Source organism: Amycolatopsis sp. M39 (assembly GCF_001651785.1).
Lineage (GTDB): Bacteria > Actinomycetota > Actinomycetes > Mycobacteriales > Pseudonocardiaceae > Amycolatopsis > Amycolatopsis rubida.
In genome coordinates this window covers 83,797-129,867 of record NZ_LWSF01000023.1, presented here as the reverse complement: position 1 = coordinate 129,867, position 46,071 = coordinate 83,797, and the positions used below count along the sequence as shown (strand labels likewise).

Genomic DNA, 46,071 nt, shown 5'->3' with positions numbered 1-46,071 from the left:
CTGGCGACCACAGCTCCTTGATCAGGAACCACGAAAACGGTAACGGGGGATCATGCGCCGCACTGCCGTGCGTCTGGCCGCCGTCTGCGCGGCGGTAGCGCTCACCGCGTCGTGCTCCCCGCGGCCGGCTGGCATCGGAGCGATCGTGTACCCGATGGAAGACGAACCCGGCGACACCCCCGCGCCGGTTCTGCCGCCGCGACCGGAGAAGCCGCGCCTCGCCGAGCACCCGGCGGAAACCCACCAGGGCAAGAACACCGCGACCGTGCCGTTGACCTGGCCGTCCGGGGTCTCGGGATTTCTCACCTTCGACTGCCCGAAGTGCACCGGACACGTCGCCGTGACGACCGACGGCACGGAAAGCCTGCTGGTCAACGACGGTGACGCCTACCACGGGACGGCCTGGTTCAACGTCTCCCCCGGCGGCACATCGGTGCACACGCTGGCGGTCGAGGCAACGGGCTCGTGGACCGCGACGATCACCGACTACCGCGGAGTGCCTGCCGTCGAACCGGGCAAGCCGTACAACGGCCACGGGGACGCGGTCCTCGCGGTGCCCCCAGGCATGGTCATGGGGAAGTTCTTCACAGGTTCGAAGGGCTCGAACGGAGTCTGGGTGCTTGCCGACGGCTACCCGCGTCTGGCGGTGAACCACATCGGCGAGACGACCGGGGAGTTCGCGCTCACCGGACCCACGTATGTGGCGGTGGAGACGTTCGAGGCGGAGTGGACCTTTACCGCCTGGTGAGGCGCTGCGGACGGCTTGGCGTCCGCAGCGCCATCGCTCACCGGTAGTTGGTGAACTGCAGAGCGATCTCGAAGTCCTTGCCCTTCAGCAACGAGATCACCTCCTGCAGCTGGTCCTTCTTCTTGCCCGACACCCGCAGCTGGTCGCCCTGGATCTGGGCCTGGACGCCCTTCGGGCCCTCGTCGCGGATGAACTTCGCGATCTGTTTCGCCTTGTCCGACGCGATGCCCTGCAGGATCTTGCCGCTGATCTTGTAAATCTTGCCGGAGATCGCGGGCTCGCCCGCCTCGAAGGCCTTCAGCGAGATGTTCCGCTTGATCAGCTTCTCCTTGAAGACCTCCACCGCCGCGAGGGCGCGCTCTTCGGTCTCCGACTCGATCGCGATGGCTTCCTCGCCGGACCAGTTGATGCCGGTTCCGGTGCCGCGGAAGTCGAACCGCGTGCCCAGTTCCTTGCTGGCCTGGTTGAGCGCGTTGTCCACCTCCTGGCGGTCGACCTTGCTCACCACGTCGAAAGAGGGATCCGCCACGTGTCCTCACACCTTGTCTCAGCTCGTCAGGGACCCCCAGCGTAGCGCCGGGGGATCCCGGTTGACCGCCCGTCCGGGCCGTTGGGTATCCTTCTTCCCGGCCGGTTCGCCCGGCCATGGCAGGTTACCCAAGCGGCCAAAGGGATCTGACTGTAAATCAGACGGCTCAGCCTTCGGGGGTTCGAATCCCTCACCTGCCACACCACAGAGCAGCCCCGTGATCCAGTCACGGGGCTGTTCTCGTGTATCCGCGGCTTTCCGGCTCGGGCTTGACCCTCCTGCGGCAGGAGGCTCCAGGCTCTCCCGCATGAACGAATTTCGCGGCCCGGTTCCGGCTCCCGCCTTCGACGCGGTGTCGCCGGGCAACTATCTCGGCTTTTACGGGATGCCGATGTTTCCGAACGTGCCCACCGCCGACCTCGAAGCTTCGGCTGACTTCTGGCTTCGCGGGCTCGGCTTCGACAACCTGTTCACCTTGCCGGGCCAGGTCGTGCACCTGCGGCGCTGGGCGTTTCAGGACGTGCTGCTCAAGCCGGGGACCCCGGCGGCTCCGAGTGCGGTCAGTATCAGTTTTTCCTGTGTGCTCGGCGAACTCGACGAAATCGCCAAGCGGTGTGCGGAAATCGCGCCGGGCTGTACCAGCGGGCCGGAGTTGATGCCGTGGAACTCGCGGGAGTTGACGGTCGTCACGCCGGAGGGCACGAAAGTCGTGATGACTGCGGCGGAGCCGATCGATCCGGACGGACCCGTCGCGGAGCGGTTGCGTGCTGCGGGGATCGACGTGCCACGGCCGTGAGCTGCGACACTGAGGGCGTGACCGAGCAAGACGGCCTCACTGTCGGACGCACGGCGACGCTGGTCGGCGTGAGTGTCAAAACCCTGCATCACTGGGACGCGGTCGCCCTGGTGCGTCCGAGCGGGCGTACCAGGGCCGGCTACCGGGTGTACTCCGCCGAGGACATCGCGCGGCTGCATCGGGTGCTCGTTTACCGCGAGCTGGGTTTCCCGTTGTCGGAGATCGGGCGGCTTCTGGACGACCCGACCGCCGACGCGCACGCGCATTTGACCCGGCAACGGCGCGAGCTGCGAGACCGGATCGCGCGGTTGGAGCACATGGTGTCCGCAGTGGACCGCATGGCGGCGGCGACCCGCGGCGGGATGCAGCTGACGGCGGAGCAGCAGGTCGAGATCTTCGGGTCCGAGTGGAATCCGGAGTGGGTCGACGAGGCCGCGGAACGCTGGGGCGGCACCAAGCAGTGGGCGGAGTACCGCGAGCGGACCACCGAACTGACCCCGCGGGACTGGNGGACTGGCAGGAGGCCGCTGCCGAGCACGAGACGCTCCACGCGGACCTGGCGGCGGCGCGGCGGGCGGGGGTTGAGCCTGGGTCGGCGGAGGCGAACACGCTCGCGGAGCGGCATCGGGCGACGTTGTCGAGATACTTCGACTGCACGCATTCGATGCAGGTGTGTCTCGGGCGGAAGTTCGTGGAGGAGACCGGGTACGCGGAGTACTACGACGCGTTGGCACCTGGGCTCGCGGGCTGGCTACGGGACGTGATTTTCGCCAACGCGATCGGGCAAGGGGTGGATCCGGCTACCGCGGTGTGGGAGTAACGCTGTCAGCGGCCCCGAGCCATCTCCTCCAGCCGCCGGATCCGATCCTCAATCGGCGGATGTGTGGAGAACATCTTGCTCAACCCGGCCCCAGGCCGGAACGGGTTCGCGATCATCAAATGCGACTGCGACACCACCGCGGGCTCCGGAGCCAACGGCGCGGCCCGCGTCCCCCGCTCCAGCTTCCGCAACGCCGAAGCCAACGCCAGCGGATCCCCCGTCAGCTCAGCCCCGGAAGCGTCCGCCTGGTACTCCCTCGACCGGCTCACCGCCATCTTCACCACCCCGGCCGCGATCGGGCCGATCAGGACCAGCAGCAGCGACATGAACGGGTTGCCTTCGCGGTCATTCCCGCCGAAGAAGAACGCGATATTCGCCAGCACGCTGACCACGCTCGCCAGCGCCCCGGCGACGCATGAGATCAGGATGTCGCGGTTGTACACATGCGACAGCTCGTGCCCGAGCACCGCGCGCAACTCGCGCTCGTCGAGCAGCTCCAGGATCCCGGTGGTGCAGCACACCGCCGCGTGCTGCGGGTTGCGCCCGGTCGCGAAGGCATTGGGCGCCGCGGTGGGGCTCACGTACAGCGAGGGCATCGGCTGCCGCGCGGACGTCGCCAGCTCTCGCACGATCCGGTACATCGCGGGCTGCTCGACCTCCGACACCGGCCGCGCGTGCATCGCGCGCAGGGCCATTTTCTCGGAGTTGAAATAGGCGTAGGCGTTCATCCCGAGCGCCACGATCAGGCCGATCACCAGGGCTCCACGGCCGAACAATCCGCTGATCCCGACGATGATCGCCGAAAGCAGACCGAGCAGCATCGCCGTCTTCAGCCCGTTGTGGTGCTTGTGCACGCGCGCTCGCCTCCGTCCGCTCTGGCAGGTGCCGCAAGGTGGGTTACTCACTGGAAACAACGCGATCGGGGGACCCGAAGTTCCTTCACCCGATCCTTGTCCGAGTTAGGGTCGGCGGGCAACCCAACCGACCGGGGCAGGTGAGCGATGCGAGGTTCCCAGTTGTCCCGGCGAGGGCTGTTCGGCCTGGTCAGCGCGGGCGCGGCGGCGCTGCTCGGCAGTACCGCGGCGGCGGCCGGGCGGGTCACCAGCGTGCAGGTCGGCGGGGCACTTTCGGCGCTCTCGGTGAGTCCGGTCACCGGGCTCGTGTACGCGGCCGACCAGGCGTCCGGCATGGTCGTCGTCCTCGATCCGGACGCGGAGCGGGTGGTGGCGACGCTCGCGGTGGGCGGGGAACCGAGCGATGTGGCGGTGGACACCGACCGGATCTACGTCGCCAATCCGGCCGGCGGCACGGTGCTCGCGTTCGACAGCCAGACGCACCGGTTCCTGAGCGGCGTCAGCGCGGGGGCGGGCGCGTCGGCGCTCGCGATCGATCCGCAGGCCGACCTCGTGTACGCGGTGAGCGGCAAGACCGGCACGTTCGCGGTGCTGGACAGCATCAGTCTCACTCAGCGGGACCTGCTGCCCGCGCCGAAGCCGGGACTCGCCGGGATCGCGCTCGACCGCGGCAGGCGGCGCGCCTACTGCACCAGCCCGAGCACGAACTCGGTCGAGATCTGCGACCTTGACGCCGGGGCGTTCACCGCGAGCGTTCCGGTGGGGGCTGCTCCGACCGGGATCGGTGTCCATGAACTGAGCGGGGCGGTGTTCGTCGCGAATTCGGCGATCCACCATTTGTCTATTGTGGACGGATCGACGCGGGCACCGGTCAAGACGGTGCCGCTGCGCAGCGAGGCGTCGTCGCTCGCGGTGCATCAGGGCAGCGATGTCGTGTACACCAACGGCGGGCAAAATGGACTGTCCCGTGTGGACGGACGAACCGAAACTCTTGCCGGCGAGCTGAGCCTCGGGGTGAATCCGGGTGCGGTGGCGGTGGATCAGCGCACCCGCACGGTGTACGTGACCGACCCGCTGCACGGCACGATCAACGTCGTGCGCGATTTCTGACTGCTCGCATGAAGTTACTCCAGGTATACGGTGTCGGGTATGGAACTTGGCCTCCAGGTCCCCGACTTCACCGTGCCGGGAGGGACCGCCGCACTCGGTGTGGAACTGGCCGAGACGGCGCGGGCGGCCGACGACGCCGGGTTCGCGTATCTCGCGGTGATGGACCACTTCTTCCAGATTCCCAGCGTCGGCCCGAGCGACCGCGCGATGCTTGAGGCGTACACGACACTCGGCTACTTCGCCGCGCACACCCAACGCGCGAAATTGTTCACCTACGTCACTGGCGCGATTTACCGGCATCCCGGACTGCTCGCGAAGGCGGTCACCACGCTCGACGTGCTGTCCGGCGGGCGGGCGATGCTCGGCATCGGGGCCGGCTGGAACGAGGAAGAAGCCCGCGGTCTCGGGTTTCCGTTTCCGTCCGCCTCGGAGCGGTTCGAGCTGCTCGAGGAGAACCTGCGGTATGTCCGGCAGATGTGGGACGAGGACGACAAACCGTTCGCCAGCAAGCATTTCACCGCCGAAAGACTGCTCAACAGTCCGCAGCCGCCGCACCGGCCGCCGATCATGGTCGGCGGTGGCGGCGAGAAGAAGACGCTGCGACTGGTCGCGAAGTACGGCGACTTCTGCAACATCGGCAACGGCCCGGATCTCGAACGGAAGCTCGGCGTGCTCAAGCGGCACTGCGAAACCGAGGGCCGCGACTACGCCGAGATCGCCAAGACCGTTTACCACTACCTGGACATCGGTCCGTCCGGGGAGAAAACCGGCGAATTTCTCGCCGAGGCGCACCGGCTGCACCGGCTCGGGGTGCACGCCGTGATCGGCCCGATGCCCGGCGGCGCGGACCGAAGCAGGATCGAGATTTTCGCGCAAGACATCATTCCGGCGGTTAAGGAGTTGGCATGAAACTCGGGTTGCACCTGGCTCAGCAGACCTGGCCGAACGGCCCGGCGGCGCTCGGCGCCGACCTGGCGCGGGTGGCCCGTACCGCGGACGAGGCCGGGTTCGAATACCTGTCGGTGATGGACCATTTCTTCCAGATTTCCAGCTACGGCCCGCCCGAGCACGAAATGCTGGAAGCCTGGACCACGCTCGGCTTCCTGGCCGCGCACACCGAGCGCGTCAAGCTGCTCACGCTCGTCACCGGCGTCATTTACCGGCACCCCGGACTGCTCGCGAAGGCGGCGACGACGCTCGACGTGCTGTCCGGCGGGCGGGCGATCCTCGGCATCGGGGCGGGCTGGAACGAGGAGGAATCCCGCGCACTCGGGTTCCGGTTCCCGCCGATGAAGGAGCGGTTCGAGCAACTCGAAGACGCGCTCCGCTACGTCCGCCAGATGTGGGCCGATGGCGACGAACCCTTTGCCGGCACGCACGTCAGCGGTGAGCGATTGCTCAACAGCCCGCAGCCGATCCAGCGGCCGCATCCGCCGATCATGATCGGGGGCAGCGGCGAGAAGAAGACCCTGCGGTTCGTCGCGCAGTACGGCGACATCTGCAATATGCTGCCCAACGCGGACCTCCCGCGCAAACTGGAAGTCCTGAAGCAGCACTGCGAAGACGCCGGCCGCGACTACGCCGAGATCACGAAAACCGCTTCGCTGCGGCTCGACACCGGTGAAAACGGCGAGAAAACCGGGCAACTGCTGGATGAACTGGGCCGGCTGTCGGAGCTCGGATTCAGCGTCGCGACCGGCTGGGCGCACGGCGTGCCGGATCCCGCGGTGCTCGAACGGTTCGCCACCGAAGTGATCCCGGCGGCGGAAAAACTGTGATCCGCTGACGAACGGGTGAGGTGCTGCGCCATCCGGTGCCGGCCGCCCACCCGTTCGCCGCAGCACCTCGCGGCATTCCGCCGCTGTCATTGTCTCGGTTCCGAATCGACTCCGCCGACGTTCCCGGCGTGCTGTAACGACGGCCGGGTGCGAATCGACCTGCCCTACGCAGATCGCGCACACGAGTCGGAGGAGCCCGGTACATGACCACATGTCGACTCTGCGGTTCGGAAAGAACCGCCAGCGTGGTCGACCTCGGCGCGACCCCGCCGTGCGAACGGTTCCTGACCGCCGCGCAGCTGGCCGAACCCGAACCGACTTTCCCGCTGCATCTCGAAGTGTGCACGGAATGCTGGCTCGCGCAGCTCCCGCCGTTGCTCGACCCGGCCGACACTTTCACCGATTACGCCTATTTCTCGTCTTTTTCCACCTCGTGGGTCGAGCATGCGAAACGGTTCACCGACGCCGCGGTCGAACGGCTCGGGCTGACCGACCGGTCTTTCGTCGTCGAGGTCGCCAGCAACGACGGATATCTCCTGAAGCACGTCGTGGAGCGCGGAATCCGTTGTCTCGGCGTGGAACCTTCGGTGAACGTCGGGCAAGCCGCCCGCGAGGCCGGGGTGCCGACGCACACCGCGTTCCTCTCCGAGGACACCGGCCGGGAGGTGCGCGCCGAACACGGTTCGGCGGACCTGGTCGTGGCGAACAACGTCTACGCCCACATTCCGGACATCCGCGGGTTCACCCACGGGCTGCGCGCGCTGGTCGCGAACGACGGCTGGGTGTCGATCGAGGTGCAGCATCTGCTCACGCTGATCGAGAAGAACCAGTACGACACGATCTACCACGAGCATTTCCAGTACTACACTGTCGAATCCGCGCGGCGGGCGCTGGCGGGCGGCGGGCTGACCGTGGTCGACGTCGAACTCCTGCCCACGCACGGCGGGTCGATCCGGCTCTGGGCGCGGCCCGCGGCGGCCGCCGGGGAGCCGAGCGCGCGGATGACCGACGTGCTGGCGCGGGAGAAGGCGGCCGGGCTGCACGAGCTGTCCGGCTACGCCGAATTCGCCGACCGGGTCACCCGCGTCCGGCTCGAATTGCTCGAATTTCTCCTCGCCGCCCGCAAAGCCGGGAAAACGGTCGTCGGGTACGGGGCGCCCGGCAAGGGCAACACGCTGCTCAACCACTGCGGCATCCGCCCGGACCTGCTGGCCTACACGGTGGACCGCAATCCGTACAAGCACGGCCGGTTCACGCCGGGCACCCGGATCCCGGTCGTGGAGCCGGACCGGATCGCGGCCGACCGGCCGGACTACGTGCTCGTCCTGCCCTGGAACCTGCGGGACGAGCTGACCGAGCAGCTTTCCTACGTCGGCGCGTGGGGCGGCAAGCTCGTCTTCCCGATTCCGCGCCTGGAAATCGTCGAGGTGGCAGTGAAGTGAAGGTCGTTCTGTTCTGCGGCGGCTACGGAATGCGGATGCGCAGCAGCGAGGCGTCCGACGTGCCCAAGCCGATGGCGATGGTCGGGCCGCGCCCGCTGATCTGGCACGTGATGCGCTACTACGCGCATTTCGGGCACACCGAGTTCGTGCTGTGCCTTGGCTACGGCGCGCACCACATCAAGGACTTCTTCCTGCACTACGAGGAAACGACGTCCAACGATTTCGTGCTGCGCGGCGGGAAACCGGAACTGCTGTCCACCGACATCGCCGACTGGACGATCTCCTTCGTGCAGACCGGCATCGAGTCGCCGATCGGCGAACGGCTGCGCCGCGTGCGCGACTATCTCGACGGCGAGGAGATGTTCCTCGCCAACTACGCCGACGTCCTCACCGACGCGCCGCTGGACACCATCGTCGAGCGGTTCGCCAGCAGCGACGCGGGCGCGTCGATGCTCGTCGTGCCGCCGCAGTCGTCGTTCCACTGCGTCGAGATGGACGAGGGCGGCCGGATCGGCGCGATCACACCGGTCAGCGAGCTCCCGCTGTGGGAGAACGGCGGCTACTTCGTGCTGCGGCAGGAGGTTTTCGACCACATCCCGGAGAACGGCGATCTGGTCGCCGACGGCTGCGGCGAACTCGCCAAGCGCGGCCGGCTGCTCGCCTACCCCTATCGCGGGTTCTGGAAGCCGACCGACACGGTCAAGGAACGCTACGCACTCGACGCCGCTTACACGCACGGCGACCGGCCGTGGGCGTTGTGGGAACGCGAAAAGGTGCACTCGTGATCCGCCTCGGTGCCGAGGTGAGGAGCATCGTCGTGCTCGGCGCGCACTGCGACGACATCGCCATCGGGGCGGGCGGCACGCTGCTGGAAATCTGCGGGCAGCGCCCCGGGCTTCAGGTCGACGCGCTGGTGCTGTCCGGCGGCGGCACCGACCGGGAGACCGAGGAACGCGCCGCGCTGGCCGCCTTCTGCCCGGGAGCCGAGCTGAACGTCACGGTACTCAAGCTGCCGGACGGACGGCTCCCCTCGCACTGGGAGGAAGCCAAGAACGCCCTGGAGGACCTCCGCCGCCGCACCGATCCGGAGGTCGTCTTCGCGCCCCGCACCATCGACGCGCACCAGGACCACCGCGGGCTCGCGCAGCTCGTTCCCACGGTGTTCCGCGGGCATCTGACGCTGGGCTACGAGATCGTCAAATGGGACGGGGACCTCGGCCGGCTGCCCGCGTACTCGCCGATGTCCGACGACGTCATGCAGCGCAAGATCGAACTGCTGCACCAGCATTACGGCTCGCAGCGGCACCGGCCGTGGTACGACCGCGAGGCGTTCCTCGGCCTCGCGCGGATTCGCGGAATCGAATGCCAAGAACGCTACGCCGAGGCGTTCGAGACGAACAAACTCGTCATCGACCTAAGGGGCTGAAGACATGCGCGTGCTGCTCACGGGGCACACGGGATACCTGGGCACGGTGATGGCTCCGGTGCTCGCCGCGGCGGGACACGAGGTCGTCGGCCTCGACTCGGGCCTGTTCGCCGCTTGTGTGCTCGGCCCGGCCCCGCGCGATCCGGTCGGGCTGGCCGTCGACCTGCGGGACGTGAAAGCCACCCACTTGCCGGGCTTCGACGCCGTGATCCACCTCGCCGCGCTGTCGAACGACCCGCTCGGCTCGCTCGCGCCCGAACTGACCTACGACATCAACCACCACGCGTCAGTCAAGCTCGCGAGACTCGCGAAGGACGCCGGGGTCTCGCGGTTCCTCTATGCCTCGACCTGCTCCGTCTACGGCGCTTCCGGCGGCGGTGGCCTGGTCGACGAGGACGCGCCCCTGCGGCCGGTGACGCCGTACGCGGAGTCGAAAGTCCGCGTGGAAGCGGAGGTTTCCGACCTCGCCGACGACGACTTCACCCCGGTGTACCTGCGCAACGCCACCGCGTTCGGCTTCTCTCCGCGGCTGCGCGCCGACATCGTGCTGAACAACCTGGTCGGCCACGCCTACCTGTCCGGCGAGGTCCTCGTGCTTTCCGACGGGACACCGTGGCGGCCGCTGGTGCACGCCGACGACATCGCCCACGCGTTCACCGCCGCTCTCGAAGCCCCGCGCGAAGCCGTGCACAACAGAGCGTTCAACATCGGCACCGAGCGCAATAACGTGACGGTCGCCGAAATCGCCGAAGAGGTCGTCGCGGTGGTGCCTGGCGCCAAGCTGCGGATCACCGGCGAGGCCGGGGCCGACCCGCGTTCGTACCGGGTCGATTTCTCCCGGTTCCGCGACGCGGTCCCGGCGTTCGACTGCAAGTGGGGCGTGAAAGACGGTGCGCTGCAACTGTTCGACGCCTACCGCCGCAACAGCCTCACCCAAGAACAGTTCGAGCGCCGCTTCACCCGGCTGAACTGGTTGAGCGACCGGCGGGCCGCCGGTGCCGTCGACGCCACCCTGCGGCACGCCTGATGCGCACCGGGCCCGAGATGCACGCTCTGGTGGAACGGTTGTACCCGTTCTGCCGGAGCATCACCGGCGACGGCGTACGGCAGACCCTTGCCGTCATCGGCGAGCACCTCCCGCTCGACCGGTACGAGGTGCCCAGCGGCACCGAGGTGCTGGACTGGACCGTGCCGCCGGAGTGGAACATCCGCGACGCCTTCGTCGCGGATTCCTCCGGACGGCGGGTGATCGACTTCCGGAAGTCGAACCTGCACGTGGTCGGCTACAGCGTCCCGGTCGACCGAGTCGTCAGCCTCACCGAGCTGCGCACGCACCTGCACACGCTGCCCGAGCAGCCGTCGCTGATCCCGTACCGCACCAGTTACTACTCCCCCACCTGGGGTTTTTGCCTCGCCCAAGACGTCCTCGACACGCTGCCGGACGGCGACTACCACGTCAAAATCGACTCGACGCTCGCCGACGGCCACCTCACCTACGGCGAGCATGTCGTGCCGGGCGAGGTGTCCGACGAGGTGCTCGTCTCGTGCCACCTCTGCCATCCGTCGCTGGCCAACGACAACCTCGCCGGCATCGCGGTCGCCGTCGCGCTCGCGCACGCGCTGGCCGGAGAAAAGCCGTACTACACCTACCGGTTCCTGTTCATGCCCGGCACGATCGGCGCGATCACCTGGCTGGCGCGCAATTCCGAGCGCATCGAGCAGGTCAAGCACGGCGTCGTGCTGGCCTGTGCCGGAGACCNCGGGGACGCCGACATCGACCGCGTCTTCGCGCACATCCTCAAGGACAAACCGCACGAGATCCGCGAGTTCTCGCCGTACGGCTACGACGAGCGCCAGTTCTGCTCCCCCGGTTTCAACCTCGGCGTCGGCTCGCTCACCCGCACGCCGTACGCGGGCTACCCGGAGTACCACACTTCGGCGGACAACCCGTCCTTCGTCGACCCGGATTCGATGGCCGACACCCTCGACACGCTGCGGACGGCGCTTTCCGTGCTGGATCGCAACCGGCGCTACGTGAACCTCAGCCCGTACGGCGAACCGCAGCTCGGCAAGCGCGGACTGTACGACTCGCTCGGCGGGCGCAGCGACGCGAAACAAGCGCAGCTGGCCATGCTGTGGGTGCTCAGCCTCTCGGACGGCGACCACAGCCTCCTCGACATCGCCGAACGGGCGGACCTGCCCTTCGGTGCCGTGGCCGCGGCGGCCGATGCCCTTCAGGCCGCCGGACTGCTGAAGGAGTGAGGCCATGCCGTCGATCCTGCGTTCGCGAGCCGTCCGCGCGATGGCGGGACGGCTCAGCTGGGGCCTCGGGGACCAGGCCGTTTCGAGCCTGACCAACTTCGTGGTCGGCCTTTACGTCGCGCGCTCGCTCGGCGCGACGGCGTTCGGCCTGTTCAGCATCGCGTGGGTGACCTACGGCGTCCTTCTCAACATCTCCCGCGGCCTCGCCACCGACCCGTTGATGGTGCGCTTCTCCGGCGTCGCCAGGGCGAGCTGGCGGGCCGCGGTGGGCCAGGCCGTCGGGACGGCGTTCGTGGTGGGCGTCGCTTCCGGTGCGGTCAGCGTCCTTTTTGGACTCCTGGTGGGCGGGGCGCTCGGCGGGGCGTTCGTGGCGCTCGGGGTGGTGCTGCCGTTCCTGCTCGTCCAGGACGCCTGGCGGTTCGGGTTCTTCGCGCAGGGCACTGGGCACAAGGCGTTCCTCAACGACGGAATCCAGGCCGTCGCGTTGTTCCCGGCGCTGGTGCTGGCCGCGCGTTACGACACCGTGGTCGCGTTCCTGCTGGCCTGGGGCTGTTCGGCCGGGGTCGCGGCCGCGTTCGGCTGGGTGCAGACGAGCGTGCTGCCGCGGCTCGACGGGGTGCGCGAGTGGCTGCGGGAGCACCGTGACCTCGGCGTGCGCTATCTCGTGGAGAACGTCAGCAACAGCGGTTCGTCGCAGCTGCGGGCGTACGGGCTGGGCGCGATTTCCGGGTTGGCCGCGGTCGGCACGGTGCGCGGGGCGGAACAGCTGCTCGGCCCGTTTCTCGCGCTGCTCATGGGACTTTCCCTCGTCACTGTCGCCGAGGGGGCGCGGGTGCTCCGGCAGTCGCCGCATCGGCTGTGGCACTTCTGCGTGGTACTCGGCGCCGCGCAGGCGGCAGCTGCCCTGATCTGGGGACTCGGACTGTGGTTCTTCATCCCCGACGACGCCGGCCGGTTCGTGCTCGGTTCGCTCTGGGACAGCTCGTCGCCGCTGGTCCCGGCGGTCACGATGGCGGTCGTCGGCGCGAGCTTCACCACCGGCGCGACGGCCGGGTTGCGTGCGCTCGGGATGGCGCGGCGGAGCTTGCGGTCGCAGCTGATCTCGTCCGCGTGCTACGTCGTGTTCGGCCTGATCGGGGCCGTGCTCGGCGGCGCGGCCGGTTCGGAGTGGGGCGTCGCGGCCGCCACGCTGACCGGTTCGGCCGTGTGGTGGTGGCAGCTGCGCAGCGCGCTGCGCGACCACTTCGCGGCGGCCGTCGAATTTCCCGCCGCGTCAGGTTCATTCAGCCAAGCAGAACTCCATTCGGCCTCCGAGGAGATGAAACCGGCATGAGCACGGTCCCCCGGCTGACCATCGGTCTGCCCGTGTACAACGGCGAGGAATTCCTCAGCGAAGCACTCGACGCGCTGCTCGGACAGACCTACGAAGACTTCGAACTGATCATCTCCGACAACGCGTCTCAGGACGGCACGGAAGAGATCGCCCGGAAGTACGCTCAGGAGGACTCGCGGATCCGGTATCTGCGCCAGCCGCGCAACATCGGCGCGACCCCGAACCACAACAGCCTGCTCGACCAGGCGCGCGGCGAGCTGTTCAAATGGGCCTCGCACGACGATCTCTACGGCCGGGAGCTGCTGGCCAAGTGCGTTGAAGCGCTCGACGCTCGGCCGGAGATGATCCTCGCGCATTCGCACCAGGCGATCATCGACGAGAACGGCGCGGTGACAGTGCCGCTGGACTACCGGCACCAGACTGACGCGCCGCGGCCGTCGGTGCGGTTCAAAAGCCTGCTGTTCGAGCCCGGCGGAGACGATTTCTACGGCGTGCTGCGCACCGAGGTGCTGCGCAGGGTCACTCCGATGGACAGCTACCACCACGCCGATCGCACGTACGTGGCCGAACTGGCGCTGCACGGGCCGTTCTATCAAGTGCCTGAGCTGCTGTACTTCCGCCGCGACCATCCAGACCGGGCGGAACGCGCGAACCCGAGCAAACGCTCCCGGTGCGCGAATCTCGATCCGAAGCGCGGCAACGCGGTCACGAACCCGACCGCGCGGCTGCTCGCCGAGTACGTCTGGGGTTTCGTGCACGGAATCCGCTCCGCGCCGCTGTCGTCGGGAGAACGCCGCGCCTGCTACCTCGCCCTGGTCGAATGGTTTGCCAGCCGGGCCCGGCCCGGTGGCGGCGGGGAACGCGTCGAGGACCGGGCTCCGGTGCACGCGGCCGAACTCAACCTCACGGTCGACCGGGTGGTCGCGGGGCGCGAACGGCGGGTGCTGTGACTGTTCGAGTCGGCGTCTTCGGACTGCTCGGTTCAGGCAACCTCGGCAATGACGGTTCGCTGGAGGCGGTGCTCGGCTTCCTGCGAGCCGAACATCCGTACGCGAAGGTGTCCGCGTTCTGCGGCGGGTCGGACACCATCCGCGCGCGGTACGGGATCCCGGCGGTGCGGCTGAACTGGTACAGCGGCGAATACCGGCCCGCTTCCGGGCTGCGGTCGATCGTGGTGAAAGCTCTCGGGAAGGTCATCGACGTCTTCCGGACGGCGTGGTGGGTCCGGCGGCAGAACGTGGTGATCGTTCCCGGCATGGGTGTGCTGGAGGCGACGCTTCCGCTGCGACCGTGGGGATTTCCGTACGCGCTGTTCCTGCTCTCGCTGTGCGGGCGGCTGGGGCGGACGAAGGTCGCACTGGTCAGCGTGGGCGCCGACCGGATCCGGGTGCCGGCGACGCGGTTGCTGGTGCGATCCGCGACGCAGCTCGCGACGTACCGGTCCTTCCGCGATGAGCTGTCGCGCTCGGCGATGGCCGACATGGGTGTACGGGTGACGAACGACCGTGTGTATCCCGATCTTGCCTTCGCCCTGCCGACGCCCGCCGCGGTGGAGGATCCGCGTGCCGTTGGCGTCGGCGTGATGGCTTATTACGGCGGCAACGACGACCGTGCCCGCGGCGAGGAGATTTACCGGGCGTACGTGGACGCGATGACGGAGTTCGTGCGGTATCTGGTCGAGCAGGAGCGTCCGGTCCGGCTCTTCATCGGCGACCGGATCGACCGCGAGGTGGTGCAGGAGATCGTCGAGACGGTCGACTCGCCGCTGCTGTCCGCGGCCGTCCCCGGCACGCTCGGCGAGCTGATGCGCGCGATGGCCGAAGTGGGCACGGTCGTGGCTACCCGGTACCACAATGTGTTGTGCGCGTTGAAGGTCGGGCGGCCGACGGTCGCCATCGGCTACGCGAAGAAGAACGACGTGCTGATGGCCGAAATGGGGCTCGGCGAGTTCTGCCAGGAGGCGCGCGCGATCGATGTGCCGCGGCTGATCGGCCAGTTCGAGGAATCGCAGCGGCGCGCTCCGGAGCTGAAGGCGGAACTCGCCGCTCGCAACGAAGCCCGCAACCAGCAGTTGAAAGACCAGTTCGCCCTGTTGTCGAGGACACTCATTCCCGCGGAGGTGTCGTGAAAGCCGTTCCCGTGCCGTCGATTTCCGGCGTGTGGCTCTTTCAGCCGACACCGCACCGAGACGATCGCGGCTTCTTCTCGCGGACCTTCGACGCCGGCGTCGCACGGTCGGCCGGCATCGATCCGGACGGGTTCGCCCAAGACAGCGTGTCCCGCTCGGTACGCGGCGTCGTGCGCGGGATGCACCTGCGGTCCGGGGCCGGCGAGGCGAAGCTGGTGCGTTGTTCGTACGGAGAGGTGTTCGACGTCGTGGTCGACCTGCGGCCGGGATCGCCGACTTTCCGTGCCCTGGAAACGTTTCGCCTCTCAGGCGACACCCAGGAGAGCATCTATGTCCCGGCCGGCTGTGCACACGGTTTCCAGGCGCTGAGCGAGGTCGCCGACGTGTCGTACCGGATCGACCGCGCGCACGACCCGTCCGAGGACGTCGCCATCGCGCACGACGACCCGGAGCTCGCCATCCCGTGGCCGCTGCCCGCGGCTTTGCTGTCCGAACGCGACGCGTCGGCTCCTTCACTGGCCGATGCCTTGAGGTGACCCGTCATGGACCTGCCCCTCTCCCGGATCGCGAACGAACGCCTGCACCGCGCCATCCCCGGCGGTGCGCACACCTACGCCAAAGGCGAGGACCAATACCCGGAAAATCTCGCGCCGGTCATCTCCCACGGCCGCGGTGCCTACGTCTGGGACGTCGACGGCAACCAGTACCTCGAATACGGTTCCGGCCTGCGCGCGGTCAGCCTCGGCCACGTGCATCCGCGGGTGACCTCGGCCGTGCGCGACGTGCTGGAGCGGGGCAACAACTTCGTTCGTCCATCCATTGTGGAGCTTGAAGCGGCGGAACAGTTCCTGGAGACGGTGCCGACCGCGGACATGGTGAAGTTCGCGAAGAACGGCTCCGACGCGACGACCGCCGCCGTCCGGCTCGCCCGCGCCGCCACCGGACGGCCGCTGGTCGCCCAATGCGCCGACCACGCGTTCTTCTCCACCGACGACTGGTTCATCGGCACCACCCCGATGTGCTCCGGAGTTCCCGCCGCGACGATGGCGATGACGGTGCCGTTCCCGTACGGCGACCTCCCGGCGGCCGAGCGGATGCTGCGGCAGTTCCACGGGCAGGTGGCGTGCCTGATCCTGGAACCCACCAAGGGCGTGGACCCGCCCGAGGGCTACCTCGCCGGGCTGCTCGAACTCGCGCATCAGCACGGCGCGCTGGTGATCTTCGATGAGATGATCACCGGGTTCCGCTACTCCGAGCACGGTGCACAGGGACTGTACGGCGTAACGCCGGATCTCTCGACGTTCGGCAAAGCGCTCGGCAACGGCTTCGCGGTCGCGGCGTTGGCCGGCCGACGGGACTTGATGGAGCTGGGCGGCCTACGCGATTCGCGGGACCGGGTGTTCCTGCTGTCGACGACGCACGGCGCGGAGACCCCCGCACTGGCGGCCGCTATGGCGGTAATCGAGGTCTACGCGGCGGAGGACGTGACGGCTCGGCTGCACGCGCTCGGGGCGCGGCTGGCTGCCGGGGTGAGCGAGGCAGCGGCTGCGCACGGGGTCAGCGAGCGGGTGCTGGTGCGGGGGCGGGACAGCAATCTGGTGTTCGCGACCCTCGATGGGGATGGCGCTCCGTCGCAGGAGTACCGGACGTTGTTCATGCGGCGCTTGCTGGAGAACGGGGTACTGGCTCCGTCCTTTGTGGTCAGTGCGGCGATGACGGAGCAGGACATCGACCGGACCGTGGAAGTGGTCGCGTCGGCCTGCGTGGCGTACCGGAAAGCGCTGGAGGCCGGGGATCCGTCGCCGTGGCTGGGCGGGCGTCCGGTCAAGCCGGTGTTTCGCCGAAAAGCCTGACCCGCACCGAGAGCAGAGCCGACGGAACGGTCAACTGCCAGCCGCGCTCGTAGGCGGCAGCGAAACCCTCGTCGCCAAGTTCGGTGCGGGAGCGGGCGCTCAGCGCGCGGATCTGCAGATCGGTCCGGTCGTGCGCACCGCGCAGCCTGGCCGCCGCGCCGAGCAGGGCGGCCGCGTCTCGGTAGCGCCCGTACAGCGCGGCGACACCGGCTACAGCCACTGCCACCATCGCCAGGATCGGCATGTCCGAGCTGTCCACCGCGGCGAGGTACGCCCGGCTCAGCGCCGCTTCGGCCCCTGGTCCGTCGCCGGTCTCGAGGCAGAGCGCACCGCGCGCCACGGAGATCAGGGCCTGATTGTGGCCGCCGCCGGACTGCGGGTGTTCCGACAGCCCGGCCTCGACCGAATCGAGCAGCTCGCGGGCCCGGTCCAGATCGCCGATCCGCACCCACAGGCCAGCTTCCAGCGCGTCGGTCAGGATCCCGAGTTCGGGAGAGGACACGCGCTCCCGGTTGGCGGCGATCATCCCGGCCGCCCGCGCGGTTTCGCCGCGCCGGACGTGCAGGTCGATCGAACGCAGGTTGAGGAAGACCTCGTCGCTGACGCTGAGCGAGCCGAACTCGCGGGCCAGCGTCCTGGCCTGGGCCAGATCGGCCAGCCCGCCGCCGAGATCGCCGTCGTACTGCCGCAGCAGCGCGCGCAGCGGCAGTGCGGTGGCGAGACCCCAGCGGTCGCCGGCCCGGCCGAAGATCTCCAGCGCGGCGGCGACGTCGCCGCGGACCTGGTCGAAGTGACCCGCGTTCTCCGCGAACTGAGCCCGGAACAGGGACGCCAGCCCGGATAGCCATTCGTCCGGTCCGTCGATGAACCGCTGAACGGTCTCCGGCGACGCGCTCGTCTCCGGGATGGTGGCCAGCCGGAGCGCGACCAGCGCGCCGGCGAAGGACGGCAGCTCCGGCCGGTCGGCGAGCGCCCGCAGGTGCTCGCGCCAGTCGGCGGGCGGGGCATAGGCGGCGAACCGGTTGATCAGCAGCACCTGCTCGGCGACGGCGCGCAGCACGCTCGGCTGCGCGCCCGGCGTCGAAACCGCCTCGCCGAGCCAATGAACCGCGTCGGTGTGGCTGCCGAGCATCTGCCAGTACCAGGTCAGGTTCACCGCGAGCCCGATCGCGCCGTCGGCGTCGCCGGTGTCGCAGAGGTGGCGCAGGGCGGCGAGCACGTTGTCGTACTCGCCGCGGAGCACCCGCAGCGCGTCCAGCTGCCGAGGGCCGCGCAGCAGCGGGTCGTTTTGGGCGACCAGACCTGCGAAGTACTCGGCGGCGAGGTCCCGCACGCTGGTCCGGAGTTCTTGTGCGGCAAGGCTTTCCAGCCCGTATTCGCGGATCGTCTCCAGCATCCGGTACCGGCCGGTGTCCGGGACGAGCCGCAGCAGCGACCGGTCGACCAGGTCCGCGAGCAGATACGGGATCTCACCGGGCGGCACCGCGGCGTCCGCGCAGACCGCGGCGGCCGAGTCCCGGGTGACTCCGCCGGGCAAGACCGAGATTCGTTCCGCGACCGTGCGCTCGTCCGGGCTGAGCAGCTCCCAGCTCCACGCGATGACCGCGCGCAGCGTGCGGTGCCGAGGGAAGGCGGTCCGGCTGCCGGTGGCGAGCAGCCGGAACCGGTCGGACAGACCGGCCGCCAGGTCTGGCAGGGCAAGCGTGCGCAGGCGGGCCGCGGCCAGTTCCAACGCCAGCGGCAAGCCGTCCAGGCCGCGGACCACCGTCGTGACGTCGGCGAGATTCGTCTGCTCCACCACGAAACCGGGACGCACGGCCGCGGCCCGCTCGGCGAACAGGCGCACCGCCGCGGTCCGCCGGGCCGGTTCGACCTCCGCGTCCGGCTCGGGCAGGGCGAGCGGGCCGAGCGGCACCAGCGCTTCGCCGTCGACGGCCAGCGGTTCACGGCTGGTGGCCAGCACCCGAAGCCCGGCGCACCGGGACAGCAGCGCCTCCACCAGCTGGGCCACGGCGACGACGAGATGCTCGCAATTGTCCATCAGCAGCAACCGTTCCCGGCCGCCGAGCTGGTCCGCGAGCACGTCCAGCTCGGCACCCTCGACCCGCGTCCTCGCCTCGAACAGCGCGCCGCCGCGCATCCTGATCCCGGCCAGCACGGCCGCGCCGACCTCGGCCGGTTCGGAGACCGAAGCGAGGTCGATCAGCCAGGCGCCGCCCGGGTACTCGTGACGGCGGGCGGCTTCCAGCGCGAGCCGGGTCTTGCCTGCTCCGCCGGGGCCGAGCACGGTGATCAGCCTGCCGGCGGCGAGCAGTTCGCCGATCCGGGCGAGGTCGTCGTCCCGTCCGACGAAGCTGGTCAGCGCCGCCGGGAGGTTGCCCGGGCTTCCCGTGGGAACCGCCGCGACCGGGTTGCGCAGCAGGCGCAGATGCCGCTCTCGCAGTGCGGTGCCTGGGTCGGTGCCGAGGGTCTCGGCCAACGCCTCGCGGATCTGTCCATAACAAGCGAGCGCGTCGGCTTGGCGGCCTCGTGCGGCCAGCGCGTCCATGAGCAGCGCTGCCGCCCGCTCGTGGACCGGGTGCTCAGCGAGCAAGCCGGACAGCCGGGTGGCAGCCGCCTCGACGCGGCCCAGCGACAGTTCGGCGTCGGCGAGATCAGCCACCGCTTCGACGGAGACCTGCGCGAGCCGGGTCGCGGCGGCTACCGACACCGCGGCGACGGCCGCTGGCTCGGCGCGGGGCTGGTCGCCCCACAGCGCCACGGCCTCGCCGAGCACGTCCGCGGCGGCCGACAGACCGCCGGTGCGCAGATAGTCCCGGCCAGCGGCGATGAGGTGTTCGAACCGCACCACGTCCACGTCCGCCGGAGCCACGTCCAGCCGATAGCCGCCAGCGGCCTGTACGACGACGTCCGCCGAACCGAGCATCCGGCGCAGCCGCGAGACGAGGGCCTGCAGAGCGTGTGCGGGATCGGCGGGCGGGTCCTCGGCCCAGATCGCATCGACCAGGACTGCGGGCTCGACCGTGCGCCCTCCGGCGAGCGCCAGCCGCGCGGTCAAGGCTTGCAACCGCGGGCCGGGGACGGGCAGGACGGCATCGCCGCGAGACACCTGCACAGTGCCGAGCAGCGTCACGCGTAGCGGGACAGCAGCCACCCTTCGATCTTCCCGTGTCGGCCCGATGGCCGCCTGAGCCGGGGTGTGCGCGCCGTGTGCGCCTCGTGTGAGCGGCGGCGGGCAATCTCGGGCTCACCACACAGAAGAAGGGGTTGTCATGCATGACGTAGTGATCGCGGGAGCCGGGCCGGTCGGCCTGTTCCTCGCCGGTGAACTGGCGCTCGCCGGCTGTTCGGTGCTGGTCCTGGAAAAGGAGGCGGACCCGCATTCCCCGTGGCGGAAGATGCCGCTCGGGATGCGGGGGTTGTCGGGCGGGTCGGCCGAGGCGTTCTACCGCCGCGGAATGCTGCGCCCGCTGCTGGCCGAGTCCGGCCTGGCCCCCGCCGAGGAAGAGCAGGTGCGCCCGAGCTGGGTCGGCCATTTCGCCGGCACTCCCCTCGACCCGGCCGACGTAGACCTCTCCGCGCTGCCCTACCGGCTGCCCAGCCCGGCCCTGGACGGCATCATGACCAGCCTTGAAGCGGTCGAGACGGTGCTGGCCGAACGGGCGGTCAAACACGGTGCCGAGATCCGGCACGGCGTCCAGGTCTCCGGTCTCGTCCAGGACGACGAGGGCGTGCTCGTCCGCGACGGCGACCACGAGTACCCGGCTCGCTGGCTCGTGGGCTGCGACGGCGGACGCAGCACGGTGCGCCGGCTCGCGGGCTTCGCCTTCGTCGGCACTGAGCCGCAGCTCACCGGGTACGTCGCGCTGGCGACGTTCGCCGATCCCGGCGAGCTGACTCCTGGCTTCAATCTGACCCCGGCGGGCATGTACCTCACGATGCCCACGCCCGGCCACTTCGGCGTGCTGGACTTCGACGGCGGCACGTACGACCGTTCGCAGCCCCTGACCCGCGAGCACCTTCAAACGGTGCTGCGCCGAGTCTCCGGCACCGACGTGACGCTCGACGAAGTGCACCTCGCCTCCAGCTTCACCGACCGGGCACTGCAGACGACCGGATACCGGCGCGGCCGTGTCCTGCTCGCCGGCGACGCCGCGCACATCCACTCGCCGCTGGGCGGGCAGGGGCTCAACCTCGGCATCGGCGACGCCATGAACCTGGGCTGGAAGCTCGCGGCGACCGTGCGCGGGGCCGCGCCGGACGGTCTGCTCGACACCTACGTCGCCGAGCGCCATCCGATCGGCGCGCGGGTGCTCGACTGGTCGCGAGCCCAGGTGGCGGTCATGCGCCCGGACCCGCACTCCCGGGCGATCCAGGCTGTGACGCGCGACCTGATGACAACCCGCGCCGGTACCACCTACGTCTTCGAGCGTGCCTCAGGACTGTCGCTCCGCTACGACCTCGGCGACGACCATCCGCTGGTCGGCCACAACGCGCCGGACTTCCGTCTCGCCGACGGCAATCGCCTCGGCGAGCTGCTGCAGGACGGCCAAGGTGTCGCCCTCGACTTCAGCGACGACGGACGGCTGCGCGACGTGGCGGAGCGTTACCCGGTCCAGTACAAGGCCGTCCCGGCGCACGACGACCTCGGTTACGACGCCGTGCTCGTCCGGCCGGATGGCATCGTCGCCTGGGCCAGCGACCGCGACCCGGACCCCGGCTCGTTCGAAAACGCCCTCACCCGTTGGTTCTGACCCTTTCGCAGAGGTGGACATCATGGAAAACCACTGGATCGCTGCCTGGGGCACCGCGCAGCAGCTGGCGACGGCGGCCGAGTCCGGCGGCGGGCCGGAAATGCCCGACGAGGCACCGCCGGACTTCGGCACCACCCCGGAAACGGTGAGCGCGCAAACCGTGCGCATGGTGGCGCGTTCGACCGTCGGCGGCACCGCCGTGCGCGTCGCCCTTTCAAACTCCTTCGGCCACCCGCCGGTCCGCATCGGTGCCGCTTTCCTCGACGGCACCCAGCTCACCTTCAGCGACCGTCCCGAGGTGGTCCTGCCGACCGGCGCGCAGATCTACAGCGACCCGGTCGAGTACCCCGTGTCCCCGCAGACTGACCTGGCTGTCTCGCTGTATCTCCCCGGCGAGAAGGTCACCCCGACGGTCCACGAGGTCGGACTCCGCACGGCGTGGCTCGCCCCAGGCGACCAAACCGCCTCGACGGACTTGCGGGACGCCACCGAGTTCCAGTCGTACCTGTGGCTCACCGGCATCGACGTGCTCGCGCCGCGCACCGCCGCCGCCGTCATCGCCTTCGGTGACTCCCTTGTGGACGGTATGGAGACCACGCCCGGCACCGACGCACCCTGGCCCTCGGTCCTCGCCCGCCGGTTCGCTTCCGATTTTCCGCCCCGCGCGGTGGTCAACATGGGCATCTCCGGCAACCGCGTCCTGCGCGAGAGCGACGGCATGGGCACCAGCGCGCTGGCCCGCTTCGACCGCGACGTGCTGGCCCGCCCCGGCGCCCGCTGGATCATCCTGTCCGAGGGCGGGAACGACCTGATTTTCGGTTCCCTGCCGGGAATGGCGGACAGCGAACAGGCCACCGCGGCCGACCTCGTCGACGGCTACCGCCTGCTGCTCACCCGGGCGCGGCTGCACGGCCTGCGGGTCGTCGGCTGCACGCTGCCGCCGATCGGCGGTTCCCCGGTCTTCACTCAAGAGTTCGAGGACGCCCGCCAGCAGGTGAACCGCTGGATCCGCGACAGCGGCGAGTTCGACGCGGTCACCGACCTGGACGCGGCGCTGCGCGACCCCGCCGAGCCGACGAAAATGCGCGCCGGGCTGGTCTCCGCCGACGGAGTCCACCCGACCGACGCCGGGCACGCGGCGATCGCCGAGTCCTTCGACCTGGAGCTGTTCCGGCACGCCTGACCAGCCGTGCGGGGAACCACACCGCGGTCAGCGGGCGGCGATGCGGTCGATCCAGCAGGCGGTGACCGGCACGATCGCCAGCGCCGCCGCGAAGCCGCCGATCGTGTCGGTCGGGTAGTGCGCGCCCAGCCCGACCTCGGCCCACGCCATCAGGAATCCGCAGACCAGGGCGAGCCCCAGCGTCCTCGCCACTGCCGCGACCCGGCCCGACCGCCCGGCCAGAACGTAAGCCCCGGTCAACGCCAGCGCGGTCGCGAAAGCGGTGTGGCCGCTGGGGAACGACAGATAACTCCCGTGAATCGTCCGGCCGGTCAGCGGCTTCAGCACCGAAGTCACCGCCACCGTCAGCCCGCAGCCGACCACCGCCAGCGCCGCTGTCCGCAGGCGGTGCGTCAGCAGGCAACCGCCGATCACCAGTACCAGGATCAGCAGCGCGCCCAGCGGTTCGCCGCAGAAGTCGATCGCCGTCGCGAAGTACCACCACGGGTCGGGCACCAGATCCGGGCCGGGCAGGAGCGGGGCGTCGAACGCGCTCGGCACCGAGTGCCCGGCGAAGCGCAGGCCCAGCGCGATCAGCGCCAGGACGCCGAGCGCGGCCAGTACCAGCGAAGGCGTGCGCAGAACGATCGGAAGCGCCCGGGGCGAGGTCTTCAGTCGATCGCGCACAGCTTCCTTCATACCGTGGAAATCGCTTCCTCGTAGCCTTCGAGCAGCCGTTTCAGCCCCACGTCCGGGGTGAAGTCCGCCTCGTACCGCTGGCGCGCGGCCTCGCCCATCCTCCGGTTCAGCTCCGGGTCCAGCACGTCGGCCAAAACCGAGGCCAGCGCCGCCGCGTCCCCGGGAGTGTGCAGCAGGCCGGTGACGCCGTCGGTGACCAGCTCCTCGAACGCTCCGTGCGCGGGCGCGACCGTCGGCACCCCGGCGGCCATCGCCTCCACCACTACGAGACCGAACGCCTCCAGCCACGTCGAGGGCACCACGACCGCCGCCGCTCGGGCGATCAGTTCCTGGCACGAAGCCCGGTCCTGGAGGCCGACGTAGGACACGGTGTCCCGTCCGGCGGCCCAGGCCGCGACGTCGTCGGACAGCGGCCCGGTCCCGGCGATCAGCAACGGCAGCTTGCCGGAATACTGCTCCCACGCCGCCTTGAGCAGCGGAATGCCTTTCTCCTCGGTGAGCCGCCCCAGAAACAGGAGGTGCTCGCCCTCGCCGCTGCGCCGTCGGCCCTGGTCTGGGACGAAGTTGTGCTTCACCGTCATTCGCGCGGCGGGCAGGCCCGCGTCCACGAGAAGGCGGCGCTGGGCGGCGGAGATACAGAAGAACCGGGTCACGCCGGTTCGCCAGCGGTCCCGGTTGACCAGCAGGTTTACCGCCATCGGCACGGTCGCGGCGGCTGAGTCGCGGTAGCAGCCGTGCCGGACGGCGGGGACGGGCAGGCCGCCGACGCAGTCGGTGCAGATCCGGCCGTCGCGGTAGAGCGTGCCGGGCGGGCAGACGAGACCGTAGTTGTGCAGGGTCGCGACCACCGGCACCCGCGCGTCTGCGCACGCGGCCAGCACCGACGGCGACAGCAGCGGGAAGGTGTTGTGGACGTGCACGACGTCCGGCCGCTCCCTGCGCAGCTGCGCCAGCAATGCCGTCCGCGACGCGCGGTTCCACGGCACTCGCAACGGCACCAGCGCCTTGCGCGTCAACGGCATCGACGCGATGTCGTCGCTGTGCCGCTCGAACCGCCGCACGTCGATCCCGGCCGAGGTCAGCAGCGAGGCCTCGGCGTCGACCACGTTGTTCTCGCCGCTCGGCTGCTCCGACCGGTAGCGGTTGTGCACCACCAGAACCTTCACGCCAGCTTCTCCCTCGCTGGAGCCTCTCCCGTGGCCAGCAACGACGCGGCGACCGCCAGATGCAGCAGGTACGGCGACGCGTCACCGAGCCCGGCTTCGGTGTAGGACGCGGAAACGCAGTAGGCGATCAGGAAAATCGCGCACGCCCTGGCCAGCGACGGCGGCCGCAGCACCGCGATCGCGACCAGCACCAGCAGGAACGCGGCGACGATCCCGATCCCGACGAAGCCCTGCTCGTGGTAGATCGCCAGCCAGCTGTTGTCGATCGGCAGGCCGTCGTAGGACTTGTCGGTGAGGCCGACGCCGAAGAGGTACTCGAATCCGGTCCGCGGCGCGGACAGCAGCGCGTCCCACACCTTCGCGCGACCGGTCAGGCTGGAGAAATCGTCGGTGCTCTGGCCGCGCAGGAACCACGCCTGCAGCAGGCCGCCGAGCACCAGCGCGGCGAAGCCGGCCACGAGCACGATTCCAGCGAACACCTTCCGCGCCCGCGCGCTGACCAGCCCCTGCGACAGCAGCGCGACGATCAGCCCGGCGACGAGCCCGAGCGTCGCGGTGCGGGTGTGGGTGAGCAGCAGCACCCCGAGCGAAGGCACGACGACGATTAACGCGCTCTTGGCGTCCGTCCGTTTGCCGAGCCACATCAGCACCGCGAGACCCGCGATCACCGCCGCGTACTGGCCGATCTGCGGCGGCGTCAGCGGCCACACCGCGCCGGAAAGGCGGCCGCCGTAGATGTCCGGCATCGCCTTGCCCGGGGCGATCACCAGGCCGAGCACCACCGAAATCAGCACCGCGCCGAACATCCGGATGTGCGCCCGCACGAACGTGAACGACCCGTCCCACCAGCCGCTGAGCAGCCAGAGCGTCGCGACGAACACCGCGAACCGGAAGCACCGGAACAGCGCGCCGAGGCCGGATTCCAGGTCCACGCTGGCCACGATGCTCGTGAGCAGCAGGAAGGACAGGAGCATCAGGTACGCGCTCGGCCGGATCCTGACCCGCAGGTTCAGCACCAGGGCGAGCAGGAACGCGCCCATCAGCGCGCCCATGGTGACCAGCTGGATCACCGCGCGCGGCAACGGGATCACCGTCTGCGCGCCGGTCGAGCCGAGCGTGTTGAGGATCAGCAGCGCCCAAGCCGCGCTTACCGCCTTCGGTGCCGATTTCGTTTCGGCTGGCAGCGTGGCGGTCAATTCGGCCATGTCAGCCACCCCCGTTCGGCTTGTAGCTCGAATTCGCGTCCTGGTGGTACGGCGCGCTCTGCCATTCGCCGATGCCGATGATGTTGCTCATTTCCTTGGCGACGAACGACCACGGCCCGGCGTAAGCATTGTCGCGCCAGGAATTGTCCTGCTGGAACGTGATCGCCTGCTGGATCACCGCACCCTGGTAGGGCGACCAGTCCGGGTAACTGCCGAAATTCGACAGCACGCCCATCCGGCCGCACACTTCTTCGCAGCCGAGCGCCTTCGAGTTGAGCGTGAACTGGTTGTGCTGCACCACGACCCGCTGGGTCTTCCACCGGCAGTCGCCGTACAGCGGTTTCTTCGCGATCGCCGGCGCGGAACAGGTGCTGACATTCGGCACGAGTTTCGTGCACGAGCCGCTGGAGGTGTTGGCCGGGCTGTTGCAGAACCGGTCGGCGTTCTCCCACAGGATGACACCGTTCCAGTTGTCCTGCAGCAGGTTTCCGGAAATGTCCAGGTTGCTCGTGCGGGCCTTCAACCTCGGTTCGCCGCCGGACTCGGAAATGTAGATCGTCGCGGACGGGAACGGGTCGCCCCGGTCGGCGTGCGCACGGCCGTCGGGCAGATTGTTGCGGCGGAACGTGTTGTCGCGGATGATCGCGTTGTAACTGGTCTCGTAAATGATCGCGGCGCTGTCGTTGTTCTCGATCAGGTTGCCCTCGATCAGGAAATCGTTGTTGTTCGTGTCGGCCCACAGCCCGGTGCCGCGGTTGTCGTGGATCCAGTTGCCGACGACGTCCGCGCCGTCCACCGCCCAGAACTTCATGCCGCCGGTGCAGCCGCACTCCGGGACCTTGGCCTCCCAGTTCGCGGTGTTGTTGCCGGTGACCTCGGTGCCGCGCAGCACCAGCCCGGTCACCACCGCGGAGCCGGAGTAGGCGTTCAGGCCGTACTGGCCGTTGCGCCGCAGGCAGCTGTCGAGGATCTGCTGCTTCGGCCCGGCCATCAGCCCGGCCCCGTCGTTGTCCTGCACGGTCAGGTGCTGGATGACCCAGCCGGGGGCCGAATCGTGGTTGACCACGCCCTCGTCGCGCGGCGCGGTGAAGCCCTGCACGGTGAACGAGGCGAGCCGGACGTCCTTGGCCGGGCCGGCGAAGGCGTACCGGTTCTTCTCGCGCCCGTCGAACACCGCGCCCGCAGCGCCGAGGTAGACGTCCCCGTCCTTGGGCCGCACCTGGGCGTACTCGTCGTCGCTGAGCCGGTGCGTGCCGGGAGCGAGCCAGAACGTCGTACCGGCCGGGGAGTTCTTCGTTTTCGCCGACAGATCGTCCACTACCGCCGGATCCACCCGGACGGCCCCGGCGGGCGCGGTCGCCGGACCCGGCGGCAGGTGGTCGCAGACCGCGGCGACCGGCCCCTGCGGCGAAGTCGATCCGGCGGCCGGAGCGGGCACGGCCCCGGACGAGCTGCACGAAGCCAGCGCGAGCGGGAGCAGCACCCCCAGCAGCAAAGTCCTTCGCACGGTGGATCCTCTCGGCATCAGGGCAGGCGGAGCACGGTGGTCAGCGGCCCGGTGACCGGACCGGAGCCGACAAGCGTGGTGGCCGGTTCGCGACGGCCGAAGCCGGGCGAGTACCAGCCCAGCGGCGGATTCGCCTCGCCTCGGTGCGCGGTCCAGGCGAGCTGCGGCGGAAGCTCCATCGTCGCGGTACGGCCGGGCCAGGTGAGCCGCGCGGTGTTTCCGTCCAGCTCGGCATCCAGCAGCGGGCCGAGGTGGAAGGCGAGTTTGGCGGAACCACCGCCGGTCACCTCGTCGACCACGGTCAGCGTCCGGCCGGACAGCTCGACGCTACGGCGGTGCAGTGCCGGGGCGTACCCGTCGTGCTCGGCCTGCCACTGGGCCGGCGTTGCGGCGAGAGTGCGCGACTGCGCGTGCCGGGTCCACAGGAACGGCCCGCCGGAAGTCGATTGGTCGACTCCGCCGAGTTGCAGCGTGTTGTGGCCGAGCGTGGAGCGGAAGTACGCGCGCCACTCGGGTTCGCCGTGGTAGCAGTACGTTCCCGGGTCGGCGAGGAGGTCGACGCCGTCGTGCCGGACCTCGATGGACAACGCGTCGGCGTGCGCGTGCGCCGCGATGGCGAGGAAGCCGTGCGGGCCGCTGTCGCAGCGGCACCAGATCTCCGGGCCGTTGTCGCTGCGCAGGATCGTCATGCCCGCGTCGGCGAAAACCGGTTGCTGACGGGCGTTGTCGAGCTGGGGCACCCGGGAGCGCAAGGCCGCGAACAACGCGGTGCGCACGTCGTCGGCGGGCAGCTTCGGCCACCATTCCTCGCGGCCGAACAGCGCGTCGCCGGTGGCCAGCAGCGAATGCCAGCGGTCGGTATCCGGTCCGTCCACGATCAGGCCGTACCCGTCGTCGGCGTCGCCTTGCCGCGGCGGCCGACCGGAACAGTCCACAATGGCGGCGAGCGCGTCGCACATCGCGCGCAGTTCCAGCCAGGTCGAACGCGGCAGCCGTGGACCGGCTTCCAGCGCGGCGGCGAGGCCCAGCTCCAGCACGAGCCCGTGGTACTCGGTGGCCAGCTCGCGGTTCAGGCCGGAGGTGAAGGTGTTGGCCCGCAGATGAAAGTCCAGCGAGCGGATCGCGTCCGATCGCCACTGGGAAGACTCCGGGTACCAGTCGAACGCGCACGACGCCGCCAGCTGTCCGGCTGCTTCGGCCAGCACGTGGTTGTTGGCCGAAGTGCCCCGGCTCGGGAACGCCGCCAGCCACCGCTGGTGGTGCCAGATCTGCCGCAGCGCTTCGGGATTGTCCTCGAACAGCCCGGGCGCACCGGACCAGCCGTCCAGCAACCGCCGCGCCCACACCCACGACAGCAGCCGGATCCCCAGCTCGATCCCGCTCAGCCAGTGCACGCCGCGCATCGGCGGGTTGGCCGCCCACCAGGACTTCAGCTGGTCGGCCACGCGGTGCGCGTAGCGGTCGTCGCCGGTCATCCGGTACGCCGCGGCCAGCACGGTCAGGTGCTGATGCCGCGAAGGTTCCCAGATCTGCTTGATGTCGCCGATCGCGTTCTCGTCCCGGTACGGGATCTCGAACGAGTACCGGTCCCCCGGCGCGCGACGGCCGGTCTTCGGATCGAACGCCCAGTCCGGCGCGACCAGATCGTCCCGCGCCACCCCGAAGTACTCGGCGTGCCCGTCCATCAGCCGGTCCGCCGCCGCGACCAGCCGGTCCCGTCCGGTCGCTGGCGCCTCCGGCTCGGCGGGCCAGGCCGGGAACGTCCGGGTCGCGGACCAGACCGGCTGCCGCTGGGGTTCGCCGCGCCACCACTGTTTGCGCACGACGTCCCCGACGCGGCCGACGATCTCCGCCGGACCCATCGCGGACAGCCGGCGCAGGTACCAGGACGGGTCCATCACCGCTCCAACCGCACCGGCGCACCGGTTTCGAGGCTGCGGTGCACGGCGAGCGTCGCCAGCGTCGTGGAGACGAGCGAGTCGAGGCTGATCGGCATCGCGACGCCGGTCTTCAACGCGGTGATGAACGCGTCCAGTTCGGCCCGCTGACCCTTGTCGCGGGCCTTCGGCAGCCGCGAGCTGGTCCAGCGCTTGGGCCCGTACACCGAGGCGCGGACGAAATCGTCGAATTTCAGCACCTTGCCGTCGGCGAGCACTTCCAGCGTTTCCTTGGGAAACGAGGTGCTGCCGCTGGTGAGGTAGCTGATCGCCGCGGTGGAGCCGTCGGCGTAGCGCAGCAGCACCTGGAGGTCGTGGTTGCCCGGGGTGCCGGTGGCGTAGACCGAAACCGGGTCGCTGCCGAGGAACCAGCTGACCGTGTCGATGAAGTGCCCGCCCTCGCCGACGAACCGGCTGCCCTCGGAATCGGCCTGGTTGTACCAGCTGTTCGCGTCCAGCCTGCCCGCGTTGACCAGGTACCGCACCGAAGCCGGGCCGACGCGCGGGCCGAACTGGTTCTTCGCCTCGACCAGCAGCGGCGCGAACCGGCGGTTGAACCCGACCTGCAACCGGTTGTTGCCCGATTCCGCCACCGCGTCCACGACGCCGCGCAATTCCTTCTCCGACAACGCGAGCGGCTTCTCCACGAAGACCGCCTTGCCCGCCAGCAGCGCGCGCCGCGTCAGCTCGGCGTGCGAGCTGTGCCGGGTCACCACAAAGACCGTGCTGAGCTGGTCATCCTCCAGCAGCGCGGCGACGTCGGTGCTCGCCGAGACGAACCCGAACTTGCGCTTGGCGTTGGCTCCGGACAGCGCCGACGTGGTGACGACGTCAGTCAGCAGCACGCGCTCGTCCCCGGCCAGGTGCGGGAGGATCATCGACGACGCGTAGTTGCCCGCGCCGATGAACCCGATCCGCAAGTCCCGCAACGGGTTCGGCCGGGTTTCCACCGCTGCCGCCGCCGGCACCGCGGAAACCACGCTTTCGTCCTCGGCGGGCGGCGCGTCCGGGTAGCGGAACAGCACCGCGACCGCCTTCAGCTCGCCCTCGTTGAGCGCCCGGTAGGTCTCGACCGCTCTCGCGAAGTCCGCGGTGTGGCTGATCAGCGGCGTCACGTCGAGCCTGCCCCGTGCGGCCAGGTCGAGGAAGCATTCGAGGTTGCGCCGTTCCGTCCAGCGCACGTAGCCGATCGGATAGTCGCGGCCCGCCAGCTCGTAGGCCGGGTCGTACCGGCCGGGCCCGTAGGACCGGGAGAACCGGACGTCGAGTTCCTTTTCGTAGTAGGCGTTCCACGGCAGGTTCAGCGAGATCTTGCCGATGTCCACCACCCGGCCGCGGTCGCGCGCGAGCCGCGCGGCCAGCTCCACCGGATCGTTCGACGCCCCGCCCGCGGCGAGATACACCTGGTCGACGCCGTGTCCGCCGGACAGCTCGGCCACTGCCTGGTCGATCTCCCCGGACGCCGGATGCCCGCAGGCGAGCGCGCCCAGTTCCCGCGCGAGTTCGCAGCGCTGCGCATCCGGGTCCACGCCGACGACCCGCGCGCCATTCGCCACCAGCAGTTGCACGACCAGCTGTCCGATCAGGCCGAGCCCGATCACCAGCGTGAGGTCACCGAGCTGCGGTTCGCCGCGCCGGACGCCCTGCATCGCGATCGCGCCGACCGTCGCGAACGCCGCCTGCCGCGGCGAAAGCCCGGCCGGCACTTTCGCGTACAGGTTCTTCGGCACCCAGTTCAGCTCGCTGTGCAGCGCATGCTCATTCCCGGCGCACGCCACGAGATCGCCGACCACGACGTCGTCGATGCCCTCGCCGACCTGCTCGACCACACCGCACAGTGAATACCCTAGCGGCGTATAGGAATCGAGCTTCCCGGACACCTTGCGATAAGTCGCGGCGAGCCCGTTGGTCGCGACGCTCTGCATGACCTTCGCGACCTGGTCCGGCCGTGACCGGGCCTTGCCCAGCAGCGACATCCCAGCCTCGGAAACCTTCATCATCTCGGTGCCGGTCGAGATCAGCGAGTACTGGCTGCGGACCAGCACACCGCCCGGCTTGCACGCCGGCACCGGGACGTCGAGCAGGGCCAGTTCGCCGCTCTTGTAGTTCTGCACTACCTGTTTCACTGGACTCCTAGCCGCTCGCCGCGGAGGGCCCCGCGGTACCAGTACTCAAGGGTCAGCACGTGCCAAAGATGTTTCGCGCGGTCCTCGCGCCCGGCGGCGTCCTCGGCCACCAGCCTGCGCAGGGCGTCGCGCTGCAGGAATCCGGACTCGACCAGTACGCCGTCTTCGATGACCTCCCGCACCAGCGGCGCGAGGTCCCGGCTCATCCACGCCCGCAGCGGCGCGCTGAACAAGCCCTTCGGCCGGTACACGATTTCATCGGGCAGGATCGCCGTGGCCGCCTTCTTCAACGCCACCTTGCCTTGGCGGCCGGCGATCTTCTCCCGGCCAGGAACCTGGAACGCCGCCCGGACCACCTCGACGTCCACAAAGGGCGTTCGCACCTCGGTGGAAGCGGCCATGGTGGACCGATCGGTGTAGGTGAGATTCAAGCCGGGCAGGAACATCCGCGCGTCGGCGAGACACATCCGGTTCACCTGGTCGGTCAGTTTCGTGTCGTAGTAGATGTCGGCGTGCTCGGTGAGCACATCATCCACTTCGGACTGAAGATCCGGTGAGACCAGGTCGAGCAGTTCGGCCCGGTCGTACATGGTGTAGCTGCGCCGGAACGCCGTTTCCTCCGGAAGGTCCGCGAAGGACAGGAACCGCTTCGCGAACCGCACCGACCGGTAGCCGCGGGTGGACGACGCGACCGGCAGCCGGCCGACCGCCGCCCCGATCGCCCGGCGAGCCACCCCGGGCACCCGTCGGTAGCGCAACGCCAGCAGATTCGCCACATGCTTGCGGTACCCGGCGAACAGTTCGTCCGCGCCCATCCCGGACAGCAGCACCTTCACGCCGGCCTCGCGGGCCGCCGTGCAGATCAGGTACGAGTTGATCGCCGCCGGGTCGCCGATCGGTTCGTCCAGGTGGTGCGTCATCCGCGGCAGCAGATCCTGCACGTCCGGCGCGATCTCGATCTCGTGCAGGTCCACGCCGAACTGGCGGGCCACGATCCGCGCGTAACGGAGATCGTCCGGCATTGCCTCGAATTTCGCGTCCTCGGGACGGAAACCGATCGTGTAAGCCGAAATTCCCGGTTGCTCGCGCGCGGCCAGCGCGGTGAGGTAGCTGGAGTCGAGACCGCCGGAGAGGAAGGTCGCCACCGGGACGTCGGACAGCAGGTGCTTGCGAGTGGATTCCTCGACGACCGCGTGCAGGTCGACCTCGCCGCGATACGCCGCGCCTTCCTCGGCGACCTCGCGGAGCGACCAGTAAGTCCCGGCGTCCGTGCTGCCGTCCGGCCGGAACCGCAGCCACGTGCCTGGCGGCAGTTTTTCCGCCTCGCGGTAGGCACAACGGCTGTCGGGGACCCAGTAGTACAGCAGCGACGCGATCATCGCCGCCTGATCGACGTTCAGGGTGTCGCCGAGTTCGCGAGCCAGCGCTTTCAGCTCCGACGCGAACACGACCCCGCCTCCGCGCCGCACGAAGAACAACGGCTTGATGCCCAGCTGGTCCCGCACGAGGACCAGCTCACCGGTGCGTTCGTCGTACACCGCGAAGGCGAACATTCCGCGCAGCCGCGGCAGGCAGTCCGTGCCCCATTCCCGCCAGGCCCGCAGCAGCACCTCGGTGTCGGAGGTGCCGCGGAACCGGACCCCGGCGGCTTCGAGTTCGGCCCGCAGCTCCGGCGCGTTGTACAGCTCGCCGTTGTAGGTCAGGGCGATACCCTCGGCTGTCATCGGCTGCGCGCCCGTTTCCGACAGGTCCACAATGGACAGCCTCCGGTGTCCTAAGTGGACATCACGGTGGTCGTAGCGGCCGTCGCCGTCCGGGCCCCGGTGCGCGAGGCACTGGGTGAGCCGGTCGGTGAGCGGGCCGCCCTCCGGCCAGCTGTACGCGCCCGCGATGCCGCACATGCGCCTGGTTCCCCCTAGCTTTCCTGAACGGGTTTGAGCCGTCTCGTCGGCGCGTCCGGGTCCACCGGCGGACGGGTCCGGTCGAGCGGGCGAAACCGGCGGCCGGGCTTCACCGGCCACTCGATCGGCTTGGTTTCGTCGCGCAGCTCCAGCTCGACCACCTCGTCCTGTTTCCTCGCGACCACTGCCGCGCGCCCGCGCAACGCCGTGTGCAGCCCGTCCCAGAGCGTGCCGTCGGTGTGGTCCGTCGGATCCGGATCGACCAGCACCACGCCGAGGATCGGCACGCCGCAGTCGGCGAGCTGCCGCGCGACGGTGTGCAGCCACTGCGTGTTCGCGAACCCGGCGCGCACCACCAGCACAGTCTCCGCACCGAGCGCCGACAGGTCGGTCCACGCCGTGCCCGGGGCAGCCGTGCCGACCCCGACCCGGCGCGCCGCCCGCGCCACCGCGGGGTCACCGGCCTCGACGACCTGGACGGTCCCCTCCACCGGCAGCTTCGACACGTCCTTGCCCGGCAGGTCGTCCACGAGCACCACCGGCCCGTCCTCGGCCAGCGACCGGCCGAGTTCCACCGCCAGCTCCGCCGCGGTCGCGGCCGCGCCGATCTCCAGCAGCGACAGCGAAGCCCGGTCCTCCCGCGCCGCCCGCGCGAGCGTGAGCGCGACCCGGCTGGACTCGGTCACCGCCTTCGACCGCCGCCACAGCTTCGCCGGGCCGATCGGCTTCACGCCGACCTGCGCGATCACCGAAGCCCCGAGGTGCTGCGAAATTTCGCGGCGCAAGACCGGCCGGTCCCGGACCAACGCGGTCACCGCGGCGAACGCGAGCCCGAGTGCGAGACCCAACGCCAGCCCGACGCCGGCGGGCGTGCCGTAGGCCTTCAGCTTGGACACCGGCTCGATCGCCGGCGCGTCGACGATCTGCGTCCCGGCGATGACCTCCGGCGACCCGATCCCGGCCTGCTGCGCCTGGTTCTGCAGATCGGCGATCTTCGACACCAGGTTCGCGCGCTGGGTGTAGAGCTGCTCCAGTGCACCCGCGTTGGAGTTGCGTCCCTTCCCGACCTCAGCCGCCGCCTGGTTGTCGATGTCCGCCAGCTGCGCCTGTGCCTGATCCCGCTGCTGCAGCAACGCCTTCGAACGGCCGGTCGCGGCTGCTTGCGTGCGCTGCGTGTGGTCGGCGATGAACGCGTCCGCGAGCGCCTTGGCCTTCGCGACTGCGTCGTCCTTCGTCTTCGCCTTGACCGTCACCTGCATGACGTTGTTGGTAAGCCCGAGCCCGGCGTAATCCTTCAGGAAGTCCGACGGCGATTCGGTGCTGTTGATCCGCTTCAGCGCGGCCGCCGCCATGTTCGCCGTCGACAGCACGGCGACGTCGGTGCGCATCAGCGTGCCGCTGTCGGTCGGCGAATCGTCCGGGTGGATCACCATGATCTTCGTGACCGCGGTGGGCGGCGCGGGCAGGAAGACCGCCACCGCACCGCCGAGAATCAGCCCGGCCAGCGCCGTCGTCAGCCAGAACCGCCGCTTGCGCCGCAGCGCGACCACCAGCCGCTGAAGATCGACCAGCGGCTGGACCTGTCCCGCGCTCATCGCGCACCCGCCAGCTCGTCGGTGCGCTGCTTGGCGGCCGGCTGGTGCTTCGTCCCGCCCGCAAGATGGACTTCCCGGGCCAGCACGGCACCGAGAATTTCGTGCCCGGCGTCCGAGCAAGCCTCCGAAATCGAAACCAGTTCCCACGCGTTGCGCGAGCCGAGCGACACCACCACGAGCACACCTGCCGTTCCGTCCGGCACGATCGGTTGCGCCCCGGGCACCACCTCGATTTCGGTCACCGCGACCTCGACCCGAATCCGGTCGCCGCGCGCGGCGTCAGCGAACTGCTCCACGACCTTCCGCGCCGAGGCATCCCCGCGCGGAACAAGAATCAGCAGCCGCAGCACTCCGTCACGATCCGCGCCTAGCCGCGCGAGCACGCGGCGGTACCGCACCTCGCGTGCCGCGTCGTCCGCCGATGCCGCCACCTCCGGCAGATTCCACGGCCGGTCGTTCCCGACGGCCTTCCGCCACCACTTCGCCGGTGCGTCCGAGCCCGCCGGGATGTCGATGCTCGCCAGCACCGGAGCACCGAGCGCGGCACCGATTTCGCCTTCGGCGCGCGGCCTCCGGTCGGTCCTCGCGCCGAACAGGTAGGCCAGGATCCCGAGCACGAAGAACAACACCGCGCCGCCGACTGTCAACTGCGGGAAGGTCGGCGCGGACGGCGAAGACGGCCGTTCGGACGGGCCGAGCACGACCATGTTGCCCGCGCCGGTCGCCGCGTCCGCCGCGTTGAGGTTGTTGACCGCCTGCTCCAGCGCCGTCCGCAAGCCCTGCAACGTCGTGCGGGCTTGCACCCCCTCGACGGTGTCGCCGGTTTCCACGGACTTCGACAGATCGAGGATCCGCTGGTTGGTCTGCGTGATCTGCTGCCGCAGCGCTTCCTTCTGCTGTTGCGCCAGTTGCGCGGCCTGATCGGCGGAATTTCCGAGCAATTGCGTCGAATACTTCACGAACTCGCCCGCGACCTGATCGGCCAGCTGCTGCGAGCGCTCCGGGCTGGAGCCTTTCGCGGTAATCGTCACGACATTGCCCTGCGCGACGGACGCGCCGACCGATTTCTGCAAATCCGTCCCGCGAATCCCGAGGCCCAGCGCCGCCGACGCCCGGTCCAGCACGACCGAACTCGTCGCCACCTGCGCCTGGGTCAGCAGTTCGTCCGGCTGCCGCGGTCCCTGCAGCAACACACTGGCCTGCGCCTCGTAACCCGGCGACAACACGGCGGAAGCCCCGGCCCCGACACCCGCGCCGACCACCGCGAGCAGCAGCAACGCTCGCCATCGCCGTCGCACGACCTTCCCCGCGACGGAGAGGCGTATTGTTTCGTCACTCAAAACCAGGTCTCCCCTCACGGGCCGACGCACGGGTCATTGACCCCGTCGCGGCACCGCACCGGTTGGTTACACCATCCGGCCGAACCTTGTTCGAAACGCGACCCAGCTCAACCCAGCGCACGCTCGTACGCCTTGATCAACGCCGCCTGGGAATTGCCCCAGGCGAGCGGTCCGCGCACGCGCTGCTTGCCGCACTCGCCCATGCGTTCCCGCTGCTCCGGGTCGTCCAGAAGCACGGCGACGAGCTTCGCGAACTCCGCGACGTCGTTGGCCGGGGCGTACAGCGCCGCCTCGCCCGCCGACACCCGCGCCTCGCGCAATTCGAACGACACCATCGGTTTGCCCATGGCCATGTACTCCATGACCTTGTTCATCGTCGACACGTCGTTGAGCGGGTTGAGCGGATCCGGCGAAAGGCACACGTCGGCCGCGGACAAATACCGCAGCAGATCCTCGTCCGGCACCCGGCCGGTGAATTCCACCTGTCCGGACAATCCGAGCCGATGCGACAAGGCGACCATCTCGTCGAACGTGTCGCCCGCGCCGACGAACACCGCGTGCCAGTCGTCGCGGCCCACCTCGTCGCGCAGGGAAGCGAGCGCGCGCAGAGCGTAGTCCACGCCGTCCTGCGGACCCATCACGCCGAGGTAGCACAGCAGATTCGGCTTGCCGCGCTTGAGTTCCGGCTCCACCGGCACCTCGTGGAACCGCTCCACGACCGGCGCGCTGCGGACCACGAACACGTCCTCGGGCCGCTTGCCGCCGCGGATCCGCGCGACCTGCCGGTAGCTCTCGTTGGTGGAGAGCACGACATCCGCGGCGCGATACGTGGAGCGTTCCAACGCACAAACTCCGCGGTAAAGGAAATCCTGCCCGCGGTCGAAGCGCGACAAGTACAGTTCCGGCACCAGGTCGTGCTGATCGAAAATGACCTTCGCGCCCCGTCTTCGCAGCATCCGGGCGACGAGAAAGAGCAGATCCGGCGGGTTGCAGGCGTGCACGACATCGACCCGGCCGATCTTGCGGGCGAGCCGGACCGTGTGCCACAGCGCGGATCCGTACTCGCGCGCGTACCCGGCGGGCCCGCCGGTCGCCGCCCGCAGCGGATACCGGTGGATATGCACGCCGTCGAGCACGACCTCGGCTTCGGTGTCCCGTTTCGTGCCCTGCGGGCAAATCACGTGCGCCGTCATCCCGGCGTCGCGCAGCGTCTGGCATTCCTGCCACACGCGCCGGTCGAACGGCACCGACAGATTCTCCACGAGAATCAGCACGATCCGGTTCCGCAGGATTTCGTTTTCGGAAAAGCCTTCACCAGGCAAGGCCGACGTACCCCTCTTCCGCCCGGCGCGCCGCGGCGTCCGGGACGCGGACCAGATCGACCAGCACCGGCCCGCTGCCGTGCGGCAGAGCGGCCAGCACCTCCGGGTCCGAGGTGCCGATCAAGCACACCTCGGCGTGGTCGAGCACCTCCCGCACCGACCCGGCGAGCAGCTGGCCGAGGTGCGGCAGGCGGCTTTCGATGTACTCGCGGTTGGCCCCCATCAGCCGCGACAGGCTGACGTTGGCGTCGTGGATCTTGAGGTCGTATCCCTTGCCGAGCAACCGTTCCGCGAGTTCGACCAGCGGACTCTCGCGCAGGTCGTCGGTGCCCGGTTTGAACGACAGCCCGAACAGCCCGACCTTGCGTTTCCCGGTTCGCGCGACCAGTTCGAAGGCGCGGTGGAGATGTTCGGCATTCGACGGCAGCACGTGGGCGAGCAACGGCACCGAGACGTCCGCCTGCCGCGCGGCGTGGACCAGCCCGCGCAGGTCCTTCGGCAGGCACGAGCCGCCGAACGCGAACCCGGGCCGCAGGTACGCCGGGCTGATGTTGAGCTTGCGATCGGCCAGGAACACATCCATCACCTGGTGCGAATCGAGCCCGAGCGCACGGCAGATCGCGCCGAGTTCGTTCGCGAAACCGATCTTCACGCCATGGAAAGCGTTGTCCGCGTACTTCGTCATCTCCGCGACCGGGATCGGCACGCGGAACACGTCGCCGGGCAGCCCCTGGTACAGCTTCGCCACGACGTCGCCGCTGCCCGGATCGAACTCGCCGATCACCGTTTTCGGCGGCTGGAAGAAGTCGCGGACGCTGGTGCCCTCGCGCAGGAATTCCGGGTTCACCGCGACACCGAAGTCGACCCCCGCGGTACCGCCGCTGTGCTTTTCCAAGATCGGCACGAGCAACCCGAGACAGGTGCCGGGCAGCATCGTGCTCCGGAACACCACAGTGTGCCGAGACTCGTTGTCGCCCAATGCTTTTCGTTCTTTTAACGCAGCACCGATCTCCTCGGCGACGCGCTGCAGGTACTCGGTGGAAAGACTCCCGTTGGGCGCGGACGGCGTACCGACGCACACCAGGGAAACGTCCGTCGCGAGGATCGCTTCGGCCACCTCGGTGGTCGCCCGCAACGCACCGGACGCGACCACCTCCGCGGTCAGCTCCCCGATCCGTTCCTCGACCACCGGGGCCTTGCCGGCCCTCACGAGATCCACCTTCGCCGGATTGACGTCCACTCCGACGACCTCGTGGCCTTGTCCCGCCAGGCAAGCCGCGGACACGCACCCGACGTACCCCAGCCCGAAGACGCTGATCTTCACAACGAAACCTCCGCCCGACCGCTCGCTGCTCATTGGTCGGAGCGCGGACGGGCTTCGTTACCGGTTCCGCATAACAAGGCGGGAACCCGGTTCCTGACCCGGATTCCCGCCCTGCGCCGCCCACCGGCCCGGCGGTTACCCCATCCGGCCGTATCGGCAGGGGAATTTGCCCACGGTTATCCGAAAAGGGCAGTGATTGCCTTCCGAGGCTTCGAAAAATTCAGTGTCCGCCGACGAACGCAGTGGCCAGCTTTTCACCCGTGCTCGTGGCCGCGGCGTGGTCCTCGATCGGATTCACCGCCGAGTCCTTGAAGCACACGTAGGTGACGCCGGAGTCGGCTCCGCCATTCTTCGGGTCCGGGTTGATGCCGAGATCCTTGGCCGTCGCATACGACGCCTCGCCGATGATCTTGTTCGGCCCGGTGTCCCCGATGACCGCGTACTCGACCTTGCCGTGGTAGATCACCGCGCACGAACCGCCGCCGCGAAGGCCGGAGTTTTCGTAGTTCCAGATACTGCTCGAACCAGGGACGACGAGGTAGGGCAGCTTGGCGGCATTGAGCGGTTTCCCGTCGGATTGCGGGAAGGCGGTGTCGGGGAGGAAACAGCAGTCGGTGTTCTCGTTGCACTCGGCGGTGCGCTGGCCGTCGCAGTCGATGTCCATGTCGGCTTTCCAGAAGACCGCCTTCCCCGCGTCGCAGACCGGGACGGTCGCGCTGCCGGAGTCTTCGTCGGTTTTGTATGTGCCGGAGGAGATCTGTTTGCAGGACGCCACCCTGGCGAGAATTTGGTCCGCGGTGGGGCCCGCCTGAACCGCTTCCGTCGCGGTGGTCGCCGCGGAAGCGATCGCGGTGGGCAGGACGGCGGCGGCTATCGCCAGAATCGCGAGCAGGACGACTTTCCGCATCGACGCTCCCTGTTTATTAGGAAACTTTCCTTACGGCGGCGCGCGTTCAGGATGCCGCCGAACGGAGGCGGTCACAACCCGCCACAAGAGGGTGTTTTTTCCCGCCGAAGCAAGCAGTCCGTGAAGACTCACCCGAATCGAGGGCCCCTGCCGGAATCCAAGTCCGCGAACGAGCCCTTCCCGGACCGGCCGCGGGCGGGTTAGCGCCCAGGCCGAGACGCCCAGCGTCCGGGGAATCGACGCGGCCGGCGGCTCACTGCCTCGGCCCATCGCGAGTTCAGATCCGACCGGATCTCCGTCCGCGACCGCACCAGCGCCGCCCCGCGCACGCCGCCGACATTCGCGTACACCCGCGTCGCACCGGCCTCGCGCAAATGCGTCAGCACCCGCCGGTCGAATCGGCCCTCCGGCAGCGAAAACCGCCGCACCGGCGTCCCGCTCAGCTGCTCCAGCAACCGCGGCGCCTCGTCCAGCTCCCGGCGCACCGCGAAAGAACCGTCGAACCGCCGCCAGTCCAACCGGTCCCAGCCGTGCGACCCGACGTGCATCCCCGCGTCCACCAGTTGCCGCAGCCCGCCTCGGTCGACGTACCCGCGCTCGCCGACCCGGCCGGCCAACGGGAAGAACTCGGCGTAAAGCCCGCGCTCGACCAGCCGCGGCAACGCGATCTCGACATCTGAGGAGTTCCCGTCGTCGAACGTGAGCTGCGCTCCGCTGCCCGAAACGACGTCCAGGAGCGCGTCGAACTGCTCCACGGTGATCCACCGCTCGTCCTCGCCGGGATCGAGCGCCCGCTGGGGCTTCCCTATGCCGTGCACCGCAAAGGTGATCATCCGCGCCTCCCGTCCGAAGTACCGTACCCGATTAATCGGATTCGCAAACGGAGTAGTTACCGGCGCTTATCCCATGGTCAACAGTGCATTTCCAGCCCAGACTAAACACTCCCGCAGGAAAATCGGAATACGTCCACACTCGCAGACAGCTGCTATCTTCACACGTTTGGGTGAAGATTCAATGATTCCGTTGATAGTGCCGCCGAGCCTTCTCCCGGTTGCCGCAAGCCGCCATCGAACACCAGCGCGCGCGATTGGCCCGGCTGCGATCGAGCAGGAACAGCTGGCACTCGTCGTTGGCGCAGGCCCGCAACCGTCCAGGAAGGTCCTTTTCGAGCGCCGCCCAGTCCAAAACCGCTTCGACGGCCAACCGAGCATGCGGCGGCGCCTCCACTGACCAGTGCAGCCCTTCCGCGGATACTCCCGGAACCTGCCGCACCCCGTCGAGAAGCGGACGCAACACGACCGGCGAACTGCCCCCGCGCACGACGTCGCGCAGGAGATCTCGCGCCCGGCGCAGCAGCTCCAGCTCCGCGGCGCTTCCGTCCCCGCCGTGCTCCCGCGCCCACGGCCTGTCCAGCGCGTCCCGTTCCTCGCCGTTGATCAGCGGCCTGCTGTTGAGCAGGTCGAGCACGTCCATCGAAGCTCCTAACCAGATCGAACCCTTTGACAGGTTAACCCGGCCATGCTTCCATGGCGAGCACCTAACCAGATCAAAACATCAAAGGGGTTAGTCATGATCCAGCACCGGACGACCGCCGTCGACGGCCACGAGCTCTTCTACCGCGAAGCCGGTCCCGCCGACGCCCCCGCGATCGTCCTGCTGCACGGGTACCCGACCAGCTCGTTCATGTTCCGGAATCTCATCCCGCTGCTGGCCGGCCGCTACCGCGTGATCGCGCCGGACCACCTGGGCTTCGGCCACTCCGCCGCTCCTTCAGCCGACGAGTTCGACTACACCTTCGACGCACTCGCCGACCTCACGTCCGGCCTGCTCGACCAGCTCGGCCTGGACCGCTACGCGGTTTACGTCCAGGACTACGGCGCCCCGATCGCCTGGCGGCTCGCGCTCAAGCACCCCGGCCGGATCTCCGCGATCGTCACGCAGAACGGCAACGGATACGAGGAAGGCTTCGTCGACTCGTTCTGGACCGGCCTCTGGGCCTACGGCGCGAACCCCGGCCCGGACACCGAACCGGCCGTCCGCGCCGCACTGAGCTACGACGCCATCCGCTGGCAGTACCTGCACGGCGTCCCCGACCCGAGCCTGGTCAGCCCGGACACCTGGGAGCACGACCACGCCCGGGTTTCCCGCCCCGGCAACGACGAAATCCAGCTCGCGCTCTTCCGCGACTACCAGAACAACCGCCCGCTTTACCCGCGGCTGCACGAATTCCTGCGCACCCACGACGTCCCGATGCTCGCTGTGTGGGGCCGGGGCGACGAGATCTTCGGCCCGGCCGGTGCGGAGGCCTTCGCCCGCGACGCCGGTGACATCGAAGTGCACCTCATCGACGGCGGCCACTTCCTGCTGGAAAGCCATCTCGACGTCGTCGCGGGCTACTTGCACGGCTTCCTCGGCCGGGTACTGAAGTAGCCGGGCTGCCCGGCACCCTCGCGAACGAGCCGCCGACCCGGCCCATCCGTACCGCCACCGAGTACCCGCACACCAATCTCGACCTCACGGTGCGCAAGATCGATCCGTACGCGTCGGCTTACTTCCGGATCTCCAGCGTGCAGCACTTCGGCCCGCCGCCGGCCTTCCGCAGCTCCGAGATGTCCACATACACCGGCTCGTAACCCCGCTCGGCAAGCCGCGCGCCAAGGTCCGTCGCCTCGACCGGCAGCACCACATTGCGGCCGTCGGACACCCCGTTCAGCCCGAAGCACTCGGCGTCGGCCGCGGTGGCGAGGACGGCGTCCGGGAACATCCGGCGCAGCACGCGCCGCGAGCCCGGCGAGAACGCGTCCGGGTAGTAGCCGACCTGCGCGGTCGTCGTGTCGGTCGCTTCGGCCAGCACGAACAGCGCGGTGTCCAGGTGGTAGTAGCGCGGGTCGATCAGCTGCAGCGACACGACCGGGACGCCGAGCACCTCCTGCGCCTCGGCGTGCGCGGCCGGGTCGGTGCGGAAGCCGGTGCCGGCCAGCAGCACCCGGCCGGTCCAGGCGAAATCGCCCTCGGCCTCGTTGATCTTCTCCGGCATGGTCAGGTCGCGGTAGCCGTGTTCGAGGAACCAGCGGCGGAAGTGCTCCGCCTCGGCGGCGCGCTGCGGGGCGCGGAACCGCGAGCCGAGCACGCGCCCGTCCACGACGGTGCCCGAGTTGGCCGCGAACACCATGTCCGGAAGGCCGGGTTGCGGGTCGATCTCCTCGACGGTGTGGCCGAGGCGGCGATAGGTGTCGCGCAGCTCGGTCCACTGCGCGACGGCGACGTCCGCGCTGACCGGCTTCGAGGGGTCCATCCAGGGGTTGATCGCGTAGTCGACGGCGAAATAACGCGGCGGGCACATCAGGTAACGGCGGGGCGTGGGCACCCGCGGCGGCACAACCTCTCCCTGCATGCAACCAGGCTAAGGTGAACCTAATCTCGCAATCAATCGCTGTTCACTGCGCATATACGTGCTAAACATTGCGTGTGAACACCATCGACCAGCGAATCGTTTCCTGCCTGGTGGCCAACGCGCGCTCCAGCTACGCGGAGATCGGCAAGGTGGTCGGGCTGTCCGCGCCCGCGGTGAAACGACGCGTGGACCGGCTGCTGGAAACGGGCGTGCTGCGCGGCTTCACCGCGGTCGTCGACCCGGAGGCACTCGGCTGGGGGACCGAGGCGTTCGTCGAGGTGCACTGCCAGGGCAACGTCACGCCCGGCCGGATCCGCGCCCGGCTCGAACCGCTGACCGAGGTCGTCGCCGCGTACACGGTGTCCGGCGCGGCGGACGCGATCGTGCACCTGCGCGCCGCCGACATCCACCACCTCGAAACCGCCCTCGAACGGCTGCGCGGACTCGAAATTATCGACCGGACGGTGTCCACCGTCGTGCTGTCCCGGCTGCTGGAGAGGCCGCCGACGCCGTCGTGAGTGCAACCGCGGTTCTAACCGTGATCGCCACGCACGACCCTGCGATGCTGACCCCATGACCGACCGCATCCACAGCGAGCACGACCAGGGCGTCGCGCTGCTCACCGTCGACGCCCCGAAAAGCCGCAACGCACTCACCCTCGATCTCTCCGCCGAGCTGGCCGCCGCGGTCGCGCGCGCCGAAGCCGACGAGAGCGTGCACGCCGTGATCGTTACTGGTGCCCCGCCGGCGTTCTGCGCGGGCGCGGATCTCACCGCGCTCGGCAAGGCCGACGCCGAGGGACTGCGTTCGGTGTACGCGGGCTTCCTCGCTGTCGCGGGATGCACCCTGCCGACGATCGCAGCGGTCGGCGGTGCCGCTGTCGGCGCTGGTCTGAACCTCGCGCTGGCCGCCGATGTCCGTCTCGTGGGACCACACGCCAAATTCATCCCGCGGTTCCTCGAACTCGGTTTGCACCCCGGCGGCGGCATGACCTGGATGTCGCAACGCATCCTCGGTCCGCAGCAGGCGTCCGCGATGGCGTTGTTCGGCGAAACCCTTACCGCGGAATCCGCGGTAAAGGCAGGGTTCGCGCTGCGCTTTGTGGACGGCGACCACGACGCATTGGTCCAGGCCGCCCGCGACCTCGCCGCCCCGGCGGTCGCCGCTCCGCGCGAAGTAGTGCTGTCCACCAAGCGGACTATGCGGCAGACGAGCGGCCTGACCGAGCACGCCGCCGCGGTCGACGCCGAGCTTGCTCCGCAGCTGGAATCGCTGGCCGCACCGGCATTCGCTGAGCGATTGGCGGCGATGAAAGCGCGCATCAGCGGCCGCTGAGCACGGCCGCGCACAAATTCCCACATTCCGGGAACCCTCAACCTGGAGCAAACTGCTGGTCAGTGCCCCGCGAGCGGCAAGAGACGTGCGTCACTCCGGACGACGGGCCGATTCCCCCTACCATCGAGGGGACCCCGGCGGGCATTCGGTCTGCGCACCCCACACTTGACCGCTCTCCGACCGCGGCCAGAGGTGTGGCGAGTAACCTCGGAAGCAGGCCTCGGCGGGCTCCCCGGGGAGCCGACCCTGGCCCGCAGCACGCCGGGAGAGAGGGATTCCCTGACCCATGAGCACCAGTGCGAACGGCAGCGCGGCCGGGAACGGGCAAGGCGCGCTGACCGCGTCCCGCTCCACCGAGGTGAACAAGCTGGACCGGGTGGTCATCCGGTTTGCCGGCGACTCGGGCGACGGGATGCAGCTGACCGGTGACCGGTTCACCTCGGAGGCCGCGGCGTTCGGGAACGACCTGTCGACCATGCCCAACTTCCCGGCCGAGATCCGGGCGCCACAGGGCACCATCCCCGGCGTCTCGTCCTTCCAGGTGCATTTCGCCGACTACGACATCCTCACGCCGGGCGACCGGCCGGACGTGCTGGTCGCGATGAACCCCGCCGCGCTCAAGGCGAACGTGCGCGACGTCCCGCACGGCGGGACGATCATTCTCAACACCGACGAGTTCTCCAAGCGGAACCTGGTGAAGGTCGGCTACGAGACCGACCCGCTCGACGACGATTCGCTGACGCCGTTCCAGGTGCACCGGGTCGCCATGTCGACCCTGACCCAGGGCGCGCTCGCCGACACCGGCCTCGGCAAGAAGGACGCCGAACGCTGCAAGAACATGTTCGCGCTCGGCCTGCTGTCGTGGATGTACCACCGGCCGACCGAGGGCACCGAGCGGTTCCTGCGCGAGAAGTTCGCGAAGAAGCCGGACATCGCCGAGGCGAACATCCTTGCCTTCCGGGCGGGCTGGAACTACGGCGAGACCACGGAATCGTTCGCGACCACCTTCGAGGTCGCGCCCGCCAAGCTGGACAAGGGCACCTACCGGCAGATCACCGGGAACACCGCGCTGGCGTACGGGATCGTGGCCGCCGGACAGCAGTCCGGCCTGCAGATCCTGCTCGGCACGTACCCGATCACCCCGGCCTCGGACGTGCTGCACGAGCTGTCCAAGCACAAGAACTACGGCATCATCACCTTCCAGGCCGAGGACGAGATCGCCGGCATCGGGGCCGCGCTCGGCGCCTCCTACGGCGGGGCGCTGGGCATCACGTCCACGTCCGGGCCGGGCGTCGCGCTCAAGTCGGAGACCATCGGC

40 protein-coding genes, 1 tRNA gene and 1 pseudogene (1 of these 42 only partly in view) are annotated in these 46,071 nt (G+C 69.3%); 24 read left to right on the top strand and 18 right to left on the bottom strand.

The features are described 5' to 3' along the window. Positions 1-52: 52 nt before the first annotated feature. A complete protein-coding gene (locus A4R44_RS34820; protein WP_067590300.1) occupies positions 53-748 on the top strand; it encodes a hypothetical protein in 696 nt (231 codons plus the stop codon). A 37-nt stretch (positions 749-785) separates the two neighbouring features. Here A4R44_RS34820 and A4R44_RS34815 read toward each other — a convergent pair whose 3' ends face one another. Next, a complete protein-coding gene (locus A4R44_RS34815) occupies positions 786-1,277 on the bottom strand; it encodes a YajQ family cyclic di-GMP-binding protein (protein WP_067590297.1) in 492 nt (163 codons plus the stop codon). A gap of 118 nt (positions 1,278-1,395) precedes the next feature. Here A4R44_RS34815 and A4R44_RS34810 point away from each other — a divergent pair. From A4R44_RS34810 to A4R44_RS51905, 4 genes and pseudogenes are all read left to right on the top strand, one after another. Continuing rightward, positions 1,396-1,477 (top strand) — tRNA-Tyr (locus A4R44_RS34810). Positions 1,478-1,584: 107 nt separating this feature from the next. After that, entirely contained in the window at positions 1,585-2,073 is a 489-nt protein-coding gene (locus tag A4R44_RS34805) for a glycosyltransferase (protein WP_067590293.1), read from the top strand. Continuing rightward, positions 2,070-2,339, top strand: a pseudogene (locus A4R44_RS51910) (MerR family transcriptional regulator); the annotation flags it as partial. The gene A4R44_RS34805 and the pseudogene A4R44_RS51910, both read left to right, overlap by 4 nt. Positions 2,340-2,479: 140 nt before the next feature. Next, complete coding sequence (locus A4R44_RS51905) at positions 2,480-2,893, top strand: TipAS antibiotic-recognition domain-containing protein (protein WP_369806003.1); 414 nt, start codon at positions 2,480-2,482, stop codon at positions 2,891-2,893. Between the two features lie 5 nt (positions 2,894-2,898). On the opposite strand, the gene htpX is transcribed toward A4R44_RS51905, so the two are convergent. Next, on the bottom strand, positions 2,899-3,747 hold the full coding sequence (gene htpX, locus A4R44_RS34795; protein WP_037816322.1) for a zinc metalloprotease HtpX: 849 nt from the start codon (positions 3,745-3,747) through the stop codon (positions 2,899-2,901). A gap of 147 nt (positions 3,748-3,894) precedes the next feature. Here htpX and A4R44_RS34790 point away from each other — a divergent pair, with 147 nt between their 5' ends. The 13 genes from A4R44_RS34790 to A4R44_RS34730 all read left to right on the top strand — a co-directional run bounded on the left by A4R44_RS34790 (position 3,895) and on the right by A4R44_RS34730 (position 17,079). Next, positions 3,895-4,857, top strand: a complete 963-nt coding sequence (locus tag A4R44_RS34790; RefSeq protein WP_067590290.1) for a YncE family protein — start codon at positions 3,895-3,897, stop codon at positions 4,855-4,857. A gap of 39 nt (positions 4,858-4,896) precedes the next feature. Beyond that, positions 4,897-5,766, top strand: a complete 870-nt coding sequence (locus tag A4R44_RS34785; protein ID WP_067590287.1) for an LLM class F420-dependent oxidoreductase — start codon at positions 4,897-4,899, stop codon at positions 5,764-5,766. Continuing rightward, a complete protein-coding gene (locus A4R44_RS34780) occupies positions 5,763-6,635 on the top strand; it encodes an LLM class F420-dependent oxidoreductase (RefSeq protein ID WP_067590284.1) in 873 nt (290 codons plus the stop codon). The genes A4R44_RS34785 and A4R44_RS34780 overlap by 4 nt, the downstream gene beginning before the upstream one ends. A 203-nt stretch (positions 6,636-6,838) precedes the next feature. After that, positions 6,839-8,077, top strand: a complete 1,239-nt coding sequence (locus tag A4R44_RS34775; RefSeq protein ID WP_067590281.1) for a class I SAM-dependent methyltransferase — start codon at positions 6,839-6,841, stop codon at positions 8,075-8,077. Further along, positions 8,074-8,862, top strand: a complete 789-nt coding sequence (locus A4R44_RS34770) for a glucose-1-phosphate cytidylyltransferase (protein WP_067590278.1) — start codon at positions 8,074-8,076, stop codon at positions 8,860-8,862. Before A4R44_RS34775 ends, A4R44_RS34770 begins: the two co-directional genes overlap by 4 nt. Next, complete coding sequence (locus A4R44_RS34765; protein ID WP_067590275.1) at positions 8,859-9,503, top strand: PIG-L deacetylase family protein; 645 nt, start codon at positions 8,859-8,861, stop codon at positions 9,501-9,503. Before A4R44_RS34770 ends, A4R44_RS34765 begins: the two co-directional genes overlap by 4 nt. A 4-nt stretch (positions 9,504-9,507) precedes the next feature. Beyond that, positions 9,508-10,530, top strand: a complete 1,023-nt coding sequence (locus tag A4R44_RS34760) for an NAD(P)-dependent oxidoreductase (RefSeq protein ID WP_067590272.1) — start codon at positions 9,508-9,510, stop codon at positions 10,528-10,530. Beyond that, the gene (locus tag A4R44_RS34755) at positions 10,530-11,765 is read left to right on the top strand and encodes a DUF4910 domain-containing protein (RefSeq protein ID WP_067590269.1); all 1,236 of its coding nucleotides are present in this window, start codon (positions 10,530-10,532) and stop codon (positions 11,763-11,765) included. The genes A4R44_RS34760 and A4R44_RS34755 overlap by 1 nt, the downstream gene beginning before the upstream one ends. A gap of 4 nt (positions 11,766-11,769) precedes the next feature. Next, complete coding sequence (locus A4R44_RS34750; protein ID WP_232791905.1) at positions 11,770-13,098, top strand: hypothetical protein; 1,329 nt, start codon at positions 11,770-11,772, stop codon at positions 13,096-13,098. Then, on the top strand, positions 13,095-14,048 hold the full coding sequence (locus A4R44_RS34745; protein WP_067590266.1) for a glycosyltransferase: 954 nt from the start codon (positions 13,095-13,097) through the stop codon (positions 14,046-14,048). Before A4R44_RS34750 ends, A4R44_RS34745 begins: the two co-directional genes overlap by 4 nt. Then, positions 14,045-15,226, top strand: coding sequence for a polysaccharide pyruvyl transferase family protein (locus A4R44_RS34740; RefSeq protein ID WP_067590263.1), 1,182 nt, complete (start codon positions 14,045-14,047; stop codon positions 15,224-15,226). The genes A4R44_RS34745 and A4R44_RS34740 overlap by 4 nt, the downstream gene beginning before the upstream one ends. Continuing rightward, entirely contained in the window at positions 15,223-15,762 is a 540-nt protein-coding gene (locus A4R44_RS34735) for a dTDP-4-dehydrorhamnose 3,5-epimerase family protein (RefSeq protein ID WP_067590260.1), read from the top strand. Before A4R44_RS34740 ends, A4R44_RS34735 begins: the two co-directional genes overlap by 4 nt. A gap of 6 nt (positions 15,763-15,768) precedes the next feature. After that, positions 15,769-17,079, top strand: a complete 1,311-nt coding sequence (locus A4R44_RS34730; protein WP_067590257.1) for a glutamate-1-semialdehyde 2,1-aminomutase — start codon at positions 15,769-15,771, stop codon at positions 17,077-17,079. On the opposite strand, the gene A4R44_RS34725 is transcribed toward A4R44_RS34730, so the two are convergent. Further along, positions 17,051-20,233 carry a BTAD domain-containing putative transcriptional regulator gene (locus tag A4R44_RS34725; protein ID WP_067590254.1) on the bottom strand — a complete coding sequence of 1,061 codons (3,183 nt, stop codon included), beginning with the start codon at positions 20,231-20,233 and terminating at the stop codon, positions 17,051-17,053. The two genes, A4R44_RS34730 and A4R44_RS34725, sit on opposite strands and share 29 nt — an antisense overlap. A gap of 118 nt (positions 20,234-20,351) precedes the next feature. Here A4R44_RS34725 and A4R44_RS34720 point away from each other — a divergent pair, with 118 nt between their 5' ends. After that, a complete protein-coding gene (locus tag A4R44_RS34720; protein WP_067590251.1) occupies positions 20,352-21,833 on the top strand; it encodes an FAD-dependent monooxygenase in 1,482 nt (493 codons plus the stop codon). A 22-nt stretch (positions 21,834-21,855) separates the two neighbouring features. Continuing rightward, positions 21,856-23,016, top strand: coding sequence for an SGNH/GDSL hydrolase family protein (locus A4R44_RS34715; protein ID WP_095213806.1), 1,161 nt, complete (start codon positions 21,856-21,858; stop codon positions 23,014-23,016). 27 nt (positions 23,017-23,043) lie between these two features. On the opposite strand, the gene A4R44_RS34710 is transcribed toward A4R44_RS34715, so the two are convergent. The 14 genes from A4R44_RS34710 to A4R44_RS34645 all read right to left on the bottom strand — a co-directional run bounded on the left by A4R44_RS34710 (position 23,044) and on the right by A4R44_RS34645 (position 41,497). Continuing rightward, positions 23,044-23,682 (bottom strand): phosphatase PAP2 family protein, encoded by a 639-nt coding sequence (locus A4R44_RS34710; protein ID WP_067590341.1) that lies wholly within the window; start codon positions 23,680-23,682, stop codon positions 23,044-23,046. 8 nt (positions 23,683-23,690) lie between these two features. Next, on the bottom strand, positions 23,691-24,860 hold the full coding sequence (locus tag A4R44_RS34705; RefSeq protein WP_067590248.1) for a glycosyltransferase family 4 protein: 1,170 nt from the start codon (positions 24,858-24,860) through the stop codon (positions 23,691-23,693). Beyond that, positions 24,857-26,065, bottom strand: a complete 1,209-nt coding sequence (locus tag A4R44_RS34700; RefSeq protein WP_198545549.1) for an O-antigen ligase — start codon at positions 26,063-26,065, stop codon at positions 24,857-24,859. Before A4R44_RS34700 ends, A4R44_RS34705 begins: the two co-directional genes overlap by 4 nt. 1 nt (position 26,066) lies before the next feature. Beyond that, entirely contained in the window at positions 26,067-27,590 is a 1,524-nt protein-coding gene (locus A4R44_RS34695) for a right-handed parallel beta-helix repeat-containing protein (protein WP_067590245.1), read from the bottom strand. Further along, positions 27,590-29,470: an alginate lyase family protein gene (locus tag A4R44_RS34690; RefSeq protein ID WP_067590242.1), complete on the bottom strand. Its 1,881-nt coding sequence runs from the start codon at positions 29,468-29,470 to the stop codon at positions 27,590-27,592. The genes A4R44_RS34695 and A4R44_RS34690 overlap by 1 nt, the downstream gene beginning before the upstream one ends. Further along, complete coding sequence (locus A4R44_RS34685) at positions 29,470-31,635, bottom strand: bi-domain-containing oxidoreductase (RefSeq protein ID WP_067590239.1); 2,166 nt, start codon at positions 31,633-31,635, stop codon at positions 29,470-29,472. Before A4R44_RS34685 ends, A4R44_RS34690 begins: the two co-directional genes overlap by 1 nt. Next, positions 31,632-33,536 (bottom strand): asparagine synthase (glutamine-hydrolyzing), encoded by a 1,905-nt coding sequence (gene asnB, locus A4R44_RS34680; RefSeq protein ID WP_067590236.1) that lies wholly within the window; start codon positions 33,534-33,536, stop codon positions 31,632-31,634. The genes A4R44_RS34685 and asnB overlap by 4 nt, the downstream gene beginning before the upstream one ends. 14 nt (positions 33,537-33,550) lie before the next feature. Continuing rightward, the gene (locus tag A4R44_RS34675; protein ID WP_067590233.1) at positions 33,551-35,131 is read right to left on the bottom strand and encodes a Wzz/FepE/Etk N-terminal domain-containing protein; all 1,581 of its coding nucleotides are present in this window, start codon (positions 35,129-35,131) and stop codon (positions 33,551-33,553) included. Further along, positions 35,128-36,471 (bottom strand): exopolysaccharide biosynthesis protein, encoded by a 1,344-nt coding sequence (locus A4R44_RS34670; RefSeq protein ID WP_067590230.1) that lies wholly within the window; start codon positions 36,469-36,471, stop codon positions 35,128-35,130. Before A4R44_RS34670 ends, A4R44_RS34675 begins: the two co-directional genes overlap by 4 nt. Positions 36,472-36,578: 107 nt before the next feature. Then, positions 36,579-37,745 (bottom strand): glycosyltransferase family 4 protein, encoded by a 1,167-nt coding sequence (locus tag A4R44_RS34665; RefSeq protein ID WP_232791904.1) that lies wholly within the window; start codon positions 37,743-37,745, stop codon positions 36,579-36,581. A 37-nt stretch (positions 37,746-37,782) separates the two neighbouring features. Next, a complete protein-coding gene (locus tag A4R44_RS34660; RefSeq protein WP_067590334.1) occupies positions 37,783-39,117 on the bottom strand; it encodes a nucleotide sugar dehydrogenase in 1,335 nt (444 codons plus the stop codon). Between the two features lie 220 nt (positions 39,118-39,337). Continuing rightward, a complete protein-coding gene (locus A4R44_RS34655) occupies positions 39,338-40,024 on the bottom strand; it encodes a glycoside hydrolase family 75 protein (protein WP_067590227.1) in 687 nt (228 codons plus the stop codon). Between the two features lie 200 nt (positions 40,025-40,224). Next, on the bottom strand, positions 40,225-40,857 hold the full coding sequence (locus A4R44_RS34650) for a polysaccharide deacetylase family protein (protein ID WP_067590224.1): 633 nt from the start codon (positions 40,855-40,857) through the stop codon (positions 40,225-40,227). A 178-nt stretch (positions 40,858-41,035) separates the two neighbouring features. After that, positions 41,036-41,497: a CGNR zinc finger domain-containing protein gene (locus A4R44_RS34645; RefSeq protein WP_067590221.1), complete on the bottom strand. Its 462-nt coding sequence runs from the start codon at positions 41,495-41,497 to the stop codon at positions 41,036-41,038. Positions 41,498-41,593: 96 nt separating this feature from the next. On the opposite strand from A4R44_RS34645, the gene A4R44_RS34640 reads away from it, so the two are divergent. Beyond that, a complete protein-coding gene (locus A4R44_RS34640; protein WP_067590218.1) occupies positions 41,594-42,454 on the top strand; it encodes an alpha/beta fold hydrolase in 861 nt (286 codons plus the stop codon). A 118-nt stretch (positions 42,455-42,572) separates the two neighbouring features. On the opposite strand, the gene ddaH is transcribed toward A4R44_RS34640, so the two are convergent. Then, positions 42,573-43,418, bottom strand: a complete 846-nt coding sequence (ddaH, locus tag A4R44_RS34635; protein ID WP_093571911.1) for a dimethylargininase — start codon at positions 43,416-43,418, stop codon at positions 42,573-42,575. Positions 43,419-43,492: 74 nt separating this feature from the next. Here ddaH and A4R44_RS34630 point away from each other — a divergent pair, with 74 nt between their 5' ends. The 3 genes from A4R44_RS34630 to A4R44_RS34620 all read left to right on the top strand — a co-directional run. Beyond that, positions 43,493-43,936 carry an Lrp/AsnC family transcriptional regulator gene (locus A4R44_RS34630; RefSeq protein ID WP_037712217.1) on the top strand — a complete coding sequence of 148 codons (444 nt, stop codon included), beginning with the start codon at positions 43,493-43,495 and terminating at the stop codon, positions 43,934-43,936. A 55-nt stretch (positions 43,937-43,991) separates the two neighbouring features. Then, entirely contained in the window at positions 43,992-44,753 is a 762-nt protein-coding gene (locus A4R44_RS34625) for an enoyl-CoA hydratase (RefSeq protein WP_067590215.1), read from the top strand. 286 nt (positions 44,754-45,039) lie between these two features. Then, positions 45,040-46,071 carry the 5' portion of a 2-oxoacid:acceptor oxidoreductase subunit alpha gene (locus A4R44_RS34620; protein WP_067590212.1) on the top strand. The gene runs 897 nt beyond the window's last position, so only the first 1,032 of its 1,929 coding nucleotides appear in the window; the start codon lies at positions 45,040-45,042; the stop codon falls past the right edge of the window.

Bases quoted from the DNA above. Each gene is read 5' to 3' on its own strand.
- A4R44_RS34775 (WP_067590281.1), top strand. From the start codon at position 6,839: ATGACCACATGTCGACTCTGCGGTTCGGAAAGAACCGCCAGCGTGGTC.
- A4R44_RS34805 (WP_067590293.1), top strand. From the start codon at position 1,585: ATGAACGAATTTCGCGGCCCGGTTCCGGCTCCCGCCTTCGACGCGGTG.
- A4R44_RS34715 (WP_095213806.1), top strand. From the start codon at position 21,856: ATGGAAAACCACTGGATCGCTGCCTGGGGCACCGCGCAGCAGCTGGCG.
- A4R44_RS34695 (WP_067590245.1), bottom strand. From the start codon at position 27,590: ATGCCGAGAGGATCCACCGTGCGAAGGACTTTGCTGCTGGGGGTGCTG.
- A4R44_RS34780 (WP_067590284.1), top strand. From the start codon at position 5,763: ATGAAACTCGGGTTGCACCTGGCTCAGCAGACCTGGCCGAACGGCCCG.
- A4R44_RS34625 (WP_067590215.1), top strand. From the start codon at position 43,992: ATGACCGACCGCATCCACAGCGAGCACGACCAGGGCGTCGCGCTGCTC.
- A4R44_RS34655 (WP_067590227.1), bottom strand. From the start codon at position 40,024: ATGCGGAAAGTCGTCCTGCTCGCGATTCTGGCGATAGCCGCCGCCGTC.
- A4R44_RS34720 (WP_067590251.1), top strand. From the start codon at position 20,352: ATGCATGACGTAGTGATCGCGGGAGCCGGGCCGGTCGGCCTGTTCCTC.
- asnB (WP_067590236.1), bottom strand. From the start codon at position 33,536: ATGTGCGGCATCGCGGGCGCGTACAGCTGGCCGGAGGGCGGCCCGCTC.
- A4R44_RS34820 (WP_067590300.1), top strand. From the start codon at position 53: ATGCGCCGCACTGCCGTGCGTCTGGCCGCCGTCTGCGCGGCGGTAGCG.
- A4R44_RS34745 (WP_067590266.1), top strand. From the start codon at position 13,095: ATGAGCACGGTCCCCCGGCTGACCATCGGTCTGCCCGTGTACAACGGC.
- A4R44_RS34730 (WP_067590257.1), top strand. From the start codon at position 15,769: ATGGACCTGCCCCTCTCCCGGATCGCGAACGAACGCCTGCACCGCGCC.
- A4R44_RS34690 (WP_067590242.1), bottom strand. From the start codon at position 29,470: ATGGACCCGTCCTGGTACCTGCGCCGGCTGTCCGCGATGGGTCCGGCG.
- A4R44_RS34700 (WP_198545549.1), bottom strand. From the start codon at position 26,065: ATGGCCGAATTGACCGCCACGCTGCCAGCCGAAACGAAATCGGCACCG.
- A4R44_RS34650 (WP_067590224.1), bottom strand. From the start codon at position 40,857: ATGATCACCTTTGCGGTGCACGGCATAGGGAAGCCCCAGCGGGCGCTC.
- A4R44_RS34750 (WP_232791905.1), top strand. From the start codon at position 11,770: ATGCCGTCGATCCTGCGTTCGCGAGCCGTCCGCGCGATGGCGGGACGG.
- A4R44_RS34640 (WP_067590218.1), top strand. From the start codon at position 41,594: ATGATCCAGCACCGGACGACCGCCGTCGACGGCCACGAGCTCTTCTAC.
- A4R44_RS34785 (WP_067590287.1), top strand. From the start codon at position 4,897: ATGGAACTTGGCCTCCAGGTCCCCGACTTCACCGTGCCGGGAGGGACC.
- A4R44_RS34675 (WP_067590233.1), bottom strand. From the start codon at position 35,131: ATGAGCGCGGGACAGGTCCAGCCGCTGGTCGATCTTCAGCGGCTGGTG.
- ddaH (WP_093571911.1), bottom strand. From the start codon at position 43,418: ATGCAGGGAGAGGTTGTGCCGCCGCGGGTGCCCACGCCCCGCCGTTAC.
- A4R44_RS34645 (WP_067590221.1), bottom strand. From the start codon at position 41,497: ATGGACGTGCTCGACCTGCTCAACAGCAGGCCGCTGATCAACGGCGAG.
- A4R44_RS34760 (WP_067590272.1), top strand. From the start codon at position 9,508: ATGCGCGTGCTGCTCACGGGGCACACGGGATACCTGGGCACGGTGATG.
- A4R44_RS34790 (WP_067590290.1), top strand. From the start codon at position 3,895: ATGCGAGGTTCCCAGTTGTCCCGGCGAGGGCTGTTCGGCCTGGTCAGC.